33 protein-coding genes, 11 pseudogenes and 1 riboswitch are annotated in these 51240 nt (G+C 33.3%); of the genes and pseudogenes, 28 read left to right on the top strand and 16 right to left on the bottom strand.

Translation table 11 applies throughout. The features are described 5' to 3' along the window. Positions 1–1064: acyltransferase family protein (locus BAQ49_RS11015; protein ID WP_131802714.1), on the top strand; the 1064-nt coding region annotated here is incomplete at its 5' end. Positions 1065–1096: 32 nt separating this feature from the next. Here the strand turns inward: BAQ49_RS11015 and BAQ49_RS33505 are convergent. Next, a pseudogene (locus BAQ49_RS33505) lies at positions 1097–1345 on the bottom strand (hypothetical protein); the annotation flags it as partial. Positions 1346–1907: 562 nt separating this feature from the next. Between BAQ49_RS33505 and BAQ49_RS11005 the strand changes: the two are divergent. The 4 genes and pseudogenes from BAQ49_RS11005 (at position 1908) to colA (ending at position 6737) form a co-directional block, all read left to right on the top strand. Next, complete coding sequence (locus BAQ49_RS11005; RefSeq protein WP_071745344.1) at positions 1908–2087, top strand: CDI toxin immunity protein; 180 nt, start codon at positions 1908–1910, stop codon at positions 2085–2087. A gap of 8 nt (positions 2088–2095) precedes the next feature. Further along, positions 2096–2308 carry a CDI toxin immunity protein gene (locus BAQ49_RS34260; protein ID WP_422653191.1) on the top strand — a complete coding sequence of 71 codons (213 nt, stop codon included), beginning with the start codon at positions 2096–2098 and terminating at the stop codon, positions 2306–2308. Between the two features lie 58 nt (positions 2309–2366). Beyond that, a pseudogene (locus BAQ49_RS33500) lies at positions 2367–3535 on the top strand (ABC transporter permease). A 292-nt stretch (positions 3536–3827) separates the two neighbouring features. Next, positions 3828–6737 (top strand): collagenase ColA, encoded by a 2910-nt coding sequence (gene colA, locus BAQ49_RS10985; protein ID WP_071745340.1) that lies wholly within the window; start codon positions 3828–3830, stop codon positions 6735–6737. A 37-nt stretch (positions 6738–6774) separates the two neighbouring features. Here colA and BAQ49_RS10980 read toward each other — a convergent pair whose 3' ends face one another. Continuing rightward, positions 6775–7461, bottom strand: coding sequence for an IS6 family transposase (locus BAQ49_RS10980; RefSeq protein WP_071745339.1), 687 nt, complete (start codon positions 7459–7461; stop codon positions 6775–6777). Positions 7462–7647: 186 nt separating this feature from the next. Between BAQ49_RS10980 and BAQ49_RS10975 the strand changes: the two genes are divergently transcribed. From BAQ49_RS10975 to BAQ49_RS10965, 3 genes and pseudogenes are all read left to right on the top strand, one after another. After that, positions 7648–8016: a DUF898 family protein gene (locus BAQ49_RS10975; RefSeq protein WP_002035452.1), complete on the top strand. Its 369-nt coding sequence runs from the start codon at positions 7648–7650 to the stop codon at positions 8014–8016. Positions 8017–8658: 642 nt separating this feature from the next. After that, positions 8659–8823 (top strand): annotated as a pseudogene (locus tag BAQ49_RS10970) (HNH endonuclease); the annotation flags it as partial. A gap of 46 nt (positions 8824–8869) precedes the next feature. Next, a pseudogene (locus BAQ49_RS10965) lies at positions 8870–9379 on the top strand (dUTP diphosphatase). 132 nt (positions 9380–9511) lie between these two features. On the opposite strand, the pseudogene BAQ49_RS10960 reads toward BAQ49_RS10965, so the two are convergent. Together BAQ49_RS10960 and brnQ are read right to left on the bottom strand one after the other, a co-directional pair. Continuing rightward, positions 9512–10297: pseudogene (locus BAQ49_RS10960) on the bottom strand (sulfotransferase family 2 domain-containing protein). Between the two features lie 608 nt (positions 10298–10905). Next, a complete protein-coding gene (gene brnQ / locus BAQ49_RS10955) occupies positions 10906–12231 on the bottom strand; it encodes a branched-chain amino acid transport system II carrier protein (protein WP_002151132.1) in 1326 nt (441 codons plus the stop codon). A 566-nt stretch (positions 12232–12797) separates the two neighbouring features. On the opposite strand from brnQ, the gene BAQ49_RS10950 reads away from it, so the two are divergent. The 10 genes from BAQ49_RS10950 to BAQ49_RS10905 all read left to right on the top strand — a co-directional run bounded on the left by BAQ49_RS10950 (position 12798) and on the right by BAQ49_RS10905 (position 25719). Continuing rightward, positions 12798–14258, top strand: a complete 1461-nt coding sequence (locus BAQ49_RS10950; protein WP_071745338.1) for an alanine/glycine:cation symporter family protein — start codon at positions 12798–12800, stop codon at positions 14256–14258. Positions 14259–16116: 1858 nt separating this feature from the next. After that, the gene (locus BAQ49_RS10945; protein ID WP_071745337.1) at positions 16117–16347 is read left to right on the top strand and encodes a DUF2187 domain-containing protein; all 231 of its coding nucleotides are present in this window, start codon (positions 16117–16119) and stop codon (positions 16345–16347) included. Positions 16348–16850: 503 nt separating this feature from the next. Then, a complete protein-coding gene (locus tag BAQ49_RS10940; protein WP_071745336.1) occupies positions 16851–17420 on the top strand; it encodes a methyltransferase in 570 nt (189 codons plus the stop codon). Between the two features lie 478 nt (positions 17421–17898). Then, on the top strand, positions 17899–19314 hold the full coding sequence (locus tag BAQ49_RS10935; RefSeq protein WP_071745347.1) for a phosphatidylinositol-specific phospholipase C: 1416 nt from the start codon (positions 17899–17901) through the stop codon (positions 19312–19314). Between the two features lie 486 nt (positions 19315–19800). Then, positions 19801–20652, top strand: a complete 852-nt coding sequence (licT, locus tag BAQ49_RS10930) for a BglG family transcription antiterminator LicT (RefSeq protein ID WP_071745335.1) — start codon at positions 19801–19803, stop codon at positions 20650–20652. Between the two features lie 275 nt (positions 20653–20927). Continuing rightward, a complete protein-coding gene (locus tag BAQ49_RS33285) occupies positions 20928–22796 on the top strand; it encodes a beta-glucoside-specific PTS transporter subunit IIABC (RefSeq protein WP_071745334.1) in 1869 nt (622 codons plus the stop codon). 12 nt (positions 22797–22808) lie between these two features. Then, complete coding sequence (locus BAQ49_RS33280) at positions 22809–24227, top strand: 6-phospho-beta-glucosidase (RefSeq protein WP_071745333.1); 1419 nt, start codon at positions 22809–22811, stop codon at positions 24225–24227. A 515-nt stretch (positions 24228–24742) separates the two neighbouring features. Continuing rightward, on the top strand, positions 24743–24937 hold the full coding sequence (locus BAQ49_RS10915; RefSeq protein ID WP_071745332.1) for a helix-turn-helix transcriptional regulator: 195 nt from the start codon (positions 24743–24745) through the stop codon (positions 24935–24937). A 17-nt stretch (positions 24938–24954) separates the two neighbouring features. Continuing rightward, the gene (locus tag BAQ49_RS10910; protein ID WP_071745331.1) at positions 24955–25341 is read left to right on the top strand and encodes a hypothetical protein; all 387 of its coding nucleotides are present in this window, start codon (positions 24955–24957) and stop codon (positions 25339–25341) included. A gap of 45 nt (positions 25342–25386) precedes the next feature. Further along, on the top strand, positions 25387–25719 hold the full coding sequence (locus BAQ49_RS10905; protein ID WP_071745330.1) for a hypothetical protein: 333 nt from the start codon (positions 25387–25389) through the stop codon (positions 25717–25719). Positions 25720–25787: 68 nt separating this feature from the next. Here the strand turns inward: BAQ49_RS10905 and BAQ49_RS10900 are convergent. Next, positions 25788–26114, bottom strand: a pseudogene (locus BAQ49_RS10900) (response regulator transcription factor); the annotation flags it as partial. 1340 nt (positions 26115–27454) lie between these two features. On the opposite strand from BAQ49_RS10900, the pseudogene BAQ49_RS10895 reads away from it, so the two are divergent. Then, positions 27455–28348: pseudogene (locus tag BAQ49_RS10895) on the top strand (HAD-IC family P-type ATPase); the annotation flags it as partial. A 212-nt stretch (positions 28349–28560) separates the two neighbouring features. Here the strand turns inward: BAQ49_RS10895 and BAQ49_RS10890 are convergent. From BAQ49_RS10890 to BAQ49_RS10880, 3 genes are read right to left on the bottom strand one after another with little or no spacing between them, the layout of a single operon-like run. Then, complete coding sequence (locus tag BAQ49_RS10890; protein ID WP_071745329.1) at positions 28561–29688, bottom strand: Ger(x)C family spore germination protein; 1128 nt, start codon at positions 29686–29688, stop codon at positions 28561–28563. Further along, positions 29685–30788 carry a GerAB/ArcD/ProY family transporter gene (locus BAQ49_RS10885; RefSeq protein WP_071745328.1) on the bottom strand — a complete coding sequence of 368 codons (1104 nt, stop codon included), beginning with the start codon at positions 30786–30788 and terminating at the stop codon, positions 29685–29687. Before BAQ49_RS10885 ends, BAQ49_RS10890 begins: the two co-directional genes overlap by 4 nt. Next, a complete protein-coding gene (locus tag BAQ49_RS10880) occupies positions 30775–32283 on the bottom strand; it encodes a spore germination protein (protein WP_071745327.1) in 1509 nt (502 codons plus the stop codon). The genes BAQ49_RS10885 and BAQ49_RS10880 overlap by 14 nt, the downstream gene beginning before the upstream one ends. Positions 32284–32412: 129 nt before the next feature. Here BAQ49_RS10880 and BAQ49_RS10875 point away from each other — a divergent pair. Further along, positions 32413–32682: pseudogene (locus tag BAQ49_RS10875) on the top strand (nucleoside triphosphate pyrophosphohydrolase family protein); the annotation flags it as partial. 220 nt (positions 32683–32902) lie between these two features. Here the strand turns inward: BAQ49_RS10875 and BAQ49_RS10870 are convergent. Both BAQ49_RS10870 and BAQ49_RS10865 read right to left on the bottom strand, forming a co-directional pair. Next, complete coding sequence (locus BAQ49_RS10870; protein ID WP_071745326.1) at positions 32903–33283, bottom strand: phosphoglycolate phosphatase; 381 nt, start codon at positions 33281–33283, stop codon at positions 32903–32905. Positions 33284–33907: 624 nt separating this feature from the next. Then, positions 33908–34561, bottom strand: coding sequence for a DUF2306 domain-containing protein (locus tag BAQ49_RS10865; protein ID WP_071745325.1), 654 nt, complete (start codon positions 34559–34561; stop codon positions 33908–33910). Positions 34562–35050: 489 nt separating this feature from the next. Here BAQ49_RS10865 and BAQ49_RS33495 point away from each other — a divergent pair. Further along, positions 35051–35179: pseudogene (locus BAQ49_RS33495) on the top strand (homoserine dehydrogenase); the annotation flags it as partial. A 243-nt stretch (positions 35180–35422) separates the two neighbouring features. Here the strand turns inward: BAQ49_RS33495 and BAQ49_RS10860 are convergent. From BAQ49_RS10860 to BAQ49_RS10850, 3 genes are all read right to left on the bottom strand, one after another. Then, the gene (locus tag BAQ49_RS10860; RefSeq protein ID WP_071745324.1) at positions 35423–37210 is read right to left on the bottom strand and encodes a helix-turn-helix transcriptional regulator; all 1788 of its coding nucleotides are present in this window, start codon (positions 37208–37210) and stop codon (positions 35423–35425) included. Between the two features lie 115 nt (positions 37211–37325). Further along, complete coding sequence (locus tag BAQ49_RS10855; RefSeq protein ID WP_071745323.1) at positions 37326–37904, bottom strand: sensor domain-containing protein; 579 nt, start codon at positions 37902–37904, stop codon at positions 37326–37328. A 202-nt stretch (positions 37905–38106) separates the two neighbouring features. Next, positions 38107–39432: an erythromycin esterase family protein gene (locus tag BAQ49_RS10850; RefSeq protein ID WP_071745322.1), complete on the bottom strand. Its 1326-nt coding sequence runs from the start codon at positions 39430–39432 to the stop codon at positions 38107–38109. A gap of 359 nt (positions 39433–39791) precedes the next feature. Between BAQ49_RS10850 and BAQ49_RS10845 the strand changes: the two genes are divergently transcribed. After that, positions 39792–40673, top strand: coding sequence for a CPBP family intramembrane glutamic endopeptidase (locus tag BAQ49_RS10845; RefSeq protein WP_071745321.1), 882 nt, complete (start codon positions 39792–39794; stop codon positions 40671–40673). A gap of 376 nt (positions 40674–41049) precedes the next feature. Here the strand turns inward: BAQ49_RS10845 and BAQ49_RS10840 are convergent. After that, a pseudogene (locus tag BAQ49_RS10840) lies at positions 41050–41183 on the bottom strand (IS6 family transposase); the annotation flags it as partial. 813 nt (positions 41184–41996) lie between these two features. Here BAQ49_RS10840 and BAQ49_RS10835 point away from each other — a divergent pair. After that, complete coding sequence (locus tag BAQ49_RS10835) at positions 41997–43550, top strand: serine hydrolase domain-containing protein (protein WP_084667391.1); 1554 nt, start codon at positions 41997–41999, stop codon at positions 43548–43550. A gap of 495 nt (positions 43551–44045) precedes the next feature. Here the strand turns inward: BAQ49_RS10835 and BAQ49_RS10825 are convergent, their stop codons facing one another. Beyond that, on the bottom strand, positions 44046–44807 hold the full coding sequence (locus tag BAQ49_RS10825; protein ID WP_071745320.1) for a glycosyltransferase family 2 protein: 762 nt from the start codon (positions 44805–44807) through the stop codon (positions 44046–44048). Positions 44808–45066: 259 nt separating this feature from the next. Here BAQ49_RS10825 and BAQ49_RS10820 point away from each other — a divergent pair, with 259 nt between their 5' ends. Continuing rightward, on the top strand, positions 45067–45597 hold the full coding sequence (locus tag BAQ49_RS10820; protein WP_071745345.1) for a hypothetical protein: 531 nt from the start codon (positions 45067–45069) through the stop codon (positions 45595–45597). 174 nt (positions 45598–45771) lie between these two features. Here the strand turns inward: BAQ49_RS10820 and BAQ49_RS10815 are convergent. After that, positions 45772–46107: pseudogene (locus tag BAQ49_RS10815) on the bottom strand (IS4 family transposase); the annotation flags it as partial. A gap of 152 nt (positions 46108–46259) precedes the next feature. Then, positions 46260–46367, top strand: a riboswitch (SAM riboswitch). 83 nt (positions 46368–46450) lie between these two features. On the opposite strand from BAQ49_RS10815, the gene mmuP reads away from it, so the two are divergent. From mmuP to BAQ49_RS10795, 4 genes are all read left to right on the top strand, one after another. Further along, on the top strand, positions 46451–47860 hold the full coding sequence (mmuP, locus tag BAQ49_RS10810) for an S-methylmethionine permease (protein ID WP_016130533.1): 1410 nt from the start codon (positions 46451–46453) through the stop codon (positions 47858–47860). Beyond that, the gene (gene mmuM / locus BAQ49_RS10805; RefSeq protein WP_071745319.1) at positions 47835–48812 is read left to right on the top strand and encodes a homocysteine S-methyltransferase; all 978 of its coding nucleotides are present in this window, start codon (positions 47835–47837) and stop codon (positions 48810–48812) included. Before mmuP ends, mmuM begins: the two co-directional genes overlap by 26 nt. A 752-nt stretch (positions 48813–49564) precedes the next feature. Beyond that, positions 49565–50269 (top strand): response regulator transcription factor, encoded by a 705-nt coding sequence (locus tag BAQ49_RS10800; RefSeq protein ID WP_016130537.1) that lies wholly within the window; start codon positions 49565–49567, stop codon positions 50267–50269. Continuing rightward, positions 50269–51240 (top strand): sensor histidine kinase (locus BAQ49_RS10795; RefSeq protein ID WP_071745318.1); only part of this gene is annotated, 972 nt, incomplete at its 3' end. The genes BAQ49_RS10800 and BAQ49_RS10795, both read left to right, overlap by 1 nt.

Raw genomic sequence — 51240 nt, 5'->3', positions numbered from 1 at the left:
TGCTTATGTTTTGGAAGACGAATCAATATGATCCGTTTCTATACAATGGAGGAATGGTTCTCTTATCAATTGCAACAGCATTATTAGTGGCAAATCTTGCTCATCCAGCTAGCCGCATCGCTCAATTTTTACGATTTAGGCCTTTACGCTGGATAGGGATAAGGTCGTATGGCATATACCTCTGGCATTATCCAATTCTTACATTGACGACTCCAAAAGTAAATGCTGGAGATTTTTCACTAATAAGAGCAATTCTTCAATTTCTTCTTATTATAATGATTGCGCAAATTTCATGGAAGTATATTGAGAAACCAATCCGACAAGGTGCGCTCCGAAATATTGAGTTTAAGAATTTAAGAATTCAAAATGTCGCTTTAGGTGTTAAGTTAGCTTTAATTTGTGCAGTATGCGTTTCGTCGATAGCCGTCTTTGGGTTATCAAAAGTTAGTAAGGCTAAGGAGAATCCTCAACTAGATAAGGCGGAAGCAGTACAAACACAACCTGCGAAACATCCAGTTGCATCTTGGGATAATCCAACTCAAGAGACGCCTCAAAATCAAGAAGAATCAAAAGAAGTAAATTCTGCGCAACCTAAAGATGCTCACACCGTTACTGCAATAGGCGATTCCGTTATGATTGATATTGCTCCGTATTTAAAAAATACTTTTCCTGATATTAGGATTGATGCACAAATTGGTCGCCAACTGTCAAAAGCGATTCCAGTAGTTGAACAGTTAAAGAATGAAGGGAATTTAGGGAACTATGTTATTATTGGATTAGGTACAAATGGAGCCTTTACTACTGAGCAACTTGTATCATTAATAAATTTAATTGGGAATGAACGTAAAATGATATTTATTAATACGAGGGTACCACGTCCGTGGGAATCAATCGTGAATGAGAGATTAAAAGCGACAACATCTGAATATCCGAATATAACTCTAGTAGATTGGTATGCAGCAAGTGCTGGAAAGAGAGACTACTTTGCACCTGATGGTGTGCATTTAACCAAAGTAGGTGCAGAAGCATACGCAGCACTTGTAGCCAAAGCGGTGAATCAATAATTAGATATATTTTATTAACTTCTTTTGCAAAATTAACTGAAATGTAAAAGATCTATGGTTGAGGAAGACAAATTTTTTGCAGTCATCAATAATTTCTGTAATTCATTATACGTCGAAAAAGCGAAGTTTGGTTGAAGACTCCGTCTTTTTTATACAGGGCATGAATGGTTTCGATGCCTTTTACTATACGTGAGGCATGACGAATGTTTTGAAATCCTGCTGATTTGGAAAAGTGTCTGTCGCTTTACATGTCGCTGGTCCTGTTCTGTGAGATTATTTATAGGAAGAAAGAATGTAACTTCCTAACTTTAAAAATAAGCCCAAAGAATTATTTAATTCTTTGGGCTTATTTTTGGTTCTGGTGCAAAAATGATTACGTAGATAATCCAACATGAATGTTATATTCTCATGAGAATGAGTTGTTCGGAAATCAATATAAAAATCCATATTTTTATATTAATATATTATGAATTTTTATACTCTCATTATAGTAAGCGGTTATATAGATAACATTATATTTTAATATGCAATATTACATATTAAAGGACGGCTTATATTGTTATGATAGAAAAGGTAAATTCTACAGCATTTTTCGATGTACTGCGAAGCTAATGATTATGAAAGTTCCAGTAGGTAAAAAGGGAGAAGGATTTTTATAATTCTTTTCCCTTTTTATATGTTCACAAACAGAACATATCTATAATAAGAGAGTGGTTGTATACGATTATTTATTTCACTCCCTTTTCCTCATATCTCTTTACAACCCGATAAAAAGGTTCGACTTGAGGGGAACGAAGAAACTTATATATCATTATTAAATCATTTAAACAAGTAGGTGATAGTATGGAAACATTGTTAGAGGAATGTATTGAAACTTTGGGACAGAATATAAGAATCTTATCTAAAGAAGAAAGAGAAATGGTTCTTATAAATTTTGAAACTAATTTTTATATTACACAAGGGGGACGTATTGAATGGTCAAAAATAACTCAGTGCATTGAAATAAATACAATTGATGAATAATTTCACATTTGAATAGTTGTTACGATGAATATAATAAGAAGGTTTATTTAATTTGGGATGAAGGGAAATTACCAATTGGTAAGACAGACTTAGATAAGGTTTTCGAAGTAATAGACGATGTTAATGCCGTTAGCTTTGATACTTGGATATATGGATTCTGGTGCGAAAATTTCAAGACTATTGCAAGTAATCTCCTAAACTTGGACATACTGATAGTATAATTCTAAAAAAGGTGCGTGATCAGTATGGAAAAATTACAGAAGACAGAAGGTGCGCGGTATGAGTTTACTAGATAGTATCAAAATTGCCCTATCTTCTATTCTAGCTCATAAGCTGCGCTCAGCCCTTACAATGCTAGGGATTATTATCGGTGTAGGTTCTATTATTACCGTTGTTGTGATTGGACAGGGCGGGGAAGCTGCATTAAAATCACAATTTGTTGGTTCTGGAAATAGTGTGATTTCTATTCATTATAAGGCCAACATGAATGATCCATCCGGTATGGAATCAATAGGACAACCGAAATTGACAGAAGAAAATATTTTTGAAATTAAGAAGATTCCAGAGAATGCACATGTAATTAAGACAAATTAAAATATGGAAACACTAGATGTTAATGATAAAAAAGAAATGGTAAATATAAAAGGGCTAGACGATGAATACTTTGCTGTAAATAAAGTTAAGGTGAAAAAAGGTCATTCTTTAAATGATACAGATATTGAACAAGGAAATAATGTTGTCATGATTAGCGCGGGTTTAGAAAAAAGGATATTTGAAAAAGAGAATCCCATTGGAAAAATCATTGAAATGAAAGGCCAACCAATGCAAATCGTTGGTGTATATGAAGCTACAGGTGGATTTATGGGAATGGGAGATTCCGAGGCGTTATTTCATTAGCGTTATGGCCAACATTGTATGGAACAGATGAAATTCAAAGTATTTCTGTCCAAGCGAAAAAAATCGATAATTTAGATGCCGCTGGAAAGAAAGCAGCTGATGTATTAAATAGTCGTAAGCAAAGTGAGTTTACAGGTAAATATAAGGTACTAAACTTAAAAGAAATTCAAGAGGGTATTTCCAAAATGACAAATATCATGACGATGATTATTGGTGGTATCGGTGTTATGAACATTATGCTTGTATCTGTAACAGAGCGTACTCGTGAGATTGGGGTACGTAAAGCACTTGGAGCAACGCGTAGTAAAATCTTACTACAGTTCTTAATTGAAGCTGTTATGTTAACGCTTCTTGGGGGACTAATTGGAATTGGCCTTGGTTATGGAGGTGCATATATTGTGTCAACATTTGCAAAATGGCCACCACTTGTTTCATGGCAAGTAGTCGTTGGCGGTGTGTTATTCTCTATGACACTTGGTATTATTTTCGGGTTGATTCCAGCGAACAAAGCAGCAAAATTAGATCCAATTGAAGCGCTTCGTTATGAATAAGTTTATTAGTAGAAAGCTATTTATTTAATGTGGTTCTGATAAAAAGATAAAGCAAAAAAGAATCCCTCGTTTCTTTTGGGATTCTTTTTTGTTTGCAAAGGTATGTTTATCTGAACACACGTAAATTTACAAGGTTTTTAAACACAAAAATAGGAGGCATTTTATGATTTTTTGTTCAACATTACCGTGTACAGAAATGTACAAAGAAAGAATATGCAATATTGCATTTTACATTATTTCATCGGGATAATATGTTATTTATTGAATGTAATATACAAATGGAGGAAATGTTATGAACAAGAAATCAAGGTTTACCCAAATGATGCTCGGTATTAGTACAATAGCCTTATCATTTGGAAGTATCCAAACACAAGTATCAGCGGAAGAAAACACACCTTATAATGTGTTACAAAAGAAACCAATTGGGATAGAAACTTCAACAGATGAAATTGCACATTCTACAAAAGCAGACGAAACATTGTCTTATGAAGAACGTTTAAAAGTAGGCGATTTTTCACAACGTCCAGCTCCGGTCGTGAAACGAGCAGCGGCAAAGCAATTTCAGCAAAAGTATTCTGTGGCAGAGCTGAATAGAATGAGTAATGACGAATTCATCGATACATTGGCAAGTATTAGTTGGAATCAAATTACAGATTTAGATCAATTTAATCAAGAAACAAAAGAGTTTTATCAGAATAAAGAGCGAATACAGGTTATTATTGATGAATTAGGTCGTCGTGGAAGCACATTTACAAAAGATGATACAAAAGGGATTGAGACGTTTGCTGAAGTATTACGTTCCATATCTTATGTAGGCTTTAATAATAGAGAGGTAAGCTATTTAAATGAGAGAAGCTTTCATGATAAATGTTTACCTGCATTAAAAGCAATTGCAAAAAATCCGAATTTTAAATTTGGTACAGATAAACAGGATGCAGTGGTATCTGCATACGGTAAATTAATTAGAAACGCTTCTTGTGATGCTGAAACAGTTCAATATGCGGCGAATATATTAAAGCAATATAACGATAATATTTCCACATATATAAGTGACAAGAAGAAAGGGGACGCCTTGTATGAGCTTATACAAGGGATTGATGATGATATACAGTCTTACTTGTTTGAGACACGTAAAAAAGCGGATGAAACAATATGGTATGGGAAAATTGATGGTTACATAAATGAAGTTAGTCGAATGGCTCTTTTGAACCATCTAACAACAGAAAATAAATGGTTAATTAATAATGGTATATATTATACTGGTCGTTTAGGGAATTTCCATAGTAATCCAAATAAACCTTTAGAAGTACTTACACAAGCAATGCATATGTACCCTCGTTTAAGTGAGGCTTATTTTAATGCGGTAGAGCAAATTTCAACAAACTATGGTGGAAAAGATTATAACGGAAATACAGTAGATTTTAAGAAAATACGTGAAGAAGGCCAGCAGCAGTACTTACCAAAAACGTATACATTCGATGACGGCTCTATTGTATTTAAAACAGGAGATAAAGTAACGGAAGAAAAGGTTAAGAAATTATATTGGGCTGCAAAAGAAGTAAAAGCGCAGTATCATCGTGTAATTGGAAAAGATGGAGCGTTAGAATCAGGGAAAGCTGATGATGTACTGACAATCGTCATTTATAATAATCCAGATGAATATAAACGAAATAGCCAACTATATGGATATGATACGAATAATGGTGGAATTTATATTGAAGGAATCGGAACGTTCTTTACATTTGAGCGTACACCGCAGCAAAGTCGTTATAGTTTGGAAGAATTGTTCCGTCATGAATTTACACACTATTTACAGGGAAGATACGAAGTTCCAGGATCATGGGGACAAGGAGAAATGTATCAAGATCAACGTTTGACTTGGTTTGAAGAAGGAAATGCAGAATTTTTTGCAGGATCTACTCGTACGAATAATGTTGTTCCGCGCAAAAGTATAATTAGTGGATTATCATCTGATCCTGCGAAACGTTATACAGCAGAACGAACATTATTTTCGAAATATGGAGAAGGAGAAGGAGACGAAAAATGGGACTTTTATAATTATTCTTTTGCACTGCAGTCTTACTTATATACTCATCAATTTGAAGCTTTCGATAAGATTCAAGATTTCATTCGTGCAAATGATGTGAAGAATTATGATACATATCGTGAAGCTTTAAGTAAGGATCCAAATTTAAATAAAGGATACCAAGACTATATGAAGCAGTTAATTGATAATCAGGGTACATATAATACTCCGCAAGTATCAGATGATTATTTAGCTACCCCTTTACCAAAGCCACTAGCTGATGTAAAGAAAGACATTACAGATGTAGCAAAGATAAAAGATGCAACGATTACAAAGCATAAGTCTCAATTTTTTGATACGTTTACATTAGAAGGGACATATTCAGGTGGCGTAACAAAAGGAGAATCTGAGGATTGGAAAACGATGAGCAAGAAAATCAATCAATCTTTAGAACAGTTAGCGCAAAAAGAATGGAGCGGCTACAAAACAGTTACAGCGTATTTTGTTAATTATCGTGTGAATGCGAAAAATCAATTTGAATATGATGTTGTATTCCATGGTGTTGCAACGGGAGAAGAAGAAAAACAGACTGTTAAAGTAAATATGAATGGACCGTACAATGAAATATTAAATGAAAAAGTTGAGTTTCATAGTGATGGTACAGAAAGCACAGGTGGAAAAATTGTTTCTTATCTCTGGGATTTTGGGGATGGTACAACAAGTACAGAAGCAAATCCTACTCATGTATATGGAAAAGAGGGAACATATACTGCAAAGCTAACAGTGAAAGATAATAAAGGAAAAGTAGGCCGAGGACAAACATCGGTTACCGTAAAACAGGATGAGCCAGCAGGTCATAACTATCAAAATGCAAAGGTAATTCGTTTTAATAAGCTTTCAAAAGGAGATATGGATCGTCCGAATATGGCGTATATGCACACATTTAATGTCACATCTCCAAAAGAAGTAGATATTTCTTTTATAGATGAACAGGGAATTGGGATACAATGGGATGTATATCACGAATCAGATTTAGAACATCCTGTTATTACGGGCCAAGCGGATGGAAATAATATAAAAGGGAAATTTGAAGCGAAACCTGGGAAGTATTATTTAGTCTCATTTTTTGAAAAGGAAAACGGAAAGGGAACATATTCGGTTCTGTTGCAAAGTTAGAAAAAATATAGAGAGGTCTACAGATTGGAAATAGACTTTAAGCAATCGCTACTAATTGCTGTAGTTCTTTGTACACTGAAAAGACGGAGTCTGATTCAAGACTTCGTCTTTGTTTATATATGGCCTGAATCGTTTCAATCCCCTTTATGGTTCGTGAAGCATGACTAAGATTTTGAAATCCTGCGGATTTGGCAAAACGTCTCTTTACATGCCTATGATCCTGTTCAAGTAGGTTATTGAGATATTTAACGGTACAATGTTTTGTACGTACATAAAAGCCGTTCTTCTTCAGTTTTTTGAACGCACAAAGCAAGGGCGGAGCTTTGTCTGTAGTGAGAACTGTTGGTTCTCCAAAATGTTTTACTAATCTTTTCATAAAGGCATAGGCAGCCTGATGATCCCGTTTTTTACGAAGTTGAATATCCAACGTGTTTCCATCTTTATCAATTGCACGATAGAGATAACGCCATTCTCCCCTAACTTTGATATACGTCTCATCCAAATGCCAAGATAAGCGTGCAGATTTATTTTTTACTTTCCAAATTTGATAGATGAGATTTCCATATTCATGAACCCATCGCATGATGGTTGTTGGATGAACTAAAATACCACGTTCTTTCAGGATTTCAGATACATCGCGATAACTTAAAGAAAAACGGCAGTAGTAGCCGACATCTACTAAAATGATATCTCTCTTGAATTGTTTTCCTTTAAAGTACCTCATGTCTGATTCTCCTATATCCTGTTTTCTAGAGTGTAGCTTCATGTAGGAAACTTTGCAACAGAACCAATGAAATAACTAAACGTTTAAAAAATTTATGGAAGTAACATTTTTGTGCTAAAATATGTAAGATTATATTGAATAAAATACGTGCGCTAATCACGATAAACTGGAAAAGGAGTGTGTTTTATGGCAGAAAATATTAACATAAACGTTAATGCAGGAAGTAACTATGGACCAGAATCAAAATGGGGGCGTCAGTCTTTCTTTGATGGTGGACTTTTGAGCTTCATTGGTTGGAGTATCTTGGGAGCGCTTATTACAGTGTTCACGCTTGGTATTTGCTATCCGTGGGCGTTGTGTATGGTTTATGGTTGGAAAATTAACCATACTGTGGTTGATGGGCATAGAATGAAATTTAACGGTTCAGCAGTTGGCTTGTTTGGTAACTGGATTAAATGGCTACTTCTAACAGTTATTACACTAGGTATCTATGGTTTTTGGGTTAGCATTAAACTTGAAGACTGGAAAGTAAAAAATACAACCTTCGTTAATTAAGTGGAAATTAAGAGATGCATTATGAAATTACGTACATTAAAAATAATTCATTTAGTGTTATATATCGTTGTTTTAATTTTTGCGATTGATTATAGTAATCATTAAAATATTTATGTAAGGGTTCATGACTTTAATTTCTCTATTAAGTGAGTGCAATAATTTTCATAAATTACTATTTTAAAATAATATAGAGAAATGGTTTTTGAGTTGTCAGAGCTCTATCAGAAAGCAAGCCTGTTCCAGCAGACTTGCTTTTTTTGCTATTTATTAAGTATGCAAAAAATGCCAACGTTCCAGTTAGTTATCCTGAATGGAGCGCGATCTATTGGAGTTAGTTATAGCGTTTTTTACGGTGTTTATAATTATCTAGGCAATTATCAAGCCATTTGCTAAAAATAGAAGACACAACAATAACCACGAGTGGAAAAACAAAATTGGTTAAAAAATTGGTCAAAGTTTATCCACGTTTCTAAGTCCATTGAATAGACTGTAGGGATCTAATAATGTGATAGAAAAGACTGCTTGTTTTGTATCATTAGTATTTATCACTTCTTTAACACCTTTATGGATTATCATTCTAACATTTGATATTGCTTAGTTGGAGGGGGAAGCTTCATGAATGAATACAAAGCAAAACAACAGAAGCATAAGAAGATGCAACTCGTTATCCATCATATAAAAGAACTCGAACATCATTCAACACTCGTATTAGATATAGATAATCTAGAAACAATCTGTGTGGATTACCACAATAGAAAACACGGAAGCACATTCAAAAAGAAAAATTGTTTACTTACTTATATTTAGTTTACATAAGATACATTATTAAATTACCTATAAGGAGCGGAATTAAATGTTAAACATACAAAAGATTTTTGAAGCGCAGGACAAGCTAGATCGTAAGGTAGTTGAGGTACATGGGTTACAAGGTCAGAATTTAACTGGAGACGTGACACAGGCGTTATATACGGAGTTAGGTGAGCTTTCAAATGAGATTGGGTTCTTCAAATATTGGAAGAAGAACAAGAAGGATGATAAAGCGCGTCAGTACGATGAATGGGCGGATTGCATGCACTTTATGGCTAGTTTAGGTAATAAGTAAGGGCATAGTGAGTTTGTATTATCTGACAGAGGCATTGAGGCGTTAGAAATATCAATGAAAACATTAGAATTCGATGTTATAAGATACCATCAGTTATTTGAGGAGATTTACACAGCGAATAAGAGCAGCAAAGTTGGTTATGCCTTCGCATTAAATGCATTGTTGGCAATTGGTACGAAGATGGGCATGACATACGAAGACATGGAGAAGGCCTATTTCGAAAAGAACCAAGTAAATTATGATCGATTAGCAAACGGATAGTAAGACCAAATTTGAATTTTATTAAAAAAGACACTGCTTCACAGTGTCCCAGCTTACTACGAGAGTTTTATGAGGAAACTTAAATAGGTGAATTTAAGTTTCTCTATAATATATGAAACTGTGGTTAGAAAATCACTTGTTTAATAACGGGGTTAATGGATATTTGTATGTGATGAAATCTTTGTAAAAAATTCCCTGTACTAATTGAATAGTTTCATGATCGTAAAAGCTATCATATGTTGGGATTCGTGGGAATAAAGGATCTGTAATGTCAGCATCTGCATAGGCACCTTTAAAAATTGCTTTGTCTATTTGATGGTGCCATGATTAAGTCAATATGTGTAAAGGAGAGGCTTTTAATTGATATGCTTTTTCGAGATTTGTAATTTCAGTAGAGAAATTTTCAAGGTAAACATAGTTTGTAACAAATTCTTCTTCACCTTGTACATATTGCTGTAAGGAATGTGGATCTATTTGTTCTAAATCAGTCATTTGTGCTTTTAAATAATATAGAAAGATTTTAAACGAAATAGGTTTATTACAAGTATCATTACCATAATAAAACCTTCGAATAGGATCCCATGCTGGGTTTTCTATATAAGGAGGAGCAATTAGTGATACGAATGAACTCACTGCCCTTGTATATGGGTTTCTTACTAACTTATAGGTATCTTTTTCTTTTGAACATAAAGCTGCAGCTAATTCAATAAAGTAGTCTGAGGAATTTTTGTATATTTCATGTTCATAATTATGGATGAAAGAATCGTATTTTATGGCTTGTTTAAATAAATTAATTTGATAAAAAAACCAATGTGCAAGAGAAGTACAACCACTTTTTTGACTCCAAAATAAAATCAAAGGGAAGTTTGTATTAAAGTGGGGGACACGTCCGTATTTAATAATATTTGCAAAAGACATTTTTTCCCTCCATTCAGTAATGCCAATTATTTTTAGTGTATGAATAAAGAACTTGGCATATGAACAAGAGAAGAGAAGTAGAACCGATAATTTAAAAGAATATAAATTTTCAACAAAAGCGTTATTTAAATTAAAAAAGCAGTTAGCTTTTGCTAGCTGCTTCAATCCCTGGAGAGTATCGTATGTAATTTAGATAAAGATACTAGCTATTAAAAATATAGCTCCTATCAAAATTAGAGAATCAAATACAACCAAGAACTGATTCTTCTGTGGCTTTCGAAATTCCTTTATTAAGCTAAAAACTGCACTCATTCCGAAACAGATGTATAACAAAATCATTATTGTTTCTGACACACTTAACACTCCTAATATATTGATAACTTAATTATATAACGAAAAACATATGCATTTAAGTTTTTAACAAAATCCTTATTTAAGAGAAAAAGAATTATTTCAAATGTTGTAACTGTGATTCAGCTAACATAATGTTAATACCAGGAAAAATTCAATCCCGATACTATTTTCGTTTATATATTTTCTTTTTGTACACGAATCAGACGCCCCTTTAGAGTTACATTGTTCCAATGTTTACAATTGCCTTAATGATTTTAGGTAGTAGAACATTGTTTAGTTCTTCCTGAAATCATCAAACCAATCAAACCACCAAGTAAGGCTATTAAAATCCATCCCATTCCTTCATTGTATAGAGGAACGTATTGCATGAAAGTAAGCAACGAGTCACTAGCAAGTTCTGCTGTTTCTAATCCTTGTACTATACTAATCAGTAATGCTCCTAAAACTGATCCAACATAGACAGCCTGCTTATCTTTTATAAACCGATCAAAAAAAGCGAGGATAATTAGCACAATTGCTACAGGATAGATAACAATTAGGATAGGTAGGGAAAGTTTAATTAGCATAGACAAACCAAGGTTTGATACCCCAAAGCTAAATAAGCAAATAATTAAAATGATTTTGTTATAAGAAATCTTTGGAAATAGTGTTGTGAAAAATCTCCCACATGCTGAAACGAGTCCTACAGATGTAGTTAAACATGCAAATAACATTGTAATTCCTAATAAGGAGAGACCATATTGACCAAATAAATGTTGTACTACATTTGTTAATAACACACTTCCGTTTTCAAATGTGCCAAATGTTTGAGAAGTAGCTCCAATATAAGCAAGTGATATATATATGATAGATAATCCAAGTGCGGCTATAAGACCTGCTACTATAGTAGATTTAGCAATGGATTTTTTATTTGTAACACCTTTTTCTTTTATAGCGTTAATTACGATAATTCCAAATACGAGAGCAGCAAGGGCATCCATTGTTAAAAATCCTTCAATAAATCCTTTGAAAAAAGGAGCTTCCTGATATGAATCAGAGGGTGTTGAAATAGATCCAACTGGTGAAGAAATTGCTTTAACAATAATAATACTAATCATGATTAGTAACAGCGGGGTTAAATATTTTCCAATTCTATCTACCAATTTAGAGGGATTTAAAGATAAATAAAACGTTATGCTGAAATATATAAATGTATATAGAAGTAATGTATACCATTGATTTTGCATGGTGGTACTTAAAAAGGGGGCAACTGCCATTTCATATGAAACAGTGCCTGTACGAGGAATGGCGAAAAAAGGGCCGATTGCTAAATAAATGATTAGAGGGATAATAACACCACAGGCGGGGTGAATCCTACTAGCAAGGGTACTAACATTTCCACCAAAAAGGGAAATAGCAGCGATGGCTAATAATGGAAGTCCAATACTACTAACAACAAATCCCGAAATTGATATCCAAATATTTGTTCCAGATGAATATCCTAATAATGGAGGGAATATCATATTACCCGCACCGAAAAATATTGCAAATAACATAAGTCCAATAGGGATTGTTTCTTTAAAAGTTAACGATTGTTTCATAGAGCACTCTCCTTTTAATTGACGAAAAATGTCGAAATTTAAGTTTTTTTCATTATAACATATGAAATTAGAAAATACAGAAAAATAAAAATGAAAAAAATTCCTTGTTTTACTTAAAATACTATTTTAAATAAAATGATATGAATACTCAAATGTATTGTGCTGTCTTACTCTAATTATAGAAATATCTTTATACCGAACATTATTATATTGAAATTTAATCTATAAGTTATATTTATCTTGTATTTTGTATCGCCTTCTTCTCAATAATCTGATTTTTTGAAAAAATAAATGTGTTTTATCAAATATCATGTTATTATGGACAGGAATTGCAGAAAAATCGACATTTTTCGCGAAAAGGAGGGGTTTTATGAACTGATTTTTATCAATAATAGTAATTTTAGAAATTTATTTTATTGCATTTCTTGCACTACGCTCCTGTTTATAATCTTAATCATTAGTTCAATGGGATGTCTATTAACACCTAAAATGGCTTCAAAAAACAGATGTAAGTTTTTAAAATCTGTCTATTCAGTTTTTATAGAAAAATAAAAGGAGTGAGATACGTGGATTCTTTCATAAATTGGTTAAATAATCTTATTTGGAGTCCTGCATTGGTTTATTTATGTCTAGGAACGGGGTTATATTTTTCAGCCCGCACGAAATTTCTACAGATACGCCATGTGCGCGAAATGATAAAGCTTACTTTTCAAGGAGAAAAATCCGAAGCTGGTGTCTCTTCATTTCAAGCATTAGCTCTTTCTTTATCAGGACGTGTTGGAACAGGTAATATCGCTGGTGTTGCAACAGCGATTGCTTTTGGAGGACCAGGAGCCGTGTTTTGGATGTGGATTGTAGCTTTCTTAGGTTCAGGCTCAGCTTATGTAGAATCGACACTGGCTCAAATATACAAAACTAAGCATCGAGGTCAATTTCGCGGTGGCCCAGCGTATTACATTGAAAAAGGATTGGGAATTAAATGGTATGCAATTTTCTTTGCTATAGCAACCATTCTAGCAACAGGAATACTGCTTCCAGGCGTACAAGCAAATAGTATAGTCTCTAGTTTAGAAACAGCTTTTGGTATAAATACATCTATTTCAGGTGTCATATTAGTTATAGCATTGGCACTTATTATTTTTGGTGGGGTTAAACGTATTGTTAATGTTGCACAGGTTATTGTGCCGTTTATGGCCGTTGGATATATTCTGGTTGCCTGCGTAATTGTGTTTATGAATATTGAAAAATTGCCAGAAGCATTCATGTTGATTTTTAAGAGTGCATTTGCATTAGAAGCTACTTTCGGAGGGATTATTGGGTTAGCGATTTCTTGGGGTGTAAAACGGGGTATTTATTCAAATGAGGCTGGACAAGGAACTGGCCCACATGCTGCTGCGGCAGCTGAAGTGTCACATCCGGCTAAGCAAGGTCTTGTACAGGCATTTTCCGTTTACATTGATACATTATTTGTTTGTTCAGCAACAGCGTTTATGATGATTATTACGGGTATGTATAACGTATTTGATGTAAGCGGAAAATCGTTTATTGTGAATAATTTGAATGGGGCACAACCGGGCCCTGGATATACACAGGCAGCTGTTGAATCAGTATTCCCTGGTTTCGGAAATAGTTTTATTGCGATTAGCTTACTATTTTTTGCTATTACAACCATTATGGCATATTACTATATTGCCGAAACAAATATTGAATATTTAAACCGATATAAAGATCGTCCGTGGATGTCATTTGTATTAAGATTTATTTTTCTAGGAGCTGTGTTCTATAGCTGTGTAAAAAGTTCTACAACTGCATGGATTTTGGGTGATATTGGTGTTGGGATTATGGCTTGGATTAATATTGTTGCTATTTTATTGCTACAAAAACCAGCACTTTTAACTTTAAAAGATTATGAAAGGCAAAAGAAAAAAGGCAAGGATCCTGTATTTAATCCGCAAGGATTGGGCATTAAAAATGCTGATTTTTGGGAGACTAAATACAAAAAGGATAATGAAAAAAACGCTTCATGAAATCCTAGTGTGAATAGATAATATAATAAGGAATAAATATCCAACAAATAAATGATGATTTTTCTGAAAATATTTGCTAGTATTTAATTATAAAAGATTGGTATCTTTTTTCTTCATGTTTAATTGATTCATATTCTATGGTACCCTGCCTAATATGAGTCTCTAAGTAAAAGGAACTAGTATAATACTAGTTCCTTTTACTTTTTTATTATGATTAAACCAAGATAGTTACTATAACATCACAAATGATGGTTTATGGTGTTTTTATATGCCAAAATATTAGTTTTTTTTGGCTAGCTTGATAGTAGTGTTTTGAGGTACCCCCAAAATTAGCTTTTTTGTCTACTAAGATAATGAGTGATTATGCCAACTCCACATGAGTATGATATATGTCATTTAATTGTGGTGAAATTTAGTTAATTCATTATTTTTAAGGGGGATGAAAACGTCTATATAGAAAGGATCAGCAGCTATTTGTATAATCGTCTTTTGATTAATTATTATGAATTGATTTTGCTGCAAAATGTAATTTATTTTAGTTTTTACAATGAGGGCCACCATATTAAGTAAATAGACCTGGGTATAAATTCACTCAAAAATACGCCATCCTTTCCTATGATTCTACAGAAAGGATAGCGTATTTTTTCATTTCAGGTGGGATTTTATTTATCCAGCTTGTGATAGGGCACTAAAATTATCGTTATATTTTAGTGGAATAGTTAAAAATTGTAATCGTTTTCTTCTTTTTAAAAATTAATAACATCATACTAAGCGGTAAAACAGAAAAAGTTGATATTATTTTGAATTTCTTCACCGCTCATAATTATTTTTTGTCCATCTGGCAACGCTTTGATTCTGTCGATCCGCATGGTACCTGAAAGGTATATTTTATAATGGTCACTTGATATATAGGTTTTGAAGTGTTCTTGATGTAGCTTTACTTTATATGTGATTCCTTATTTTTACATAAACACTTACTTCATAGTTTCTTTCTGTTGTGGCCGATAAAACGTATCTACCAACCGATTATACTCACTTCTTGAAATTTCTTTATTATACAGTTTAATTAATAAATCTTTATGAGCTTTCGAAAGCGCTATTTTGTCAATGAATTTTGGGTACATATATTATTCTCTCTCCGTCTGATAAATTATTATGTTCCATTTTTCCTACTTCCTTTGAATATTATAATGAAAAAATAAATATAAAGCGAAGGTATTCCAATCTTTCATATCAAATTTAATTTCTCTATAGAAGAAACTTATCCAAAATAGTGAAATCATTGGGGTTCAATTTATGAAAATAATTGGCCTGAAAAATACTTTTTATAAAATAATATGAAGAAGTAAAGTAGCATTTCTTATAGGAGCATTGCTACAAAAAGTAGATGAAAAAATTATATGAAATTACTGTAATCCCAATTATTGAAATAGTATTTGAAAAGGAGGAGAACTCAGTTTGAAGTCAATGGGGACATAGATGTTCCTATTACTTTACTAGAGAAAAGTAATTGTTGAGTATGCTTGATAGATGTGAGAACCATATGAAGCATATATCTATTAGGTATTATGGGAACAAATGAGTTTATAAACTCATTTAACCAATTCGTAGCTAGGGGCTAGGAAAATAGAGTGGGTATAGCTGTATTGTTCTACTAATATTAGGAACCTTTGCTTTCTTTTCTCTACTTGTTCTTGTAATGCAATCCTATTTAACACGTCTTTTTCTCCTTTGAATACGATTGAGGATGTGGATAGTCTTTAGACTAATACATTTATTGTAACCTGGATATATTGAGAAGGAATATGGAACAGATCTAATGAACTATAAATATAAAATACACTTGGGAGGTTTTTATATGGAAAAAATAATTACAGTAAAAACAGGGGATTATGTCCAATTTCCTTATCGTGACAATCCTTCCTTAAAATTAATTGGATATGTGGTAAACGTTCTAACAAATACAATTGTTGTAGATGTTTCAGAAATACTCCAAATTCAAGAAAATGAATTAATAGAAATTCGTCAAGTTGTCAAACATGGCTGTTATGAAAGGATTAGTAAGCATGGAGAGAAGAGTATTTCCTAAAAAAGTGCTCCTAGATAAATCTAGGAGCACTTTTTTTGATGTAGTTACTGGTTTCATTGGATGGTGAACACCAGCAGTTAGATAATAACTTATGAATTTAAGATACTCACCTTGTAAACCCTCTCATCTTTTATCTGTTAAGAAAGTTTGTAACAGAACCTAAAAATAAATATGAAAATTTGTGTTAATTTATTAACTTTAATATGATTTTTCGCTTCAATTATAGTATTGGCAACATAATTTTACTATGTTTAAAGAGTATATATAAAGATTTAAGATGATAAATTATCTTATAAAAGGCTATTATCTAATTGTTTATCTGAAAATTGCGAAAAAATGTGCACATAGGTATTATTGTAAATACATATATAATTCATTTTAATTTTCTGACATTACTTATCGGGTGTTCTTATACTAGTCTTTGGTGTATATTACGATAAAAACAATGTACGGTGTCAGTATTTAAAAGGTTATATATCATAACTTAAAGGGGGAAGAAAACTATGAAAATGAAGAGTAAGATGATCATGACAACAGCTCTTGCAGCTACGTTAGCTACAGGTGCATTACCTACTACATCGGTGTTTGCTGCAGAAAAAGAAGCTCCTATCCAACAAAAAGAGTCACAAATTAGTATTCAACCGTTTGCACAGAGTAATTTGGAAACAGCTGTTAATGCTGCTTTAAATGGTCCAGAAGTCAAAAAAATCAAAGTATTCGATCATGAATTTAATGTAAAACCAATTGAAGTTGTAAATTTAGCTGGCGGTAAAAAATATGTTAAGGGACAAATTTCTCATCATTTAAGTTTTCGTCCAGATGATCAATTTTATTATGAGTTTACAGTTCAAGATGGAAAGGTGATAGATAAGCCTGTATTTAATATTGATAGGGGTGGTTTTACACCATTTGTGGCTCCGCTTTTATCAATTCTTGCTGCGTATAATGGAATCCCAGTTAATCCAAACGATTTAAACTCACTTGGTCAACAGCTTGGAAAAGTTATAGATGGAAGCTGGGAACAAGCAGCACAATCAATTGCCACTGTAGTTAGTTTAACTTTTAATGAGTAGAAATTGAAGGGGAAATAAGTTATTGTTTAGTTTTGCAGAAGCCCATTTTTCGTAAGCATCCTTGTTATAAAAAACTTTTATATAAATATAAACCAAGTATTAACACATCTGTTGTATTTTCTTAATTTGTTAACCATCTTGTCTATCATTATATATCACAAAATAGGAGTCTTGTTTAAGACTTCTGTTTTGTTTGTTTAAAAAATGAGTGGCTTCGATTCTTTTTAAAATCCGTGAAGTATGATGAAGAATGGTGTCTTTACATGTCTAGGGTTCAGCTCTATGAAATTTGTATATGTATGAATCTGATGGTTGTTGGATGAACCACTATGGCCCTTCAAAATTTCAAGTAACTGACCGCTATCAAAAATATTTTCAAGCAGAAAATTTCATTATTCTGGGAAAAGAAGCAATGTATATTGTAAAAAAACGTACCTTATTTTATGAGACTAATCTTTTAAAAGTTAGGAGAGATATAATGAAGAAAATAAAAATGAAAAACATCTTAAAAAGTGGAATCCTTACTTGTTTTACACTTGCAAGTTTATGTACGACTTCTACAGTATTTGCTGATAGTCATCCAGGTTATTCCTATGAATCCAATATAGGCTATCAAAATCCAACATGGATGTCAAAACTAGAAGATACAAAAAGAATAAGCGAAGTATCTATCCCGGGGACTCATGGTTCAATGGCTTTACATGGGGCAAGTTTTATTGATGAAAATTTGACAAGAAATCAAACAATGACCCTATCTCAACAATTCAATGCAGGAATTCGTTATGTAGACATGCGTGTTAAACGTGTAAAAGATTCTTTTGCGATGCACCATGGAATTGTAAATCAAAAAGCAATGTTTGAAGATGTATTAAAAGAGACAATTCAATTTCTAAGAGATAATCCTAAAGAAACTATTTTAATGCGTTTAAAGGAAGATACTGATCCTGAAAGTGGCTCGCTATCATTCGAGGAAATATTTAAAAATTATAAAGACCGTAATGCTTCCTATTTTTGGGATCCGAATTCTGTACCATCCTCAGAAAAAAATAATCCTAAGCTAGGAGATGTTCGAGGGAAAATTGTAATATTACAAAATTTCTCGGCATCTCAAGAATATGGTATTAATTATGAATCTTTGAATACCCAAGATAAGTTTGAAGTTGGCACTGGACCAGACGGAATGTATGAAAAATGGAATGCGGTGAAAACCCATCTTCTAAATGCAAATAATAACTTTAACAATGGTAAGATTTATCTCAACCATTTTAGTGGCACGGGTGGTGCAGCAGCATTATTGAATAATTGTTACCCTTGGTTTGTTGCAAGCGGAAAAGAGAGCAGAAATACTAATAGTAATCCAAAACTGATTCAAAAAAATGTAACAAATGAATGGAGAGATTTCCCTCGAGACATAAATGGACAAGTATTTTATGGGGGAATGAATACACTTGGAACTGATTTCATAGAACAAAGTGGTATTAAGCATTCTGGTATTATTGCTGCTGATTTTCCTGGACCAGGTTTAATAGATAGTATTATCAGATTAAATGGGATAGACTCAAGTGAAAAAGAAATATTAATTTCCCAAATTTCTTCTGAATCGAATCCATTATCTGGACAAAAAAATCGATCAAGTCAAAACTTTAGCATTAATAATTTACCCACAGGAACAAAGGGATTAAAATGGGTTATCGAGCCTACAGAAAAAGATAATGCTTCTACTATTTCCTTCAATGTTATGATTGATGTTTCTCTGGGGACGGATTCTGTTCGTTGGGGAAACATTTCGAATGGATCTAGGACTGAAGCATATACAAATTCTAAATACTATATTGCAAACCCAAGTGGCGCAACTAACAAATTTACAGTGAAAATATACGCTATTACAAATTAAGGTTTTAGTGTAAAGTTTCTTCATAAGGGTATGGCCCTATTCCTATCTCTTTTTTAAACGAACAGACTATGCTAATAGAACTGTTCGTTTTCTTATGATAACAAAAAAGAGCGTCAATACTTAATACCCTCACGGACTATTTGAAGTGGTGAGTAGTTCAAATCTATGCATAGTAGAGTATTGCTAGCTATGATTCATATTCAATTTATGCTACGAACCTTATGGTCAACATGTACTGTCAAACCAGTTGAAAAAACAGGAAATAATATGTAATTATAAAAACTTATTGAAAACGCTAACATGGTTGGCTATAATCAGGGTATAAAACTTCAAATGGATTGTGACTGTTCGGCAGGCAAAACCTAAATTATGGTGAAACCAGATTTTGAAATACTGGATTCTAATTAATTTAGGTTTTTTTATACTCTAAAGTATGTAGCTGCTGCTGAGCAATCAATATCTAAAAACCTAATAAGGTGATGATATATGCTCATAAAAAAAGTTTTTAATAATAATGTTGCTTTGGTAAACCGAACTGGAACAGAAATGATTGTCATGGGTAAAGGAATTGCTTTTCAAAAAAAAGTAGGTGAATATATTGATGAATCCATAGTGGATAAAGTATTTGTGCTAGAGAAGGAAAGTCAAGTATCGAATAAATTATTACAATTAATTAATGAGATTCCTACGGAACACTTCGAACTTACTACCCAAATTGTGGAATATATAAAGAAGCAAATTTCTAACTCAATTAGTGATAATATTTATCTTACCTTAACTGATCATATTAACTTCGCAATTAATCGAATTCAACAAGGTCAAATTATTAGGAATCCTTTATTTTGGGAAATAAAAAAGTTTTATCCAGAAGAGTATAATGTTAGTTTAACAGCTCTTACAATAATTAAAGAACATACTGGATTTGAACTACCAGAAGAAGAAGCTGGTTCCATTGCCTTACATGTAATTAATGCACAACAAGATAATATAGTAATGGAAGAAACTATTATGGTAACAAAAATAGTAGGAGAAATTTTAAAAATTGTAAACTACCATTTTGGAATCAAATTAGATGAAAAATCTCTGAACTATAATCGTTTTGTTACACATTTAAGGTATTTTGCTTATCGTCTCTCTCGTAATGAACAAATAGTAGAAGAAGATAGCTTATTATATCAACAAGTTAAGGAAAGTTATCCGGAAGCTTACGGTTGTGCAAAGAAGATAATGGCACTTTTAAAATCTAACTACAATCAAAAACTTACAAAAAATGAGATTACTTATTTTGTTATTCATATAAATCGTGTTACTCAAAGAAAATTAAATCAAAATGATTAATTTACAGGATTGTGACTGTTTGGCAGGCAAAACCTGAGTTGAAGCTTATGTATATACATAGTTTCAACTCAGGTTTTTTATATTTCTGATGCTACATTTTATAGCATTGATCCTTATCTAATCAAAAATTAAGAAATTCTCTTAGAAGAAACCTTTTGTTTCTCCAATTTCCTTTTTTTGTGTCCAAGGGATTAAGATTTTGAGTACAAATCTCTAAGGAAATTCAGGATATCTTGATATATATAATAATTTTTAATAATAAAGGAGTGTGTAGAATGAAATATGAAAAATTATCAAAAAAGATAATACAAGGAATCGGAGGAAAGGAGAATGTCAAAAGCGTTGTCCATTGCGCTACGCGTCTTCGCTTCCAACTAAATAATAAAACGCTTTTAGACAAAGAAAAGTTAGAACATTTAGAAGGGGTACTGAGTGTTGTTGAGAGTACAGGACAAATTCAAATTGTAATTGGTTCAAATGTTGCAGATGTGTACAATGATTTAGTTCAAGTAGGAAACTTTAATAGTGGATCTGTTCAATCAAATAATCAACCAAAAGAAAAGGTAAAGCTCACAGCAATGATTTTCGAATTAATCTCTGGTACGTTTACACCACTCTTAGCACCACTTGCTGGAGCTGGGATGTTAAAGGCGATATTAGCAGTATTAGTTATGTTTGGTGTTCTTTCTGAAAAAAGTGGTACGTATGGAATCCTAGCAGCAGCAGGAAATGCTATTTTATACTTTTTACCTGTTATGATTGGTATTACTCTTGCTATTAAACTTGGTGCTAATGGATATATGGGTGGAATTATTGGAGCTTCATTATTAGAACCGAATTTTACTAGTCTAATGAGCAGTGGAGATACAACTTCATTCTTGGGAATTCCTGTCCTATTAATGGATTATTCTTCAAGTATCGTTCCATCCTTTATTGCTGTACTTATTTATGCACAATTGGAGAAGTTCCTAAAAAAAGTTATCCATAAAGATTTACAATTATTTCTTTCTCCAATGATTTCATTGATTATTATAGTTCCATTAACAGTACTAGCGTTTGGGCCATTCGGAATTTATGTAGGAAAAATGATTACCTCTAGTATTAACTTTTTAAGCGAACACAGTGGATTACTGACTGGTGCAGTGATTGGAGGTACAATGATTATTTTAGTTGTCTTTGGACTTCATTGGGCACTCATTCCAATGAGTATCGAAAACTTAACGAATGGTGGAGATCCAATAGATCCAATGTGGGCAGCAAGTACATTTGCACAAATGGGAATCGCTTTAGGGATTTTCCTGAAAACGAAAGACAAAAAACTAAAATCTCTAGCAGGATCTACTACAATTACTGGTTTACTTTCTGGTGTAACAGAACCAATTATTTATGGCTTAATTTTAACTCATAAACGTACCCTAGCTTACGTCATTATTGTTGGTGCTATCGGAGGCGCATTTATTGGGTCATTTAAAGCCGAAGCGACAGCGTTTATGCTGCATAGTATTTTTACACTAGGTGGTTCTACCACTCCATGGTTACCTTACTTTTTAATGATCTTACTTACAGTTGGTGGAGCTACACTGCTTACTTATTTCTTTGGATATGAAGATAAACCTTCAAAACAGAAGGGAAAGATGGAAGGGGAACCTAAGCAGCTGAGTAATCCCAATAACACGAAAAAAGTATTAAACAAACAAATAATTAACAGTCCATTATCTGGACAAGTCATCCCATTATCACAAGTAAACGATCAAGTATTTTCATCCGAAGCAATGGGTAAAGGTATAGCCATTGATCCTAATAAGGGTGAGGTGATTTCCCCAGTAAACGGGACTGTGACTACTATGTTTCCAACTGGACATGCAGTGGGAATTACCTCAGATGATGGAATCGAGATTTTAATTCATGTAGGAATTGATACAGTTCAATTAGATGGAAAGTATTACACTAAGCTTGTAGAAACAGGAGATTCAGTGTCGATGGGGCAATCTTTAATTCAATTTGAAATCGATAAAATTAAAGAAGCTGGATATGAAACAACGACACCTATTATTGTGACAAATAGCAATCAATTTCTAGATATTATTCAAACGACGAATCAATCCGTCTCAACTAATGCTAATTTATTAACAATAGTTAAATAGGGGGTATTAAATATGAAACCATTCACTAAACCGTTTCCTGAAAATTTTTTATGGGGTGGAGCAACAGCAGCAAATCAAATTGAAGGGGCTTATAAAGAAGGTGGAAAGGGTCTTTCTACAGCAGATGTACTACCAAATGGTGTCTTTAGCCCACCAAATTTCTTACTAAATGGAGATTGCCCTTATCATACTGCAATTGACTATTATCATAACTATAAACAAGATATTGCTCTCTTTGCAGAAATGGGATTTAAATGCTTCCGTATGAGTATAGCATGGACTCGAATTTTTCCAAATGGTGATGAGTCTCAACCAAGTATAGAAGGATTAGCTTTCTATGATCAAGTATTTGCCGAATTGAAAAAATACCACATTGAGCCTATCGTAACAATATCTCATTATGAAATGCCTCTCAATTTAGTGAGAAAATATGGTGGATGGCGAAATCGTAAACTTATTGATTTTTATTTAAATTTTGCTACTACTTTATTTGAACGCTATAAACACGTGAAATATTGGCTGACGTTTAATGAAATTAATTTTGTAATTCATGCTCCTTTTACTGGTGGGGGACTCGAGTTTAAAGAAGGGGATCATAAGCAAAATATACAGTATCAATCGGCTCATCATCAATTTATCGCAAGCGCTTTAGCTGTAAAAGCAGGTCATGAAACGATAAAGAATAGTAAGATAGGTTGCATGCTTGCCTATGCGCCAACTTATCCGCATACTTGTAATCCTGAAGATGTATGGAAAGCCATGATGTTAGATCGTGAAACAGTATTCTTTACTGATGTTCAAGTTCGAGGGTATTATCCGTCATATACTGAAAAATATTTCGCTGAAAATCAAATACAAATCACAATGGAACCTGGTGATGAGGAAATTCTCTCATCCCATAAAGTAGATTACCTAGGTTTTAGCTACTATAATAGCGGTACGGCATCTGCTTCTCCTGATAAACATGAAACTTCTGCCGGTAACTTACAGGTTGGTGGTGTTAAAAACCCATACCTAAAGGTCTCAGATTGGGGATGGGAAATTGATCCAAAAGGTTTACGCATAGCCTTGAATTTGTTATATGATCGATACCAAATACCTCTATTCATTGTTGAAAATGGTTTTGGAGCAGTAGATTTACTAAATACAGAGGGTACAGTACATGATGATTATCGAATTAATTATTTGAAATCTCATATTACAGAAATGAAAGAGGCCATCGCTGATGGAGTCGATTTATTAGGTTATACTACATGGGGACCAATTGATTTAGTAAGTGCATCAACAGCAGAAATGAAAAAGCGTTATGGATTCATCTATGTAGATAAGGATAATGATGGAAATGGGACCCTAAAACGTTATAGAAAAAAAAGCTTTGCATGGTATAAAAATGTTATTGCCTCTAATGGTGATAATTTGGATTCATTTTGAAATTAAATTTCAACACATTATCCGAAAAAATTCTTTTTCTTAAGCGTGTACAGGGGGATAGCCCAACGATAGGTGGGAGAAATCTTTCGGTTTGGTGCAGCCAAAAGATTTCTGATAAACTAGAAACGGTTCTGTTGTAAAGTTTCTTAACACATAAAACGGTGAGGAAATTACAATTGAATTTTATACGACGAAAAGACGAGGTCTGATTGAAGACTTCGTCTTTGTTTATTCCTCCCGAAATACATCTTTTCATATTGTATTTTGTACATCGCGAAATCTATGAGGACCTTTCAGTGTATTGTTTGCAACTAGATAAGACGTGCGATGTCAAAATCATCCTTTAACAATTGTAAAATCGAATTAATTGTTCTACAAAAAAAGATGATCCTGAGTGTCAGGGTCATCTTTATTATTTGTAGAATTATGTAAAAAGTTTTTGACATTTATTACTTAAGTAGATAAACTAATTGTGTAAAAGGTTTTTGACAACATTAGGGGTGATGTTTATTTAAATGGAGAATGGAATTCGGATTTTACGTAAAGAGAAAAAGTTTTCCCAAGATGATTTAGCTAAATTATGTCATGTTTCAAGACAAACGATTAATGCGATAGAAAATAATAAATATGATCCTACATTGGAACTTGCTTTTAGTTTGGCGAAAAATCTGGGTGTAACAGTTGATCAATTGTTTATTTATAAAAGCTAGATGAGGAGAAGGAACAAATGAAGAATGGAATTAATATCTTATTTACTAGTTTATACATTGTGATTATGGGTTTACTTGCGTTTGAGTGGTATGAGAAGCAACAGCTATCTATCACTACGTTATTTGTAGCTACAATCATTTTGCAATCATTATTCATGAAGAAAATTTTAAAAGGTAAAAAAGAGAACGTGCATTTTATCGATGAAATGTTTTTACATATCAGACAGAAAAGCTTATCAATATGTTGTTTTGTAATGTATGTATTAACTGTAGGTATTTTATTTATATCAGAAGGTACATGGAATTTTAACAATATGCATAACAAACCATTAATTTTTCTAGTTTTTTTATATCCTATCGTTTACCAAATTAGCCATATGTCTGTTGCAAGGCGTAATTCTTAATTTGGATTCATAAACAATAAATTTAAATGTAAAGGAAAGATTAGAATGGAAATTATTTTAGTCATTATTTTGGTTGGAATATTTAGCTTGTTTACACGTAACTTAGCAGGGGAAGGTGGAGGATTATCAAAGGGCGATGAACGTCAAAAAATAATATTCAAGGACGCTTCCATTACAAGTTGGCAAATTATCCTTTTTTATGCCTTGGTACGTCTATTGGCAATCACACCATATATAAAGCAATTATTTGTTAATGAAAAGGCATCCATCTTTTTATCTAATTCTTTTTTTACGAATGGTGGAGATATCTTAGTTGTCGGTTTATTAGGATATGCGTTAGGAATTTTCGGTAGTTATATAAAACGTACACAAATTTGATTGAAGGGGTTCCGCCACATGCCAACAAGTTAACGTGTTGAAGTGACCCCAAAACGAAAAATTGGTCTTTTCATATATGTATCAATTATTCGTGATTCTCCAATATAATCGTATCCCAAAATTTTTTTTACGATGCTTTCTCTTGGGAGTACTCCTTTCTCATTTTGAAGTAGTAGTTGCAGAATTTCGAATTCTTTCGTTGTTAAGGAGATTTCAACTTCATTTACATATACTTTATAGGCGTCGACATCGACACGCAATTCTTTAAAGACGAAATGATTGTCTAAGCTTTTAGCATTGCTTCTTCTTAGTACTGCTTCGACTCGTCTAATCAAAACATGAAAAGAGAATGGTTTTGTAATATAATCATCGATTCCAAGATCAAATCCTTTCATTATTAGATATAAAATTGTGGATGATCCATCATTCGGAACATAGTTGTATAAAAATAAAAAAACAAAAAGTAAAATCAGCACCGTATCTATATAAGTGAGCAAATGTAAATAAAAGAAACCTATATAAACCGAGTTAACATAAATCCAGAAATTAGTTCCTTATCTCTATCAGATGTGAGTTAAACGGTGAAATAAAAAAGAACCTTCAGTAGGTTCTTTTTTATAGTTGGTAAATATGTGATCAACAATAGATAGTAATTTAGATGCTTTTTATTAATTGGCTCAGTTTTCTTAGGGAAGAAATCATTTTCTCATGACTTATTACTAGATATAACCAGATATTTCATTTATTAATTTGGGTGGGTGATTTAGTTTTTTGGGTTTTCCACGCTAAAATATAAATTTTGTTTAGGGACAAAATGTTAAAGGTGTAAATTCTGAATTAACAGAAAAATTAGGTGGTAAAAATCCCATTGAATATTTTAACATGTAGTACATTTTTCTTTGGCCATATTTTCATGTTGTTACCGAACGTTTATATGTGTCTAATGGAAAGAAATATTTTAAGTTTGTTACTATCTATTGTTTGATTAAGATGGTAACACGAAAATAAAACGTTTACAATAAAAAATAAAGAAAAAATCTAAAAATCCGACTTTTTTCGACAAAATGATTGAGAGAGAAAAAATCTAAATTAAGTAAATCTTATATGTAGAGAGATTCTTTATCTCATAAATAACAGTTATAACATATGTAAATGTTCTATAAGTAATTAAAAGGTCGAATATAAAATTATATTGTGACAATTATAAACAAAACATACTTAATAATTCATACTTAGACTAACAAATCAATTCATAATAAGTTAAATACGCTATATTTAATAGATTATAATATGGAATATTTAACTATAATATCCCATATTATATATAATTATAAAACATTTAACATATTAGTTGCGGGGAATTTTGACATAAGATATTTTAAATAGTAAGCACAGAAACATTTTAAAGAAAAAGAGCTATTTTAAAATGTACCCTAAAAACGTTTTTCCTAAAAAGTAGTAAGAATTTTAAAATTGTTTCTGTGCCTAATTAGATGAAAATAATATAATAAATTGTTTGAAAAAGATGAAAATAAGTTACTTTTACGGAGAAATATACACCCCACACCATTAGAATTATGAATTAGGAACAGAAAGAATAAAATGGGATGAAGAGGGGCAACCAAAACGTCAAAATAATCCACTTTGGGATGTAATAAAAAATGATTTGCAAATCGATGCAGGAGTAAATAGAACTACATTTAAGGATGTCCCACAAGAACACTGGGCATTTCATGCAATTCATGATTTAGCGAGTAATACGAATGTGTTTGCAAAATTAAATCCTAGTCAAAAATTCCGTATTATTAAGGCACTACAAATGAATGCGCATACAGTTGGGTTTATGGGAGATGGAATTAACGATGTGTTTGCTTTAAAGCAGTCTGACGTTGGTATATCTATCCATACAGCAGATGATATTGTTAAAGAGTGTTCAGATATTAAACCTATAGAAAAGAACTTATATGTATTAGAAGATGCTATTGTGGAAGGTCGTACAACGTTTGGGAATATATTAAAGTATATTAAGGTGACAGCAAGTTCAAATTTTGGAAATGTATTAAGTTTATTAATTGCTAGTGCCTTTATTCCTTTTCTTCCAATGCTACCAATTCAGATATTATGTCAGAACTTGTTATATAATCTATCCCAACTTTCAATTCTATGGGAAAAAGTAGACAATGAATTTTTAGTAAAACCAAGAAGTTGGGATAAGAAAGATTTATTTCGCTTTATCATTTTTATTGCGCCGGTAAGTAGTATTTTTGATATAACCATTTTTAGTGTAATGTGGAATATATTTGGTGCAAATATCCCTGAAATGCAATCCTTATTTCAAACGGGTTGGTTCGTAGTAGGATTATTAACACAATTATTGATTGTGCATATGATTCGAACTCAACATATTCCTTTCCTACAAAGTACGGCTGCTAGACCTGTTTTAATACTTACAGGTTTAGTTATGATTATAGGAATTTCCCTTCCATTTACCAGGTTAAGTACCCAAATTGGCTTAACTCCACTTCCGTTGTATTATTTCCCGTGGTTATTTGGAATTTTAACAATATATGCTCTAGTTACTGAAATTATAAAGAGACTATACATCAGGAAGTTTAATCGATGGCTTTAAAACTAAAACATTTTGTTGTAGTTCATTGGACGTTGAAAAGGCGGAGTCTCTTTGGAGACTTCGCCTTTTCGGTATATCATGAATTACAGGAATTACTAGTAGCCTCATAATATTTCCTCATATATTCATGCCTCTGTTTATCTCTTGAGAAACTTTGCACCTTCACACAAATTGAGGGGGAAGTTTTCTTGGCTAAAAATAATCTAGATAGTTTAATTTCTAACTGTTCCTGTATCTTTTATTTTAACGTGTGTATTCACACGTATTTTAGCTTTTGAAAAAGCGCGCAACCAATCTTCTTTTACCTTTTTCCATTCTTTATATTCAAAAGCTCTAGCGTGTAATGATAAACCAATTGGATCAATTTTATTTCTCTGCATATCCTGTAACATGCCTTGTAATTTTTTATTGAACTCTTCCTGGATTTCATGTTCCAACCTACCTATATTTTTATTACCATGTAAACGAGTTTTAGTTAAGTTTCCGTTGGTTTTTTCAATTAAGGATACATTCATACTTACATCTATATTAAAAATAAATTTACCTTTTTGGAAATCAACACTAATTTTTCTCTTTGTATTTTGTACGAGAACAGACGTATTTGGCTTTTTATCAGATTTTTTTGGAGAAAGAACAAGGTGTAGTATCATCCGACCTGTATTTTTTGACTTATTAATAAGGTTGAAAAACTTCACATCGGTTTTAGGAATCTTCGTTAAGTACTTTCCTTGATGATTTAAAAATGCAATTCCTACCGTATCAATTTCATTATTTGTTTTCTTGATAATGGGAACAGTTTGCGTCATTCCCTGTTCATTTTTTTCTCTCATTAATTGCTGAATCGTGGAAGAGACGGATTGATTATTTTGAATAGACGATTCGATTACACCCTTTATATAAGATGGAAGTGATGGCTTATCAGGCCTATTAACTTTAAACACATCTTCTGCCGGTCCATCAACAAGCACCACTTTAGCATTGATGGTAGCGTAAGGATCACGGTAAGAGGAATCGAGCGCCTGTATCCAATTTTCTTCTTGTGCTAATTTATCCCCAATTAAAATAACTTCAGCTTTGGATGATGTCACATACCCTGTTAATTTTGTATCCATTTTGCTAAATCCATCATATATGGTTGACGCCTGAGCCCAATGCTCTACAGTACTGCTTTGCTGTTTATGATGAAAGAGTGGTATGCTTGTGCCCACTTTTATGTTTCCATTAGAAGTTCTATCTAAGCCGATTAAAAGGATTAAAGAAACTTTTTCAAGAGGAATTCTATGACTACAACCAATTAAACATACACAACAGATTACAATCCATATCCATTTTCGAATCAAAGCTGTTTCCTCCTAGTAAACCAAGTAAAAACAATGCTGTAAGCGAAAAAGATGATTGGTAATACAATAAAGAAAATGATATTTAAGATATCCATAAGAGAATATATAAATAAATATTGATCCACATCGGGATTTAGAAAAACAAACAAGCCGACTATTAATAACATAAAACCAACCAACGCCCAATTACGAGATTTTTTTTGAAATGAAATGGTCACAGATTCAAAACTGAAAAATAAATACGGATATATTGTAGTGGAAAATACAATCAAATAGTAAGCGATATATAAAATTTCTAATCGTTCTATGAAAGAAAAACGAACTCCTTTTAACAGATGAAATACTGGCCAAATTACGTCTTTTATCCCCTCCGGACTAAAGTATATATAAGAAAGAATAGTCACATATAAATAGAGAAACATGGTTCCAGTATTCGCTATTAGTATTCCTTTTATGGCCTTTTGTTTTTTTTGTAAGAACGGATAAATAAAATATGCAATTTCTAAGCCCGCATAAGGAGTAATGGTTTCTTTTGTTGCCTTTACAATAGGATATAAGCCATCTTTAAAAATAGGTAGTAGGTGTAAAGGATTGTAAATACTCTGTAATGAGAAAAGGAGAAAGATTGGCATCCAAGTAGTGAAGAAGAAAACCAGCATAGAGTAACTAGTAAGAGCCCTTATCCCACTCAGTGATAAAATAATAAAAGGTAATAGTAATAATATGGCAATTTGATAAGCAGGAGTGGAAGGGAATATCCATACTTTTACAATATCAGTTGCCTTTAATAAAGTATTAAAGCCAGCAAAAAATAGATAAAAGGCATATAAAAGAAGAAAAATTGTCCCTATCCATTTACCAAAGTATGTATTTAAGATCTGAGAGAAATTTTTGTTAGGATTTTTTTGTAACATTAATATAATAATTACGCCAATTATAGAAGTAATTATCCATCCCAGAATGATAGAAATCCAGCCGTCTGTACCAGCGGTAGTGGCAAGAGGGCTTGGCATAATTAACATACCTGATGCAAGTTGCAGTGAATGAATGAAAACAATATATTCGAATAAAGTTATGCTTTGGAATTTAAGTTTCCCCATGCGAGCCACCTTCTTTTTTCTTTCTTTGTTTCGGCAGTCCTGTGCTCGAGCGGGTGGTGATCATAGAAATAGGAAATCTTACAAAAGAATCTTTTAACTCTTGGAGACGAAATGGTGCAATTGGCAATCCATATGGTGAACCATAGGAAGTTAGTGAAACAAAATGAGCAAATAAGAGCATTAATCCACTAACTATACCTACAATTCCAAAAAAGTAGGCAAATAACATCATTGGAAAACGAATAAGCCGAATACAACTTGATAAATCATAATTAGAAACAACAAATGATGCAATGGCAGTAATAGATACGATAATAACCATAACATTACTCACAAGTCCCGCTTGAACAGCTGCTTGTCCAATTACAATCCCTCCAACAATTCCAATGGTTTGTCCAATTGGTTGTGGTAGACGAATACCAGCTTCACGAAGCATTTCTAATGTGATTTCCATAATAAATGCTTCTAGTAAAGGCGAGAAAGGGACTTTAACTCTTGACGTTGCAATAGAAGTATATAGATCTAAAGGAATGATTTCAAAGTGAAATGAAACCATTGCAATATATATTGCGGGTAAAAATATAGCTATAATAAATCCTAAAAATCGTAATAAGCGAAAAGATGATGCAATCAGCCAATGTACATTATAATCATCGGGAGTCTGAAAAAATCCAATTAAATTCATTGGAACGATCATTGCACCAGGAGATCTATCAATTAACACTGCTACTTTACCATCAAGGATATGATTAGAAATAGCATCTGGGCGTTCACTTAAATAAGCCTGTGGAAAGGGAGTCCAATTTTGATCTTTTGTAAAGTTGGACAATTCTCCTATGCTCAATACTGTATCAGTTTTAATTTTACAGATTCTTGTCTCCACTTCCTGTACCACATCTTCGTTAGCTACATCGCCTAAGTAAAGTAAATATACAAAAGTAGTGGCCCGTTCTCCGATTGTCATTTTTTTGATTTTTAACTCAGTAGAAGGAATATATCTACGAATGAGACCTATGTTTTTAGTGGCATTCTCAATAAACCCATCATGAGAACCTTTAATGGTAACTTCTGAAATAGGTTCCTGAATCGATCTTTCTGCCCATCCCTTTGTATTTATGAGAAGGGCTTTTTTTTCTCCTTCCATAAACAGTACACATTGTCCCTCGAGCAGCCCTTTTTTAATTTCATTCCATGTATATACTGTTTTTGTATAAGTAGCAATAATATTAGAATTAAATACTTGCCTGTCTTCATTTACTTCTTGTAATAATGGTGTAACGACATTTCCTTTTAGTGCAAAACCATCTGTCAGGCCTTCAAAATAATACAGTAGAACATTCGTTTTTGTTTTTAATTGTAATGGATGTTCAACTAAATCGGCACAAATATCAAAGATCTGTTCTAATGTATTCTTAAGTTCTTGTAAATTATTTGTCTGGATAGTTTCAACAATGGTATTTTCCATGGTTTCTAAGGTCTTTTCATTTAAAGACATGATTTACACCTCATTACGTATAACAGTTGTGTTTTTATTATTTTTATATAATCAAATTTTATTCATTGGGATAGCAACATATCGCTATCAACTTGAAATTTTGTGGCACCCCCAGAACGAAATTTTAAGGGAGAAGCTGGTGAGGCTGCAAATATTGTAAAAAAAGGTATATTTCACGGTCATGGATTTGCTCCGGCTCATTGCCCAGGAGAAGAGGAAGGAAACACCCATAGATTGGCTTTAGAGTTAGGAGACCTTTTGTATTACATTTCCATCATGTCTCACGAAATTGGATATACCTTAGAAGATATTGCACAAATGAATATCTCTAAATTAGCAACAAGGTACCCAGACGGATTCAGCCGAGAAGCTAGTCAAAAACGCGTTGATGTGAAGTAGGGAAAAATTTGAATTTTATAAAAATGAATTGAGGATAATCCTCATAAATAAAAGCTCCACTCTCAAAAGGGCGAGAGTGGAGCCTGTGGATGAAATTACTGAGCTCTTGGGATGGTGAACATCAGCACATAAATAATATCATGAGTATTCAGAAAAAGCATTGAGTAAATGTTTTCGATTTTTCAAATTATAGTTAATTGATTTTCAATAAACAAAAGCGTTATTTTAACTGAAAGAGCATCCAACCTTTATTTAAAGGCTCTTTGATTTTAACTTCAGATGTGTCTCTAATTGAATAGTTATCACGAAAATTTACAACAGCAGAAACTTTTTGCTTTTTATTATCTGCCACATGTCCGTATAGGTGGATTTCATGTGTTCTATATTCTTCTGAAGGTTCAATTTTTTTAATTATAATATCAAGATCCTTTTCTTTTTTAAAGTAACCGATAGTTATTAGTTCAGTAGTTTTACTTACTTCCGGCCATTCTTCACTGTATTCTTTTGGAACGAATTGAGATGAAACAAAGTGTATAAATAAAATGGGGATAGTAATAAAAGCTATACATACAATGCCATAACGTAATAATTTTCTTTCCACAAACTGTCACCTACCAATGGTGTTTTGTTTAATAAAGTTAACAATCTATATATTAAACCATTATTAGCCAGGAAAACATTCTTTTAGGTGACATTAGTATTACAAGTTTGTAAGGTTTATTAGAAAAATTAGCTTAATGGAAAGTTGAATAAAATAGTTATTAAATGCAGAAAAAATTAAAGAACCCGCTGGTTATAAACGGATTCTTCGTAATAGGAGCACCAGGAACACTAGGAAGCTGATCCAGAGCAACCTGGGTATTCACTTGGATGATATTACTATATTCGAAGGGGATAAAAAGGTTAATGGAAATTAAACAAAATCCTTACTTTATTGAAGAAAAAGCATGCACAAAAATTGTGCATGCATAAGAAGAATTCGATGGCTATTCACCTTGCACCTTGGTGTATATATAGTATTAACATATTTTCAAAATTTATTCTTTTATAAAACGCCTTTAAAATAGCGGTTTATGCTCACTAGAAACCAACGTGCTATTTTTCTTGAATTATTTTAATGATAGATTATTAACTAACACCTCAATAGCTTACTTTATAATTTGTACAAGTTAATTCATTTATAAAACCATTACATTACTAAAATATCCCTACTCTTAACGATACGTTAATACCATAAATCATCTCTTTTCAGGTATATTCCTTTATTAGTTCTTTGTCTTATGAATACTTCTGCAATAATTAAATTCGGTACCCAAGATAACCACGCAATAACAGCGTAACTTTGTTCAAACTGCTCTGGGCCGAATAACACAATAAACAAAGGTAACCAAATTCTTAATGTAACTGCCCCAAAGGTTAAAGAATAATTTCTGATCATCCAATTGCGATGGTCTTGAATTTTTTTGTTTTGAACTCTATTTAATGCTTGATATGCTGATATTAGCCAAAGTAAGGATCCGAAACCGAAACCAAGCTTTGCTAGTAAACCACCCGAAGCATAAAAGGCTAAGTATAGTCCTGATATGCCGCCTAATAATATACCAACCATATAGATTCTTCCGAGTAATCGATGACGGTTGACATTCTTTTCTCTAAAGTTTGTGGACAGCGTAAACGGACCAATTACTAACGCTAATATACCTGTTGTAATATGTACAAATAATATAATGTACCAAAAACTGCTTAATTTAGCTACATACATAAGTTTCATTTTTATAAGTCCTGATTGAGATCCATCCAAAATAAAATATTGGAAAACAACATAACTAGCTACTATAACAGCAAAAACAGTAGATATATACCAAATAATCCTGCTCAAATTCCACTTCCTCCTTTCCATATTTTAGGGGGATATATTATACATTACTGTTCATTCTAGAGCGGAATTGGAGAATCCTTCTTTATCTAAGAAGATGAACCCTCCTAAAGGATAGTGGTTTATCTATACGAGCATCTACAAATACTATTCTTGGTTATTACTTTTTATTAACCATATAGAATATAAATGTGTCTGCATTTCGCATCACCGTATCCCAACTACTCGTGTATCTCTACTAAGTGGAATATAAAATTCACCACTCCTTAACCTGTCACTGGGATAGATGATTTTTATCAGTACTATGTGGTTGCAATTATAGTCATACGACTGCTATACTACTTAGACATAACGTTTAGGCAGCGGTTATGACCAAGCGGATACATATCATTAACAAAAAAGAGCTAGCCAGTCTGGACAGCTCGTTTCCATAATTATCGTTATCAGAAGTTGTTTTTAGATAATCAGTTCTTATATTTTATAATAGTGCCGTTTGTTCCTTTGTCTCAGTCTTCAATTTGTCTTGCAGACCTGATTTGTTTAACTGGAGTTGTATTACTAGGAATGCTAGGGACAATCGCATTGAGAGGAATAATGGTCACTATTTCTTCGTTTGTATAAAGATATTAATGCTTATAAAAAAGACACTCATTCTAAAATGTACCCTATAGAATAGACAATTAAAAAAGTCTATTCTATAGGGTGTTTTTATAGAAACATAATGTTACTATCGTTGGGCTACGCCCTTCACACGCTTGAGGAAGGAGAATTATTTCGGGGAATTCGTTAAATTCGTAAGTTTATCCTTTATTGCAAATTGTAACTACAGTTTACTTTGCTGTAAAGAAACAAAAAACATTTTTCTTATTCAATAATTCCAATTTCTAGAGCCTTTTGAACAGCTTCTTCTTTGTTACGGACTCCTAGCTTTGTATAAGCTGTGGAAGCATAATTTCTGACAGTACCATTCGATAAATATAACCTTGATGCTATGGTAGTGTATCGAAGTCCTTTTGCTACTAGTTGCAATATTTCTATCTCCCTAGCTGTTAGCTCATAAGCGGTTGCTTTTGATTGTGGTGTCTCTTTTTGCTCATCAAACTTCTCAAATATTTTGTGAGACATTCCCTGATCAATTAGTGTCCCACCTTTGTGAATAAGTCGAATCGTATTAGCTAGTTCCAACGTTTCAATAGATTTGAGTAAAAAACCATCCGCACCATTGCGAAATGATTCCAACGCCTGTTCGGTATCCTGAAAAGTTGTAAAAACCAATACGCGGATATGTGGCCATTGTTGCTTAATCTTTTTGGTTGCTTCGACTCCATCCATGTGCTGCATATCTAAATCCATAAGTATAACATGGGGTTGAAGGCGCCCACACAAATCGATGGCTTGATTGCCATCCTCAGCCAAACCGACTACATTTAAATCTTCATATCTATCGAGTAGTGTTCTCAAACTTTCCCGAACAAATGGCTGATCGTCTACAATTAACAAACGAATAAGTCCATCTTTTATTTCAGTTTGTCGTGGTATGGTACAAGTAACAAGCATTCCTTCCTCTGGCTTTGTATATACAGACAATTGACCTTGCAAATTCATTGCCCGCTCTTTCATCGCATTCATACCAAAGCCTTCCTGCCATTCTACATTTCCTGTTCCATTATCTTGAACTTCTAACCTCGTATATTGTTGTTCAAACTGCAATGAAACTATAATTTCAGTCCCTTGACCATGACGTACTGCATTCGTAAGGGACTCTTGTAAGCAACGAATGAATGCGATCTTCGCTTGCCGAGACAATTGATATTCCTCTCCGAATGTCCTAAAACTTACATTTACCTGAGCGTGCTCCTGAAATTCGGCTCCAAGATTTTGTAGAGATTGAATCAAGGAAGGGGATTGACACGGAGAATCCATTTGGTGTAGATAACCTCTCACGTTCTCGATGCTTTTACGCCCCATTTCAAGCAGAGAATCTAGCCTCTGTATACCCATTTCAGTAGCAAGTTCGGTACGCAACGTTTCCATCCCCATAATAATAGAAGTATAAGCGTGACCAACTGTATCATGAAGCTCGCTCGACAGCCTGTTCCGTTCTTCTGCCAGTGTAATGCGTTCAATCTGAGACATATATTGCTCAAGTACTGCGTTTTGTTTACGAATTGCTTCATTTTGCTTATGATTGGCGATTAATAAATGAAAAGCGAATCCCATTACATAAGCGAATCCATAATAGGTGACCATAGCCCAATAGCTATTACTTGGCGCAACCGCATAGAAAATTCCAGTTGTTATAAAAACTGTTGTTGGAGCTGTCCAATAATAGGACAAATGCTTACTATTTACAGCAATTAGAAACACCGATATAAGAAATATGTTGTAAGCTTCCGGAAATAATGAGGTTAAATATATACATTGTCCACCATACAGCAGTATTTCTGTGAACAAGTAATATTTGTAATTGAACAGTAAGGCTACCCATGGAATTGAGAAGGCAACAACCTCCCAAAGAATAATGATCCAAAGTGGCAATGTTAACCCATCCTGAAAACTTAATGTAGCTAGGATGATAGACACACTAGTAAGTAGACGTATCCCTAACATAATCCAATCATACCAAAACCAATACTTAACCATATCTAACAAGTCATTTACCCCCTAAATAGCCTACCATTTTACTTCCTATATTAAAATTTAATCCTTCATGTCTTATTATACTTTTAAATTTAAAACTGCGATACTACTCACAGACTGCAAACTTCTATTGATTTAGTTGCCGAATCATACTACGTGTATAGCCCCCAATTTTCTTTGTCAAACGATCTACTATTCTAATACTTATGGCGGTAAATACTATACCCATAAACATTACAAAGAGTGACTTGGAAAAAGTATCTATCTGTATGAAAATAATATTCATTTCGATGTAGCGATACAGTAGTGGTGCCAACAGGAACATAAGTGGCATTACATAAAAAATGGTTGCACTAATAAGACTAAAAATGCCAATCGTAAGTTTCTGCATTAACCAATAGACAGCAGACCAAGTACGGCGATCTGTAAGCACTAATTTCACCTGAGTCCAGTTCGATGTATCTATTGTTATACTTCTATCATAAGAGTCTGTTGAAATATCTGTATAAATTTTCGTCTGTATGCGCTCGAATTGGATAAAAGGTGTAGTAGTCTGTAGTACGCGTATAACTAGTGGAATCCCAATTACCGTAAATGAAAGGGTGAAGCTGAATAGCAGAGCTATTAGATAAAAACAAAAATAGAACAATCCTGTAACGAAAGTTAGCAATAAAAAATAACCATTCTGGATGAATCTTAATTTCATAAAGTTCATCACTCCTATCTATGTAATAACCGAATTGTACTGCTTTTTTTGTCATTCTCACTAGTGTAAAAGTGTCATATGACATTTCTAAATGATGCTAAAAAGGGGAGAGTAACCTACTTCTGGTTAAAAAAGATGCTTATATTAATCTCCATAAAATAATCCCGTTCTTGCAGATGCAAGAAGGGATTGTTTTGTACTTTTATTTAATATGAGATGGACTTGTTTTTCGAATGTGAAAAATAATATCAAATTGCTCAAGCAATGACTTATCAAAGTATGCCGATTCGTTCGGTAAGAGTCGTGCCCCTATACTTAGTAATGGTCTTTTTGCTTTAACCCATTTCTCTGCTGGTCCTTTAAGGTGACGGTTATCCAATAAAAACATTTTATATGGTACTTTTCCGAGGGTATAATTGAAACTATTTATATCTTGTGGAATCAGATCCGTTGTAATCTTATCTCCAGTGGCGTTGTATAAGGTGAAATTCCCCTCCGTAGTTGTACTGCCAATTGTGACATAATTATTGTCTAAACGTTCCTTCAAAAATTGCCCCGCAACATAAGGGTATAATTTCTCATCGATAATTCCTTTAGCTATATGAATATTGTGTCCCCATACCATTGTTTTACCACCCAATGTCTCTTGTGCCCACATTGCATGATCGGCCAAGTATTGCTCATGTAGCTTTAACATACTTGGATAGTCGTTAGGAATTAGCATTGTGGTAAATTTCTCTATTGCACTTGCCGTTGCTTTCGCCCAGATGTACTCGGGTGAAACTATTTCTGTGTTGGCTTGCTTATTCTCATCTTTTAGTAATCGAGCTACTCTCTCAGCGTTTGCTTTGAACTTTTCTTTTATTTCAGGAGCAAGGTCCATATATTCCTGTGTACTTCCATTAAAAGCCGACAATTCTTTATAATTTTCTTCTACTTCTGCCAGCAAATCTGGTCGATGCAGCCTTACATAATCAATTACTTTATTAAAGCAACCTTGGTCCAACTCCTTTAAGTCGAGCCCAATAAATTGGATCTTTTTTTTATTGGATGGATCAGCATTATAATCTTTCATCCACTCAATCATGGCTATAATTTCATCAGTAGGATATAAAAAGTTTAAAAATTCCCTAGGGTTTCCTTTTCCTGTTTGGATATATTCATTTAGCTTTAAGCCGTTTCCCCAATCTTCTTCCATTGTGAAATTTGTAAAACCCATCTCAGTAACCAAATATTTCACAAGTCGAAACTTCATAGTGAAAATTTCAGAGCTTCCATGAGTATTCTCTCCTAATGCTACATATTGTGCGCTCCCAATCATTTTCTTAAGTGGTTTTAAATCCTCAAATGTTTTTGATGGCTCTATCGTTTTTAATGGGTAAGCTTGTGATTGTATTGATTTAATTATATTTTTTTGGATTGATTGACCTGAATTTTCGACTGCTACCGTTTGAGCGTTTCCTACTTCCACACATCCTGTGACTAATAAAGCTGTACTAACCATTGCAATTATCCTTTTCTTATTCATCTTTGCCACCTCAATTGAATTATTTTTATAAGCAAGATTGATTCATGTACTTGCACGAATCCTTTGCCTTAATTCAATTGTTATCTATTCCATATCATATTTTCTAGTTACATATTGTCATAAGGTTAAATTGACACAAGTCATAGGTTAATCATTACACTTTTGTACTAACGGCTATGACAACTTATAAATAATAATTACATTGATGAGTCGCAAGTAAGACTAGATTATGAGTTTGGGAGGGATTTTAAAGATGAATGATCTGTATGTCAAAATATTTTTATTCTAAATTGTGTCTGTGGAAATGACAAGAAGTAAATTCGATAAACAAGTGAATTAAAGGGGAAGGGCGGATTACAATGATATTACACGCAAAATCGTTCCACAATAAAGATAAAATCCAACGTGCTAAAATAGGACTTCAACTCTTTCTGAGTATCTTAATCATTACTTCTATTATCCTAAATGTAGTAGTAATAATTACTAAAAGTATGCCGCTTATTGTGGTATATATGTTTACCCCAGCATTTTCTTCTATTTTGACTCGCATAATACTGAAAGAAGGGTTTAAAGATGTATCTTTTAGTCTCGGTAACTTAAAGATATGGAAGGGGATTGGTCTTGCTCTGTTAATACCTATGATAATATGTGGAATTACTTATTCTATCGCCTGGTTGAGCGGAATTGCGAGGTTTCAGCATCCCGAAGGTGGTATGTTAGAACCAATCTACAATATACTTGGACTTCAGTATTTACCGGCACCATTCAGTTTCATTTATCTAGTAGTATTGAGCGGCGTTTTAGGAAGCTTGCTTAACTTAATCCCAGTTATGGGGGAAGAAATGGGTTGGCGGGGGTATATGCTCACAAGGCTAGTCGATGCGGAATTTTCACGTCCCATCCTTATTAGTGGATTGATTTGGGCAACGTGGCATGTCCCAATTGTTATTGCTGGATTATACGTAGAGGGAACATCTATCTTTCTCTCTGTACTTGGCATCTATTTTTGTATTGTACCATTCAGTTATATTACTGCTTATCTACGACTTTTAACAGGTAGCATTTGGCCTTCGGTTATCATCCATACTACTTGGAATGCCATTATTCAAGGACCTTTCGCGCGTGCAAGTACAGGACATCAATCTGAGATTTGGATTGGAGAGTCCGGCTTGATAACCGCTCTTATTATCTTAATAACTGCAATAATTGTGTCACGAATAATAAGATTTACTAAACATTGATTTTGTTTGTAAACAATTAATCAGTTTATGTGTAAATAGTTGTATTTTGATTATTTTCTTTAATACCATGTAGCATAATTTTTTCACTTCCAAAAGAGGTACTATGGAATGCTGTTGTTATTCAAAGATATAATTAACTAGAAAGAATTTTAGTGTTTATTATATAGAAAGATCAAAATGTTACAAGTCAATATTAACTAAGCCGCTATAAAATACCCCCATTCGATATTTTGAAAGAGGGTATTTTAATTTGGGATATTTGCCTTTCTTCGAATGATGGGCATATGCCATTACCCATGGCTATCCTCGAAAGGGTTCTGGTGCAAAGATTGTATTTATTTGAAAGATGTATATTGATTCCTAATGGAATCTATTCTTATGCAGACATTCCGAATAGTTGATGAATAAACTTCACTTCATTTCATTTTGGACAGACTTGTCCCGTAAAATAAGTTGGCCTTTTTTAATGATATGCATCGCTTCTATTTCTGAAAGAATAGATTTTGCTTTTCCATACCAATCACATCCTTTTTTAGAGTAATAGTATCAGTATGTCCAAGTCTGAAAGACTTTTTTTAGATATTTTGAAGTTTTTGCACCAGAACCAAAAAGAGCACCTAGTATAGGTGCCGGAATAAAAATTATTCAATGATAAAGATAATTACTTATCACCATTTTATTTGTATGTTTCAATTAAAAACATGAACAAAAATTGTACATGTCTATATAAAATCTATGTTCTGTCTATGTAAACATTTGTTTTATTTACAACGTAAATAAGAGTTCCATCTGGTGTAATATCTATACCAACAGGTTCGATACCCACGTTAATTGTACCAATAACGGAATTGTTAGCGAAAATCCAATGATCTTTATATTGAGAAATAAAGAAGAGTCATTATAAAGAATCTTACTTTTTCATAAATAAAAGAGCAGCTAGCAAAAGCTAACTGCTCCAATCATGGAATATGGTTAAGAAATGGGTTGTATACATTATTGACAGAATATTGAGTTTTATTCGGGGGGTTACTAATTATGTAGTTACATGAGAAGTCCTATTAACATCCAGGCTGCTGTACAGAGATAATAAAGTTGTTTAATTTACAATAAAGTCGTTTAAAAAACGCAAGTCATGTTATTCAACAATCCGGCCATTTAATGGAATAAAAATCGCGAATCTAATTGGATATTTATGTTAATATTAGTGTAGAATTTGTGAAGGATTGTCTTAATCTAAAATTGCAATTAATTTTTTTGGTTGAAAATATAAGTAGTTTGTATCGCTGTAGGTATTCAGATAACAAGGTAGACAAGGAGACTGAAATGATAAACTTTGTTAAGCAAGAAAAAGTTAAATGTTCTACATGCGGGAATAAAATCAGAGAAAAACAGGTTATGAGGAAAAGTCAATTTGCAATAGGCAAAATGTTCGTAATCGCCATACTAATGCTAATGATAAGTGTTAACGGAGTTGTATTTGCAAACGATAACGAATCTACAAATGGTAGTTTTGATATTTCTAAGATTGATCAGTTTATGACAAATGAGATAGAGAGACTGAACATTCCTGGTGCATCATTGGCTATCGTAAAGGGAGATCAAGCGGAATATATACAAGGATATGGTGTTTCAAATCCAGATGGGACAAAAATGACATCGCAAACGCCGATCGTTCTTGGTTCGACTACTAAATCGTTCACGGCCCTTGCCATTATGCAGTTAGTGGAACAAGGGAAAATCTCCCTAGAAGAACCGGTGCAATCCTACATACCTTGGTTTCAAATTTCAGATGAAGAAGCATCTGAAAAAATCACTATTCAACATTTACTGAATCATACAAGCGGTCTTTCTACAAATGATGGTCAAGTATCTATATCACAAGGGGATAAAACATTAAAAGAACATATTAAAAGCTTGGCAAATACAGAATTGACATATTCTGTGGGCGAACAATACCAATACTCGAATTTAAATTATAACATTTTAGGTTTAGTCATCGAGGAGGTTACGAATAAATCGTATAAAGAGTATATCAATGAATTCATATTCAAGCCGCTTGAAATGAACAATAGTTATGTTAACCCAAAAGATGATACAAACAATGCAATTGCGACTGGATACCAAACTGTATTTGGATTAAAGGTGCCGACAAAGCAATTAATCCATGAAGGAACTGTTTCTTCAGGTTACCTTATTTCCAGTGCGGAAGATATGGCAAATTACATGATCGTACAATTGAATCAGGGAGAATTCAAAGGAAGAAGTATTTTATCAGCGAGTGCAATGACCACAATGCATCATCCATCAGCACTCATGGGGAATGATACCTACTATGCAATGGGATGGGAAGTGAATAATGAAGGAATCTCCCATAATGGATGGACAGAAAATACATACTCAAAAGTTGTGTTAGATGGGGAGTATGGCATCAGCTTGCAGATCAATTCAATGGATTATCTTAATCTTAATGAATATGATGCCATCATAAGCGGGATAAACAAGCTGGTACATAATGAAGAACCTTCTATATCTGATAGCAATCCATTTATGAAATATGTAATTATTGATTTGATTTTACTGGCAATAGTTGCTTTAATTGTTTGTTCAGCTTACAGAATTTTCAAACCTAAAAATCGTAAAGTAACAACATTCCGTAGGATTCTAAATGGGTTGTCTATATTAATATTTAACTGGCTGCTGCCATTGATTATTTTAATTGGATTTCCTAAATTATTTGGTCCTTTGTCTACGGTAACATTATTTGCTCCAGGAATAGGGCATCTCTTATTTTTAATACCTTTGCTTTTTATAATTGTGGGAGTCGTTAAATTAGGTAAAGTAACACTAACATTAAAGAAAAATACTTTCGATGCATAAGCTGAAAAATCGTGATTGATTTTATTCCAATAAAGGGTGCTATTGTTGAATGAGCCATAGATTTTTAAACGATTTTATTGTTATATTTTGAGTACAGTGAAGTATCTTATATCGAAAATTAAACAACTAAATTTTAACCCCGTCCTAAATTTAGAACGGGGTTATGCTTGTTTTGGGTTTAAAAATTAAATAACTTTATTTTCTTTTCACACCAGTTTCATTATTGATTGGTTTACAAAAAAGGTCTTAAGTAAACTGAATTCTCCTAAAAAAATTTCATTTAGTTCAACTATTTATTTATGCGATATTTGGCGTAATTTCATTAGGTATATTGTTTTCATTTGTTTTTATGGTACTTGACTTAGTATGGAATGCTCTTTTTGGAATAATACTAGCTGTTTTATATTTCTTTGTATTATCGTCTTTAAAGAAAAGAGATAAATCAGCATCCTGAATGTATACTTTTGATGATGATTTGTTTAGGGATTTTCACAGTTATCTTTCCTGGTTATCATAATATGTTTTATCTGCATATTTTTTATCTTTTCCTTTTAGGTAGGCTAAGATTACTTTTGGATTTTTAAGTAAAGCCCAGTCTCCATATTTATCAAATCTTCTGCATGAAGTTATCATTCCGTTTTTAATGGTACCGAATTTCTTATTATTTTGCTTTCCCCATTTTTTTAACCGTTTAGCGAAATCTGCATCTTCTGCCATAAGCATGTTTTCATTAAATCCGTTGATTGCCATAAAGTCTTTTCTATAGCACCAAAAAATCCCTACAGATATAGCTCCATATTTAAAAAGTAAGGGGATTATTATTAACATTGCGGAAACGAATATTCCTAAAGATATTCTTTCAAACTTCCCAGTTACCCCACCGCCAATGTATTTATCTGAAGCTAAATATTTATCTACATTAGACAACATAGACTCTGTCATTTGGGTATCAGCGTCTATAGTAATGATTATTTCTCCACTAGCTATTTGGGCCCCGGCATTCCGGATTTTGGATAAGTTTTTATCGTTATTTTTTAATGTAATACAGTTATAAGACTTTGCTATTTCCTCTGTTTTATCTGTACAACGATTTAAAACAACTATGACTTCAGTTTGATCTTTATATGCCTCTGATGCCTTTGCAATTGAATCCAAACATTTTCTAATGTACTTTTCTTCATTGTGTGCAGGGATTATAATAGAAAACTTTACATCTTTTTTAAAATTGGCTCCTGAAGATTCGTTTGTTTCAGTCATAATATTCCCCCTTGTTTTATAAAGTGATTATCTATTATATATATTAACATTTATTGGGTTGTATTATAGAAACTGAAAGTAAACTATTATTTAAAAGTTTACTTTGGAATGGCTTTAGAAAAATAACATTCACTTCTATATGGAAAGTAGTCATAGGAATACATCCTTCATTGTGGGAGGGGTGCACATAGTTAAAAAAATAGCCTTGTCCAATCCATTATCATTCTTTTGTCATTTAATATTACAAAGGGGGGAGGAAATTGGAAACAATGGAAAAATCACGTTTCGATTTGTAAAAAAAGATGGGCAAGAAATTAATTTGGGAAATCTTGATGATAGACGAAAAATTGTCATTGTCATTAATAATCAGATTACATTTGCACCGAATACAACACAAATTTCCAGTGGAGCCGGACAAAATAGTGTAGCAGGAAGTAATGCAGCAATCGATTCATCGAATACCCGACAGCAAGAAACGGTGGGCGCTGGAGGCGAAGCGATAAATAAAGGAATTAGTGGGGATCAGATTGAGCCACAAAAAATGAAAAAAGAAACTTCGGATGAAGAAGCAGAAGTTGTACTCATCATCAATAATCAAATTAATAGAACCCGTGAGAAACAGGCTAGTGCTACTCAAGTGGCAAGTGGTGGTGGAGATGACAGTGCAGCGGGAACAAACGCTGCCATCGAAAGTTCTAACACCAAACAGCAACATGCAGTGGGAGGCGGAACGGATAGTTCGGCAGTAAACACAGGTGAAGAAGGCGATCAAATAGAAGAATGCGATTAAAGAAAGAAAAATAATTGCATTTTTTTCTTAATAGGGGTCACCATACATGCCCATCAACTTAAGAGTGGAAACACAATGAACTTTCGTTCGTATAAACGAAAAAACTCTTAAAATATTTTGTGTCCTTAAAAATGAGCATACCAAATAAATCTAGATAGGTATCGTTTTTAAAAATTATGCAGCTTTCTTTTGTTTTCTCAAACCATTATGCTCATAGACAACACCTAAAATATCAAAGACTGTTTTCTTCTCGTATCGATGAGATTTCCGGCCATTCTTCTGGAGTAAGTGGAACAGGCGGATTAGAATCTTTGTTATTTCTTGGGTGTTTTGCTGTATGGTTCGATATAAAATGTGTAAATGATCTTTAATCATTCCAATTGCTTTATATTCACTTAATTCTTGTTTCTTTTTTTGTAAAAGAAGTTAGCGCATTTTAAACATCGTAGAGGAGCACAGGAAAATAGCGATTAGCTTTCCATATAGCTGGCACTCTAATCTCTCCTGTTTTGTATGTTCGATTTTTAAATAATACCCAAGAAGGAGTGGGTTGCAGTTATAGAAATACTCTATTTTTTGTATTTCTATAATAGATAAAATTTCAAAAAAACAGAATTATCTTGACAGTTATTGAATGGATTGATAAGGTTATAAAAAAATATTTCTTATCCAGAGAGGTGGAGGGACTGGCCTTATGAAACCTCAGCAACAGGTCTGCTTAAGTAGACACTGTGCTAATTCCAGCGGGTGATAATCCTGATAGATGAGAGCTTCCGTTTTTATTTGTCAGTAGCGCCCTCTTTTTTAGAGTGCGTTTTTGTTTTTTCTGGATAGTAACTAAAGGAGAGTAGAAATGGAGAACAAAAATGGGCAAGAATTTCAAAGGAAAATGCAAGCACGTCATATAGTCATGCTATCACTTGGTGGGGTGATTGGAACTGGCTTATTCTTAAGCCCGGGTTACACTATTCAACAAGCTGGCCCGTTTGGAACAATTCTATCCTATCTGATTGGTGCGCTAGTGGTTTATTTAGTTATGCTATGTTTAGGAGAGCTTTCTGTACATATGCCTGAAACGGGCGCATTTCATAGTTATGCAGTTAAATACATTGGACCGGGTACAGGGTATACAGTAGCCTGGTTGTATTGGTTAACTTGGACTGTTGCTTTAGGTTCTGAATTTACAGCCGCAGGATTACTTATGAAGCGATGGTTTCCATCGATTGATGTTTGGGTATGGAGTGCTCTTTTTGCCATTTTGATCTTTGTATTAAATGTCCTGACTGTTAAATTTTTCGCCGAATCCGAATTTTGGTTTTCATCGATAAAGGTTATAGCTATTGTGATCTTTATTGTTTTAGGAGTAGCGGCAATGCTAGGGTTTCTTCCGATGACTCATTCAAAAGCAGCACCATTCTTTTCTAATTTTACAAGTGGAGGTTTATTTCCTCATGGTGCTACGGCCATTATAATGACCATGCTTGCGGTTAATTTTGCTTTTTCGGGAACAGAATTAATAGGCATTGCAGCTGGAGAAACAGCGAACCCGGAAAAAATGATACCGAAGGCCATTCGAACTACTCTGTGGAGATTGATCATCTTTTTTGTAGGAACGATTGTTGTTTTATCTGCGTTATTGCCTATTTCCGATGCAGGGGTATTAGAGAGCCCTTTTGTTGCAGTTCTAGAACGAATTGGGGTGCCATATTCAGCTGACATAATGAATTTCGTTATCTTAACAGCCATTTTATCTGCGGCAAACTCAGGCCTTTATGCCTCTTCTAGAATGCTTTGGTCGCTTGCTAATAAGAATACGATATCCCCGATTTTTGGAAAAATGACGAAGCAAGGTGTTCCAATCAACGCCGTCATTTTCAGCATGGTGGGTGGAGCTTTGGCATTGCTCTCAAGTATTGTGGCACCAGATACTATCTATATCGTACTTGTTTCCATTTCCGGTCTAGCAGTAGTTGTAGTTTGGATGAGTATTAGTGCTTCCCAGTTCCTATTTCGCAGACAATTTTTGAAAGAAGGAAATTCTGAAAAGGACTTGATTTATCGCACACCACTATATCCATTAGTACCAATTGCTTCTTTTATCCTTTGTCTAGCATCGTGTATTGGAATTGCATTCGATCCAACACAGAGAATTGCCTTATATTGCGGCATACCGTTTATTTTGTTTTGCTATGGAAGTTATTATCTAACAAAAAATCTAAAAAAGAGGGGCGTAGATTATGTCGAACAAAATCAACCCAATTGATGCTATTTTATCCCAACATTCCATTATGCTTCTTGACGGAGCATTAGCTACAGAATTGGAGGCGCATGGATGTAATTTGGACGATCCCCTTTGGTCGGCACGTGTGTTACTAGAAAATCCGGAACTAATTTATCAGGTTCATTCGGACTATTTTCGTGCTGGAGCGGACTGTGCCATAACAGCAAGCTATCAAGCTACTATTAGTGGTTTTTCCGCGTATGGAATACTAGAACAGGAAGCTTTGGAATTAATTAAGAAAACGGTGTTACTTGCAAGAAGGGCAAGAGATGATTTTTGGAAGGAAAATACGCAAACGAATAGGCCTAAACCATTGGTTGTTGCATCAGTTGGTCCGTACGGGGCTTACCTTGCAGATGGCTCAGAGTATGTAGGCAACTATGGTGTGACAGATAAAACATTAGCAGACTTTCACCGTTCGAGAATGTCAGCGTTAATCGAAGCAGGTGCAGATCTATTGGCATTTGAAACGATCCCTTCCCTGCAAGAAGCAAGAGTATTAGATACATTATTGCGTGAGTTTCCAGAAACATATGCTTGGCTTTCCTTTTCGCTAAAAAATGAGAAAGAGATTAGTGAAGGTATGAAACTCGTGGAGTGTGCACGAGTTTTTGAGAAAAGTGAACAAATTGTAGCGATAGGCATCAATTGTGCGCCAGTAACCGTTGTGACTGGTGCAATCCAAGAGTTGAAGGCAAACACCGAAAAACCGATTATTGTTTATCCGAACTCGGGTGAAACTTATAATCCAGAATCAAAAACATGGCATGGTCATGAACAATGTAACGGGTTGGATATTCAATCCGAAGAATGGTACCAAGCAGGTGCACGTTTAATAGGTGGATGCTGCAGAACGACACCTTATCACATTGAGGAGATATCGAACAAGTGGCGTTCTTCCGAGTTTTTCTATTCGAACGAAGCAAAACAGTAATGTAATGGATGATAATCTATCTTTGTGTGTATTTTCATGATTTTGCTTGTTCAGGAATCTACAGTTACGTCTATTGGCACAAAATGTCTTTTCAGAGACACAAATGTAGATGGTAGCCTCGGGAATCCAGTGGACTTTTGGGTACCTTAGGTATGGAAAGGAATCAGGGAAAATAAAAACCGCTAGTTTAATAGATATGGTAGACAACATGCTGAATCTTTTAATGAAGATGTAGTTGATCCAATTGAAGGTGAAGGGGACCATTTATTCGTAATTAAAGTTAACGAAGAGGTTAATTTAGTTATTCAAAAAATAGTTCAATAACTATATGAAAATTTGTTGTGGTAAAAATCCTTGTTGTAGTAGTAAATGTGGTCATATTGTTGTAAAAAAGGATAGATGTAAACAGGTATACTCTCCTGTTCATCTATCCTTTCCTTTTTACCTTATAAAATGTGTGACATTATAATAAAAAATATTAATGGATATATTGAGTTATTACCTATTCAAATACCCTTACTAATATCAATTCATTTTATTAATAAAACTTATCTATATTTTGAAAAAGCCCAACCCATTTACTCTTAAAATTTTTATTATTAAAAAACAACAGATGTAAGCTTTATTTGATATTAATTGCATTTTAGGGCGTATGTAAGATATTATTTCTTTTAAATAAATTAACTTAAAAATTAAATATAAAAAGCCAAACAAACTTTAAAAATCACACTTAAATTAGAGGAGAGTACAATATGAATACAATCATGATTGTAGAAGATGATACAAAAATCGCTGAATTACTGGGAACTCATATTAAAAAATACGGATATCAAAGTGTTATGATAGAGGATTTTGAAAATATCTTAGCTACATTTCAAAAGATTAAACCAGATTTAGTGCTATTAGATGTAAATCTGCCTAATTTTGACGGCTATTATTGGTGCCGCCAAATACGAGCTATTTCTACTTGTCCAATTATATTTCTATCTGCAAGGAGTGGAGAAATGGATCAAGTTATGGCTTTAGAAAATGGTGGTGATGACTACATTACGAAACCTTTTTATTATGAAGTTGTAATGTCTAAAATCCGTAGTCAACTCAGAAGAGCATACGGTGAATATGCTCCTAAAGTAAAAGAACGAATAGTTGAGCAATCAGGATTATTCCTGTTCCCAGAAAGAATGGAACTTCAACTAGAAGATAAGACAATTATACTTACTAGAAAAGAAACATCTTTATTGGAAATATTGATAACAAAGTCTCCACTCCTTGTAAAACGTGAAGTGATTTTAGAACAACTATGGGATAGTTCATATATAGACGAGAATACATTGAGTGTAAATATAGGGAGAATTAGAAGGAAGTTGCAAGATTTAGGTATTGAAAACGCACTGGAAACAGTTCGTGGTGCTGGATATCGTTTGCATGCTACTTGGGAGAAAGAAGGAAAGGAATAATGAAATTATTTTTAGAAGAACATATTCCACTCATTTGTTATACATTTGTCCAATTGTTTATCATTCTTTTTATATATTGGTTTGATGGTTATCCACATATTTTGACAGCATTATATTCTGTATTTTTGGGTGTTTTTTTATTAATAGGTTATCTAATATATCGTTATTATAGTCATCGTTCATTCTACAAGCGTCTATCAACACCAATGGAAACTTTAAATGAGTCAATAAAAGATAGTGATTTGACTCCATTATCAATGGCCTTAGATAAATTACTACAAACTCAATATCAATATTATCAAAACCAATTAAAAAAATGGGAACGAAAACAACAAGAACAAATGACTTTTATGAATCAATGGGTTCATCAAATGAAAACACCTCTTTCTGTTATTGAGTTAATTACACAAGATGCAGATGACTCTCGATTTGACAGTATTAATGAAGAAACGGAAAGAATCAAAAAAGGATTGGAAACGGTCTTATATGTTGCTCGTTTAGAAACATTTGAACAGGATTTTCATGTAGACAGATTGCGAATATTAGGAATGATTGATTCTGTTATTCATGAAAATAAACGTCTGTTTATACGTAGTTATGTGTATCCAGAGGTAAAGGTAGATCCGAGTCTTATTGTAGAAACAGATAAGAAATGGTTTCGATTTATACTCAATCAAGTGCTGTCAAATGCAATTAAATATTCATCAAGTAAGAAAGAGAAAGTAATAGTATCGGCGTATTCAAAAGGACGAGCAATTATTTTGGAAGTAAGAGATTATGGAGTGGGCATTCCTACTGCTGATTTACCGCGTGTTTTCAATCCATTTTATACTGGAGAAAATGGTAGGAAATTTAAAGAGTCTACGGGAATGGGATTATATCTTGTTAAAGAAGTATGTGAAAAATTAAATCATAAGATTGAGCTAGAATCTGAAGTAGGTAAGGGAACAAAAGTTAGAATCGTATTCCCA

The sequence above is a fragment of the Bacillus proteolyticus genome, assembly GCF_001884065.1.
GTDB lineage: Bacteria > Bacillota > Bacilli > Bacillales > Bacillaceae_G > Bacillus_A > Bacillus_A proteolyticus.
This window is presented reverse-complemented; position numbering and strand designations above follow the sequence as displayed.

What these genes read in the sequence shown, in the direction of transcription:
- BAQ49_RS11005 (WP_071745344.1), top strand. Translation starts at nt 1,908, where the DNA reads ATGGAAACATTGTTAGAGGAATGTATTGAAACTTTGGGACAGAATATA.
- colA (WP_071745340.1), top strand. Translation starts at nt 3,828, where the DNA reads ATGAACAAGAAATCAAGGTTTACCCAAATGATGCTCGGTATTAGTACA.
- BAQ49_RS10980 (WP_071745339.1), bottom strand. Translation starts at nt 7,461, where the DNA reads ATGAGGTACTTTAAAGGAAAACAATTCAAGAGAGATATCATTTTAGTA.
- BAQ49_RS10975 (WP_002035452.1), top strand. Translation starts at nt 7,648, where the DNA reads ATGGCAGAAAATATTAACATAAACGTTAATGCAGGAAGTAACTATGGA.
- brnQ (WP_002151132.1), bottom strand. Translation starts at nt 12,231, where the DNA reads ATGAAACAATCGTTAACTTTTAAAGAAACAATCCCTATTGGACTTATG.
- BAQ49_RS10945 (WP_071745337.1), top strand. Translation starts at nt 16,117, where the DNA reads ATGGAAAAAATAATTACAGTAAAAACAGGGGATTATGTCCAATTTCCT.
- BAQ49_RS10940 (WP_071745336.1), top strand. Translation starts at nt 16,851, where the DNA reads ATGAAAATGAAGAGTAAGATGATCATGACAACAGCTCTTGCAGCTACG.
- BAQ49_RS10935 (WP_071745347.1), top strand. Translation starts at nt 17,899, where the DNA reads ATGAAGAAAATAAAAATGAAAAACATCTTAAAAAGTGGAATCCTTACT.
- licT (WP_071745335.1), top strand. Translation starts at nt 19,801, where the DNA reads ATGCTCATAAAAAAAGTTTTTAATAATAATGTTGCTTTGGTAAACCGA.
- BAQ49_RS33285 (WP_071745334.1), top strand. Translation starts at nt 20,928, where the DNA reads ATGAAATATGAAAAATTATCAAAAAAGATAATACAAGGAATCGGAGGA.
- BAQ49_RS33280 (WP_071745333.1), top strand. Translation starts at nt 22,809, where the DNA reads ATGAAACCATTCACTAAACCGTTTCCTGAAAATTTTTTATGGGGTGGA.
- BAQ49_RS10915 (WP_071745332.1), top strand. Translation starts at nt 24,743, where the DNA reads ATGGAGAATGGAATTCGGATTTTACGTAAAGAGAAAAAGTTTTCCCAA.
- BAQ49_RS10910 (WP_071745331.1), top strand. Translation starts at nt 24,955, where the DNA reads ATGAAGAATGGAATTAATATCTTATTTACTAGTTTATACATTGTGATT.
- BAQ49_RS10905 (WP_071745330.1), top strand. Translation starts at nt 25,387, where the DNA reads ATGGAAATTATTTTAGTCATTATTTTGGTTGGAATATTTAGCTTGTTT.
- BAQ49_RS10885 (WP_071745328.1), bottom strand. Translation starts at nt 30,788, where the DNA reads ATGGGGAAACTTAAATTCCAAAGCATAACTTTATTCGAATATATTGTT.
- BAQ49_RS10880 (WP_071745327.1), bottom strand. Translation starts at nt 32,283, where the DNA reads ATGTCTTTAAATGAAAAGACCTTAGAAACCATGGAAAATACCATTGTT.
- BAQ49_RS10855 (WP_071745323.1), bottom strand. Translation starts at nt 37,904, where the DNA reads ATGAAATTAAGATTCATCCAGAATGGTTATTTTTTATTGCTAACTTTC.
- BAQ49_RS10850 (WP_071745322.1), bottom strand. Translation starts at nt 39,432, where the DNA reads ATGAATAAGAAAAGGATAATTGCAATGGTTAGTACAGCTTTATTAGTC.
- BAQ49_RS10845 (WP_071745321.1), top strand. Translation starts at nt 39,792, where the DNA reads ATGATATTACACGCAAAATCGTTCCACAATAAAGATAAAATCCAACGT.
- BAQ49_RS10835 (WP_084667391.1), top strand. Translation starts at nt 41,997, where the DNA reads ATGATAAACTTTGTTAAGCAAGAAAAAGTTAAATGTTCTACATGCGGG.
- BAQ49_RS10825 (WP_071745320.1), bottom strand. Translation starts at nt 44,807, where the DNA reads ATGACTGAAACAAACGAATCTTCAGGAGCCAATTTTAAAAAAGATGTA.
- mmuP (WP_016130533.1), top strand. Translation starts at nt 46,451, where the DNA reads ATGGAGAACAAAAATGGGCAAGAATTTCAAAGGAAAATGCAAGCACGT.
- mmuM (WP_071745319.1), top strand. Translation starts at nt 47,835, where the DNA reads ATGTCGAACAAAATCAACCCAATTGATGCTATTTTATCCCAACATTCC.
- BAQ49_RS10800 (WP_016130537.1), top strand. Translation starts at nt 49,565, where the DNA reads ATGAATACAATCATGATTGTAGAAGATGATACAAAAATCGCTGAATTA.